Below are 57,671 nucleotides of genomic sequence, written 5' to 3'. Positions count from 1 at the left end.
AGCTGACGGGTGCCAAGCTGCAGATACTGCTGTTGATACAGCTCGCGGGTTTTTTCACCGAGTGCCTGTTGACGGGCCTGAATGGCCAGCGTCGTGCTGAGGCTCATCGACTCATTCTGCGAAGCGCTGAGCTGCTGACGTGCATCCAGGCGGGCAGAGCGAACCATCGCATTGGCGGCTTCCAGCGTGTGTGCTGCCGCCGCGCGCTGCGCGTCAAGACCGCCGCCCTGATACAGCGGCATCTGCACCCGCACATAGGCGGAGTACTGAGTACGATCCAGCGACTGATTATTTGGATAGCGATCGTTGAGGTAGTGAGTGACTTCCGGCTCCAGGGAGATGGTCGGCATCCGCTGAGCATTGGCGTAATCCAACTGGGCCTGTGCCTGATTGGCTTGTGCCCAGGCCGCCAGCACGGAAGGTATTAAGCGATCGTCAACCTGGGTAACTTCACAGGCTTTCCCCAGCTTTGGAGGGAAATCATTATTGACGCGGTTCACGGCTTTCCAGCCAAGATAGGTGGCCAGCGTTGCGCGCCAGCGGTCAAGGTTCGCGCGATACTGCATCAGCGTGGCGCGTGCGCCTTCAATACGGGTGTTGGTCTGTACCACATCGGAGAGGGAACTGGCCCCCTGATCGTTACGTTCACGCGCCAGGCCACCGATGGTGTTAAGCGAGTCGAGTTGCGCCTGCGCGATAGCAACCAGTTCCTGATAGCCCTGAACCTGAACGAGTGCGGCGGCCGTATCATGAGCGACCTGATCGATGCTCACCAATACTTTAGCCTGCTGTTGTGCCACGCCGGCATTCGCGGAACGCACCGAACTGTCAACTTTTCCGAAGTCATACAGCATCTGTGAAAGCGAAAGCACCAGCGACGGGCTGTAACCGTGTCCACTGTACGTGTTGGTAATGCCGTTGTTCATTCCACCGCTGATTTGCGGGTAGTACTTGGAGCGGGCGTAATTGACCTGCTCGTTCTGCTCAAACAGCTTTCCCACCTGTTCACTGATCGCGGGGTGCCACTGTACCGCGCGCTGCACCGCTTTGGTGATATCCAGGGGTTGTGAGCTATTTTCGATAATGGGTTCGGTGATTTCACCGTTAAGACTGGGTAATTCCTGTTGTGAAACAAGATATTGTGCGCTGATGCGCGAGGAGGAATCTTCATCCAGCTCTTCGGCCTGGGCCGGAGCCAGTGGAAATAAAGCACCGGTCAGCATTAATAAGCCTGCCGTACTGCGTTTTACGCGACGAATCATAGAAATTCTTTTTCCTGTTCGCTGTTGCTGATCTCTTACATGCTTCACCCGTCTGCGGGGTTTTACTGTTGTAACATTTAACAATCCGCGTACTCCTTCAGGCAAACCGTAACAGGAAACGGGGGTGCGGCAGCCCTCGGCTGCACTACCCCCGTTAGTAAATAACGTTACATTTTTTGGCACATCCCTGTGCCACTGAAATATCCCTCAAACATTAGTTACACGGAAGTATTGTGCTGTTGCAGCAATTCGTCCAGGGTAACGGTCACATTTTCGAGAGTAATCAGTTCGGTTGAGTCGTACTGCGTTCCTGCACCGTCACGGTCAATCGACACCACGGTATTGCCGTCGTCGGTATGTTCTACCGAGACATAGTTCCCGATGGTGGCGGCCGAACCGTCCCAGCCCTGCAGCAGTTCACTGACATCGATGTGGTCTTCGCCGACGGTGAAGTCGGTCCAGGTATCCGCACCGTTGCCGCCGGTTGAATCCTCTTGATCCAGCAGGTGGTAAACCACCGTGTCTGCTCCGTCACCCAGCGTGAAGGTGTCGTTGTAGGCACTGCCAGAGACAGAGTCGTCTTCACTGGTGCCGTTGATTGTTGGAGCCAAATCAATGGTCAGTGAATTCAGCGTTACCGTTCCATCGGTGTCGGTCAGGGTGTAAGAGAACACCTCTTTGCTGGTGATATCAGCCGCTGTAATTCCTTCGTTAAGTGCATAACTGTAGGAACCGTCAGCGTTGATAGTCAGCGTTCCGTACAGACCGTCGACCGTGGTGGTTTCCGTACCGGTTTCACTCAGGCTGATGCCATCAATGCCCAGCGTTGCGCCGGAATGATTGATGTTATCGCCATCGTGAACGTTGCCGTGCACAGACGTATCACCGTCCAGACCGTCAAGTGAATCCAGTGCCATCAGCGAGCTGAACGTTGCCACACCATTGTGCAGTGTGATCACCAGGTTAGCGCCGGACGTGACGCCGTGATGGTCGACAATCTGATAGGTGTAGGTAACATTTGGAGGCAGAGACGTGACTTTCAGGCCGGAGTTCAGCGTGAAGATGTAGTCACCCGCCTGGTTAACCTGCAGTACCCCATATGTAGTGGTAATGGAGGTGTAACCCGATGCCAGCAGCGTTGTACCGTTAACGGTGGTCACATGGGCACCAGTTGGAATGCTACCGTTAGCTGCGCTGGTATCATTCTCAAGCAGGTTACCGTCCGCAATCGCCGACTGAGTCACGGTTGACGTCGTGGTATCGCTTGTCACGCTCAGGCCGTTCGTTGTTCCTACACTTGCACCCGTAGACTGCAGCACGACGATGTAGTTACCCGAGTTAGCCACGGTGAAGGTGGTTGAACCGCTCCTTGTACCGCCAAGAGCCAAGACGGTGGTGAACAGGGAGTGAGGGTTTTCGACCCTGACATAGTTTCCTGCAGCGTTTTGTACGTAGAGTACCGCACTCACTGTGGAAGCTAGCTGAGCACCCGTAACCGAACCGGTCACGCCGATTGTACGGCTATCGCCTGCACCCACGGAGAAGCTCAGGTGCGGGTTAGTGCCCAACAGAGTAAGGTCGAGCAGTGCCGGTAATCCCACACTCAGAACCGCCGAACCACTTGCTGGTGCGATGGTAGTTGGGCTGGTAACGGTTGACGATGTTGTTCCGAAGTTAACCTGATCCAGGTCGGCATGTGCGGAAACGAGAACCGCTCCGTTGACATGACCAACTTGTGATGGGTTATTCGCGGCATCAGTCAGTGTTACCGACAGCTGCGTGCCGTTGGTTTGCGCTGTGGTCAGATTCACGGTGAAGGTACCGTTTTCTCCAACTTTCACGTTCGCCGGGCTGATGGTATTGCCGTTAACATCTTTCACCGTCACCGTTGAGCCAGGCTCACCGGTACCCGTCAGCACCGTACCTGCCGCATTGATTGACAGCGCGGTTGGTGTATCCGGTGGCGTTGAGTCGTGAGCGACGATCGGTGCAGTTGGCGATGGGTTGCCCGCTTCATCGGTCTGCAGCACGGTCAGCGGCTGGCCGTTGGTCTGAGGTGAAGACAGCGTGACGGTAAAGCTACCGTTTTCCCCAACAACCGCACCCGCTACGCTAATCACGTTATTGTTAGCATCGCGTACGGTGATGGAGGCACCCGGTTCGCCGGTACCGGTAATCGTCAGACCATCCTCAGTGATACTCAGACCCGTTGGCGCGATTGGTGGCGTGGTATCGCCCGCATCAACGGTGGCCGGCTCGGACGGGTTACCCGCTTCATCGGTCTGGATGACGGTCAGTGTCTGGCCGTTAGTCTGTGCAGATGTCAGATTTACGGTGAAGTTACCGTCTTCGCCCACTACAGCACCCGCTACGCTAATCACGTTATTGTTAGCATCGCGAACGATGATGGAGGCACCCGGTTCACCCGTACCGGTGATGCTCAGGCCGTCTTCCGCCACTTCAAGAGCGTCAACCTGCGCCGGAGGCGTGGTATCACCCGCGTCAACCGTTGCCGGTTCGGACGGGTTGCCCGCTTCATCGGTCTGGGTGACGGAGAGGGTTTCGCCGTTGGTCTGAGGCGTGCTCAGAGTCACGGTGAAGTTACCGTCTTCGCCCACTACCGCACCCGGGAGGCTGATGACGTTATTGTTAGCATCGCGAACGGTGATGGAGGCACCCGGTTCACCGGTACCGGTGATGCTCAGGCCGTCTTCCGCCACTTCAAGAGCGCCAACCTGCGCCGGAGGCGTGGTATCGCCCGCGTCAACCGTTGCCGGCTCAGACGGGTTGCCCGCTTCATCGGTCTGGATCACAGACAGGGTCTGACCGTTAGTCTGTGGTGCGTTCAGCAGTACGGTGAAGTTACCGTCTTCGCCAACCACAGCACCCGGCAGGCTGAGCAGATTACCATCAGCATCACGAACGGTGATGGAGGCACCCGGTTCGCCGGTACCGCTGATGCTCAGGCCATTTTCCGCGACTTCAAGAGCGTCAACCTGTGCCGGAGGCGTGGTATCGCCCGCTTCAACGGTGGCTGGTTCGGATGGGTTGCCCGCTTCATCGGTCTGGGTCACGGACAGGGTTTCGCCGTTGGTCTGAGGCGTGCTCAGATTCACGGTGAAGTTGCCGTCTTCGCCTACTACAGCGCCTGGGAGGCTGATAATGTTGCCGTCAGCATCACGAACGATGATAGAAGCTCCCGGTTCACCGGTACCGCTAATGCTCAGTCCATCTTCCGCCACTTCAAGAGCGTCAACCTGTGCCGGAGGCGTGCTATCGCCCGCTTCAACCGTTGCCGGTTCGGACGGGTTGCCCGCTTCATCGGTCTGGGTCACGGACAGGGTTTCGCCGTTGGTCTGAGGCGAACCCAGACTCACAGAGAAGCTGCCATTTTCGCCCACTACAGCGCCCGGCAGGCTGATAATGTTGCCGTCAGCATCGCGAACGGTGATGGTGGCACCTGGTTCACCTGTACCGCTAATAGTCAGGCCGTCACCGGACACACTCAGACCGTCAACCTGTGCCGGAGGCGTGGTATCGCCCGCGTCAACCGTTGCCGGTTCAGACGGGTTGCCCGCTTCATCGGTCTGGGTCACGGAGAGGGTTTCGCCGTTGGTCTGAGGCGTGCTCAGATTCACGGTGAAGTTACCGTCTTCGCCCACCACAGCACCCGGGAGGCTGATGACGTTGCCGTCAGCATCGCGCACGATGATGGAAGCTCCCGGTTCGCCGGTACCGGTGATGCTCAGGCCATCTTCCGCCACTTCAAGAGCGTCAACCTGTGCCGGAGGCGTGGTATCACCCGCGTCAACCGTTGCCGGTTCGGAAGGGTTACCCGCTTCATCGGTCTGGGTCACGGAGAGGGTTTCGCCGTTGGTCTGAGGAATACTCAGATTCACAGTGAAGTTACCGTCTTCGCCTACCACGGCGCCCGGCAGGCTGATAATGTTGCCATCAGCATCACGAACGGTGATAGAGGCACCCGGTTCACCGGTACCGGTGATGCTCAGGCCATCTTCCGCCACTTCAAGAGCGTCAACCTGTGCCGGAGGTGTGGTGTCACCCGCTTCAACGGTTGCCGGTTCGGACGGGTTACCCGCTTCATCGGTCTGGGTTACGGAGAGGGTTTCGCCGTTGGTCTGAGGTGAAGTCAGGTTCACGGTGAAGTTACCGTCTTCGCCCACCACAGCGCCCGGTGCACTGATCACGTTGCCATCAGCATCGCGTACGGTGATGGAGGCACCCGGTTCGCCGGTACCCGTGATGCTCAGGCCGTCTTCCGCTACTTCAAGAGCGTCAACCTGCGCCGGAGGCGTGGTATCGCCCGCTTCAACGGTGGCCGGTTCGGACGGATTACCTGCTTCGTCGGTCTGGGTCACGGAGAGGGTTTCGCCGTTGGTCTGAGGTGAAGTCAGGGATACGGTGAAGTTACCGTCCTCGCCCACCACAGCACCCGGAACGCTGATCACGTTGCCATCGGCATCGCGTACGGTAATTGCCGCACCCGGTTCGCCAGTACCACTGATGCTCAGGCCGTCTTCCGCCACGTTCAGCTCGTCAACCTGATCCGGAGGTGTGGTGTCGTCTGCTTCAACGGTGCCAGGCTGTGATTCGTTACCGGCTTCATCGGTCAGGGTAACGGTCAGGGTTTCGCCATTAGTCTGAGGTGTAGTCAGAGTCACGGTGAAGTTGCCGTCTTCGTCAACCACGGTGCCCGGAACGCTGATCACATTGTTGTTAGCGTCATAGACGGTAACAGCAGAGCCAGGTTCACCCGTACCGCTTACGGTCAGGCCGCCTGCGTTAACAACGAGACCTTCCGGTGCGTCAGGTGCATCAACGTCAGCGTCCGCATCGGCGTCGGCATCGGCATCCGCATCAGCATCAGCATCCGCATCGGCATCCGCATCGGCATCCGCATCCGCGTCCGCATCCGCGTCGGCATCCGCATCCGCGTCGGCATCCGCATCCGCGTCGGCATCCGCATCGGCATCGGCATCGGCGTCAGCATCGGCATCGGCGTCAGCATCGGCATCCGCGTCCGCATCGGCATCCGCATCCGCATCCGCATCGGCATCGGCATCGGCGTCAGCATCGGCATCGGCATCGGCATCGGCATCCGCATCCGCATCCGCATCGGCATCGGCATCGGCATCGGCATCCGCATCGGCGTCGGCGTCCGCATCGGCGTCAGCATCCGCATCGGCATCCGCATCGGCATCGGCATCGGCATCGGCATCGGCATCAGCGTCGGCATCCGCATCCGCATCGGCATCCGCATCGGCGTCCGCATCGGCGTCAGCATCCGCATCGGCATCGGCATCGGCATCGGCATCAGCGTCGGCATCCGCATCCGCATCGGCATCGGCGTCAGCATCGGCATCCGCGTCTGCATCCGCGTCGGCATCGGCATCGGCATCAGCATCCGCATCGGCATCCGCATCGGCGTCCGCATCGGCGTCAGCATCCGCATCGGCATCCGCATCGGCATCGGCATCCGCATCAGCATCGGCATCCGCATCGGCATCCGCATCGGCATCCGCATCGGCGTCGGCATCCGCATCGGCATCGGCATCCGCATCCGCATCGGCGTCAGCATCGGCATCTGCATCCGCATCCGCGTCAGCATCGGCATCGGCATCGGCATCAGCATCCGCATCGGCGTCAGCATCGGCGTCGGCATCCGCATCGGCATCGGCATCCGCATCGGCGTCCGCATCGGCATCCGCATCGGCATCCGCATCTGCATCAGCGTCCGCATCCGCATCCGCATCGGCGTCAGCATCGGCGTCAGCATCGGCATCGGCATCGGCATCGGCATCGGCATCGGCATCGGCGTCCGCATCCGCATCCGCATCGGCATCCGCGTCAGCATCCGCATCGGCGTCAGCATCCGCATCGGCATCGGCATCGGCATCGGCATCGGCATCGGCATCCGCATCCGCATCGGCATCGGCGTCAGCATCGGCGTCCGCGTCCGCATCGGCATCGGCGTCCGCATCGGCGTCGGCATCCGCATCGGCGTCGGCATCAGCATCGGCATCAGCGTCCGCATCGGCATCGGCATCCGCATCAGCGTCCGCATCCGCATCGGCATCGGCATCGGCATCCGCATCCGCATCGGCGTCCGCATCGGCATCCGCATCGGCATCCGCATCCGCATCCGCATCGGCATCGGCATCCGCATCCGCATCGGCATCAGCGTCGGCGTCGGCGTCGGCGTCGGCATCCGCATCGGCGTCGGCATCCGCATCCGCATCCGCATCCGCATCGGCATCCGCATCGGCGTCAGCATCGGCATCGGCATCGGCATCCGCATCCGCATCCGCATCCGCGTCAGCATCGGCATCAGCATCGGCATCGGCATCGGCATCGGCGTCGGCATCCGCATCGGCGTCGGCGTCGGCATCCGCATCCGCATCAGCATCCGCATCGGCATCCGCATCGGCGTCGGCATCCGCATCCGCATCGGCATCGGCGTCAGCATCGGCATCGGCATCCGCATCCGCATCCGCATCCGCATCGGCATCCGCATCGGCGTCGGCGTCGGCATCGGCATCGGCATCGGCATCGGCATCCGCATCGGCGTCAGCATCGGCATCGGCATCCGCATCAGCGTCAGCATCCGCATCCGCATCTGCATCCGCATCCGCGTCGGCATCAGCATCCGCATCGGCATCGGCATCGGCATCGGCATCAGCGTCGGCATCAGCATCGGCATCCGCGTCCGCATCCGCATCCGCATCAGCATCCGCGTCGGCATCCGCGTCGGCATCCGCATCGGCATCCGCATCGGCGTCGGCATCCGCATCGGCGTCAGCATCGGCATCGGCATCGGCATCCGCATCAGCGTCCGCATCGGCGTCGGCATCGGCGTCCGCATCGGCATCAGCATCGGCATCAGCATCCGCATCGGCATCAGCGTCGGCATCAGCATCGGCATCCGCGTCCGCATCGGCATCCGCATCGGCGTCGGCATCAGCATCCGCATCAGCATCCGCATCGGCGTCAGCATCCGCATCCGCATCGGCGTCAGCATCCGCATCGGCATCCGCATCGGCATCGGCATCGGCATCGGCATCGGCATCGGCGTCAGCATCTGCATCCGCATCGGCGTCCGCATCGGCATCCGCATCGGCGTCGGCATCCGCATCGGCGTCGGCATCGGCATCGGCATCGGCGTCAGCATCCGCATCCGCATCGGCGTCGGCATCCGCATCCGCGTCGGCATCCGCATCGGCGTCGGCATCCGCATCGGCATCCGCGTCGGCATCGGCATCAGCATCGGCATCGGCATCCGCATCCGCATCGGCGTCGGCATCGGCGTCGGCATCCGCATCGGCGTCGGCATCCGCATCGGCGTCAGCATCGGCATCGGCATCGGCATCGGCGTCGGCATCGGCGTCCGCATCCGCATCCGCATCCGCATCAGCATCCGCATCAGCATCCGCGTCGGCATCCGCATCGGCATCCGCATCGGCATCCGCATCCGCGTCGGCATCGGCATCCGCATCCGCGTCGGCATCGGCATCCGCATCGGCGTCCGCATCAGCATCGGCGTCGGCATCCGCATCGGCATCGGCATCCGCATCAGCATCCGCGTCGGCATCAGCATCCGCATCCGCATCCGCGTCAGCATCGGCATCGGCATCAGCGTCGGCATCCGCATCCGCGTCCGCATCGGCATCCGCATCGGCGTCGGCGTCCGCATCCGCATCGGCATCCGCATCGGCGTCAGCATCGGCATCGGCGTCCGCATCGGCATCCGCATCGGCATCGGCATCGGCGTCAGCATCCGCATCGGCATCAGCGTCCGCATCGGCGTCGGCATCGGCATCGGCGTCGGCGTCGGCATCAGCATCCGCATCGGCATCAGCGTCGGCATCAGCGTCGGCATCAGCATCGGCATCCGCGTCCGCATCCGCATCCGCATCCGCATCAGCATCCGCGTCGGCATCCGCATCGGCATCCGCATCGGCGTCGGCATCCGCATCGGCGTCAGCATCGGCATCGGCATCCGCATCAGCGTCCGCATCGGCGTCAGCATCCGCATCCGCATCTGCATCCGCATCCGCGTCGGCATCAGCATCCGCATCGGCATCTGCATCCGCATCCGCATCAGCATCAGCATCAGCATCGGCATCGGCATCGGCATCGGCATCCGCGTCCGCATCGGCATCGGCGTCCGCATCGGCATCGGCATCCGCATCGGCGTCCGCATCCGCATCCGCATCCGCATCCGCATCCGCGTCGGCATCCGCATCCGCATCCGCATCGGCATCGGCATCGGCATCCGCATCGGCATCCGCATCGGCGTCGGCGTCGGCATCAGCATCGGCGTCGGCATCCGCATCGGCATCGGCATCGGCATCGGCGTCGGCATCGGCATCGGCATCCGCGTCAGCATCGGCATCCGCATCGGCGTCCGCATCGGCATCGGCATCCGCATCGGCATCGGCATCCGCATCCGCATCGGCGTCGGCATCGGCGTCGGCATCCGCATCGGCATCGGCGTCAGCATCGGCATCCGCATCGGCGTCGGCGTCGGCATCGGCATCCGCATCCGCATCGGCGTCGGCATCCGCATCGGCGTCGGCATCCGCGTCCGCATCGGCATCCGCATCCGCGTCGGCATCGGCATCCGCATCGGCGTCCGCGTCCGCATCCGCATCGGCGTCAGCATCGGCATCGGCATCGGCATCAGCATCCGCATCCGCATCCGCATCGGCATCAGCGTCGGCATCAGCATCGGCATCCGCGTCCGCATCGGCATCCGCATCCGCATCGGCATCAGCGTCGGCGTCGGCATCCGCGTCTGCATCAGCATCCGCGTCGGCATCCGCATCCGCATCCGCATCCGCATCGGCGTCGGCATCCGCGTCCGCATCCGCATCGGCATCGGCATCCGCATCCGCATCCGCATCGGCGTCCGCATCGGCATCGGCGTCCGCATCGGCGTCGGCATCCGCATCGGCGTCGGCGTCGGCGTCGGCATCGGCATCGGCATCCGCATCCGCATCGGCGTCGGCATCCGCATCGGCGTCGGCATCCGCATCGGCGTCGGCATCCGCATCGGCGTCGGCATCGGCGTCAGCATCCGCATCTGCGTCAGCATCCGCATCAGCATCAGCATCCGCATCCGCATCCGCATCCGCATCGGCATCCGCATCGGCATCCGCATCGGCATCCGCATCAGCATCGGCATCAGCATCAGCATCAGCATCGGCATCGGCATCGGCATCGGCATCGGCATCCGCATCCGCATCCGCATCCGCATCCGCATCGGCGTCCGCATCGGCGTCCGCATCGGCGTCGGCATCGGCATCGGCGTCAGCATCACTGTCATCACTGTTGTTGTGATCGTCGCTTTCGCCCAGGAACATTGCACCTATACCAAGCAGTCCGGCGCCAGCAAATGCCAGCCCGGCTGCATAGTTAGATTCCGCACCGCCCAGCAATAAGCCGTCGATGTCGGCAATAGATTCGAAATGGAAACCAGTGGCGGGATCTTGCACCCACCACAGCGCGCCCTGACTATCTTCCAGGACTAAATCACTTGTGTGGCCCTCTGCATCAGCCACAAAGAAATTCTGGAGTACGACTTTTTCGCCAGAATGTAGCGTAACGATCAAATCATTCCCGGAGCGTGTTGTAGCAGCGATTTCGCTGCGCTCCAGTTGTAGCTTTACTACGCTAGGCGCGGTCAGATTAACCTGATCAGCTGATACGCTGGAGGTTGCTCCGCCGTCCTTTACGGTTACAGCTATGTTATTCATAAACTTGCACTCCCATGAGGATTGAGCATTTGGCAGGCCTCAAGGCTTTGCCAAATTGTTTACTAATTTGATACGTACTTAATAGAAGTTATAGCAAGCACCTTTGGAGCTTATTCCCTTCTTATTTCAACTGCTTACTGCTTCTGGCGCGGAAGTTTTATGCGTACCTTGTCGAATGACATTTTCAGTGAGGCAGGTCTGTTACCGGACTATCGGATTGTTTTTATTGTTCTTGTGGTTTACGCATTTAATTAGGCATAAATTCACTAATAAACAACGATTAATCTGACAAACGGACAAGACGATGCCGCCCTGAATAAGGGGCATAAAAATAGTTTTATTATCCAGTTGATTGCCCTGGATTATTATTGTCAGAGGTGACTTTCTGATATTGATATAATTAATATCACTATCAGCGCAGTACCTCATGATGGCAGGGCGGATCTCTCCTCCCTACAAAACTGGAATTTCTTACTTATTCAGGAAGCGCAGTCCTTATTTTCACCAGGTAGAAATTTATTTACCCATATTCAAATAAGGGGGATGAGAAAATAGTTTGCTAAAGCTCACATTATTTTCAGCTATCCTGGAATATATCCTGCCGGGCTTCACATATTTGCCAGCCGTAGCCACAACCCTTGCCAATCGACAGTATCCGTTGCGGAGGATAATCCTGAGATCAAGCTCGCTGTATTGGATCTGTGGATCAGCGTCGACGCGATCGCTCAGGCCGACATTCGTTTCGGATTGATAGGGTAAACAGGCGGTCAGCGCCGTTCTCTGCGCGGTGAAACGAGGACCGGTGCAAGCGTCATGATCGATCGCTGAGCCAATGATAGAGGGCGAAATAAGAGTATCTGCTGAGCATTCACGGGGAAGTAGTGCACCTGCCATAGCATGAGTAAGGCCAGGGACTAACCGATAGTCAACACGATGTACTTTCATACTGCAGTCCTTTAACACCATCAATAGGTTAAAGCTCTTCATCATTAGCAGCGCATCACTCAATTTGAAATCATCTCCACGACCTGAGCACACCGATCTCTAACTAAATTGGAGCTTAGTGTGTTAATTCAGTTAATTGAAATTGGTTTGAATACGAGGCAGAACGCCATTTGATAGGCATTTCCTATTGGATGGTTTCATATGGTAACAGCAGGCTATCTAAAATTAAGATAAGTCTCACTTAATGGCATTACCAGTGACGGTGAATTGTCACATATTGATAACATCATGAATTGAAATGGTTTTTTTGCATTAAAAAAATTTATGCGTTAAAGGATGAGACAGTTTAGATTGCGAAAATTCCTGGTCTGAACGTGATTGATAAGACTTTCTGTTGTTTAAAAATGTAATTATTGATTTCTTTTTATACTTATTGCCCGTGAAAAGTGTGATTTATTCGTAAAATCATTAAAAAACTTATCGTTTTTTTTATTTTAAAATGTGATCGTGATCACAATAAATTGCCTTTTTATGTAAAAATCCTGAAAAATCAACGTTATTATAGCGGATTGCAGTTATGACTCATTAGTTTGCATAGACTATCTCAGTAAAAGTTAAGAAATATTTTTTCATTATTTCTATGCTTTTTTATGTGACTGATTCTCTTAGGCAGCAAATGCCCATCAGTTAATGTTAACAATAGTAAGGCGTCGGTTTTTCAATCACATAAAGTGATGGAAGGCAGTTCGATATCTCACTGCCTGTTACTCGCGGTGGGGAAGGGGCTGAAGGGCTATCCCTGGGATGATGATTTTGCATCCTGCAGGATACGGGAGTTGCATCCCGCAGGATAAGGCCGAAGTATCATCTGTTGCGCTTATAGCGGCGGAAGGTGAAGCGGGCACCCCAGACTAAAGCGATCGCCAGCACCAGCCAGAACAGCTGTTTAATATGATGGTCCAGCGCGTGCAGCCATGGCGCAATCACCTGGCCTCCCAGATAGCCCAGTGAGACAAACAGCGTCGCCCAAAGCAGTGCGCCAATCACGTTAAGCATCAGAAAAGTGGCAGGACGCAGGCGGCTGGCACCGATGATGATCGGCCCGACAATGCGCAGGCCATACATAAAACGTACGCCGATAACAAAAAGCACGGGTCGTTTGCGGATCAGTTGATTCGCTGAGGTTATTTTGTCCTCATGCTTTTTAAAGCGTTTCAGAATGCTGGTGCCGTAGTATCGGCCCAGGAAAAATAGCGCAGTATCGCCCAGAATGCCGCCGCAGGCTGTCACCAGCAGTACCCAGCCGTAGTGCAAAAGTCCTTCATGAGCGGCAACGCCGCCCAGCAGAGTGAAGGTTTCTCCTTCCGCCAGGCAGCCTATAAACAGTGCCCAATAGCCGTATTCCGTAATCAGCGCATTCACATCAGCAGGCAAAATAGATCTCCTTAAAAGTGTTTTCTCCTTATTAGTCTAGCGTTTTGTGATCGATCCCGCAGCCTGCAGAAAATCCGCGCATTTATTTTTGAAGTAAAAATAGGGCGTTAGCCGATCGACGTTGCCGGGTGAAAAGCAAACAATTCAGTGGCGCATATACTGATAGTGTTGCCGCTCAAGACAGAAACCACGGGCGGCCAGACGTTGTGAGGAGTGAAGATATGAACCACGTATGGGGACTTCTTGCGCATCCTGACCGTGAGATGCGGGATATCAAACGGGAGAACGAAACGCTCTCCCATCATTACACTCATCATGTTTTGCTGATGGCGCTGATCCCGGTGGTCTGCGCCTTTATTGGTACCACTCAAATTGGCTGGGATATCGGCGTGGGTCAGACCATCCCGCTATCGTTGTTCAGTGCCTTCGCGCTGGCGATTGTGTTTTATGCCGTGATCCTTGGCGGGGTAGCGGTGATGGGGCGGGTAATCTGGTGGATGGCGCGTGATTATCCGCAGCGGCCACAGTTGAACAGCTGTATGGTTTTCGCCGGCTATATCGCCACGCCCCTGTTCCTTAGCGGGCTGGTTGCGCTTTACCCGCTGGTCTGGCTGTGCGTACTGGTCGGCGCTCTGGCGCTGGTCTACACCGGCTATCTGCTTTACGTCGGCATTCCCCTGTTCCTGAACATTGATCGCGAAGAGAGCCTGCGAATTTCGGGTTCTACGCTGGCGATTGGTATCCTGGTGCTGGAAGTGTTGCTGGCGATCACGGTCCTGATGTGGGGCTATGGTTATCGCCTGTTTTAAGTGCCTTCGCCACCGGGAAACCGGTGGCGATCTGGAAACGCCTGGAAACGAATAATCGGTAGGAAAATACCCGGTTTACAGCGTATTATGCGCGAGCCAGCCCTCGCGTATTCTCGTTTCAGCGGGTGGCGGCGTGTGGTTACCACACCTGAATCACTAGCCGTTAAGTTCTGAACTGATGCCTGCAAAAATCCGTTTATCTCTTTTGAGTTTGGCCCTGCTGTTTTCCGGCCCGCTACTCGTTACTCAGGCCAATGCCCGTACTCCACAATCTGAAACCACGCGCGCGGCGCAGCCGGAAATTGCCTCCGGCAGTGCGATGATTGTCGATATGGATACGAATAAAGTTATCTACGCTAATCACCCAGACCTGGTGCGTCCGATTGCCTCAATCACCAAACTGATGACGGTGATGGTGGTGCTGGATGCGCATCTGCCGATGGATGAGATCCTCAGCGTGGATATCAGTCAGACTCCGGAAATGCGCGGGATCTATTCGCGCGTGCGGCTCAACAGCGAAATCAGCCGTAAGAATATGATGCTGCTGGCGCTGATGTCCTCGGAAAACCGCGCGGCGGCAAGCCTGGCGCATCATTATCCGGGCGGTTACGATGCTTTCATTCGGGCGATGAACGCCAAGGCACGCTCGCTGGGGATGACGAATACCCGCTACGTTGAACCAACCGGTTTGTCTATTCATAACGTATCAACCGCCCGCGATCTGACCAAACTGCTGATCGCCAGTAAGCGCTACCCGCTGCTGGGCGAGTTGAGTACCACCCGCGAAGATATGGCCACTTTTAGCCATCCGAATTACACGCTGCCGTTCCGCAACACCAACCATCTGGTGTATCGCCCGGACTGGAATATTCAGCTGACCAAAACCGGTTTCACCAATCAGGCCGGGCACTGCCTGGTCATGCGCACGGTGATCAATAAGCGCCCGGTGTCGCTGGTCGTGCTGGATGCCTTCGGGAAGTACACGCATTTCGCCGATGCCAACCGCCTGCGCAGCTGGATTGAAACCGGTAAGATCTCCCCGGTTCCTGCCGCCGCGCTCAGCTATAAAAAGCAGAAGGCCGCTCAGGTAGCCAGTAATGGTGTTGCCGACGACAGCGCGGTGGAGTAACCCGCTTACAGCGTGCCGGAAGGGTCTAACTTTCCGGCACTTCTGGCGCGTCCGGCTGTAGCGCCAGCTGCATCAGCAGCGTATCCCGCCATTCACCGTGCTTAAATCCCACGTTGCGGAAATTGCCCACCGTTTCGAAGCCCATTTTTTTATGCAGGTTCAGCGAACCGGCGTTGCGTTCGCCGTTGCCGACAATCGCCAGCATTTGCCGCCACGGTCCCTGCTGGCAGCGGACGATCAGCGCCGCCATCAGCACGCTGCCAATGCCTTTGCCGCCCGCGTCGGGTGCCAGATAAATGGAGTCTTCAATGGTGTAACGGTAGGCGGGGCGAGGGCGATACTGCGTGGCATAGCAGTAGCCGACAACTTCATTATTAATCAGCGCAACCATCCAGGGCAGGCCAAAGGAGCGAACTTTGCGGAAACGCTCGGTCATTTCATGCACATCCGGTGGTGTTTCTTCGAATGAGCCACAGCCGTGCAGGACATGCCAGCCATAGATGCGGGTGATGATATCAAAATCGGCTTCTTCTGCGTCGCGGATGCAGACGGCAGATGCAGGGTTAACCATGACGAGTCCTTGTGGTTTTTCTTTCTAATTTGCCACGCAGCTCACGATGAAACACCATAGATCCTTCTTATGGATGAGACTTTTTTTTTCTATCGCAAATCTTATAGTGCGGCCCACGGCAAAGGCATAAACTATGCCGCGATATTCATCCGGCACCGACCGGTGCCCTCTCTTTTTTATCAGGAACTTCGTTCATGTCAGGCATGTTAACTTTTCTTCGGGTGTGTCTGCTGGCACTGGTGGCGCTGTCGCCGCAGTGGGTGCAGGCGGCAGACAGCGACAGCGCTCAGCAAAATGGTGATGCGCCGATCAAGGTCAATGCTGCCGTTGAGCTGCCTAAGATGCAGAAGGTGCTCGACAAAATAAAGCAGCAGGTATCCGGCGAAACCAACGATACCCGCCTGAATGCGCTTAATGACCTCGCGCTGGAGCTATCCGGTGATGCCGATGCCCTGATTCAGGGGCTGATTCCGCAACGCGCGCAGTTACAGGCGCAGCTGGCGGTACTTGGCCCCGCGCCTGCGGCGGACAGCGGCGTAAAGGAAACCAGCGAAGTTACGACCAAACGCAGCAAGCTGGAAAGCCAGAAAAGTAAAACTGACGATCAAATCAAGCAGGCTGAAGCGATCAAAGCCAGTTCGATCAACCTTTCTGCTCAAATTGTCAATCTGCGCCGCGATGCGCTGAAAACCCAGCTGGCGCTGAATGCAGGCAGTATTTTTGGTCCGCGCTTCTGGGCACCGCTGACCAACAACCAGAGCGACGACAGCGAAAAGATCGGTGACTTTATTGATGAGTTGAAAACCGCCGCGTTGCTCTCCTTTGAGCCGGGCTGGGTGTTTGGCACCGTCAGCTGGATACTCGCCGCCGGTCTGGTGGCAACGCTGGGCCGCCGTTACCTGGAACAGTTCCTCGCCTGGGTAGGTATTAACCATTTGCCGGAAGGGCGCCTGCGCCGCAGCTTCCTTGCCGCCGCCACGGCGTTAACCACGCTCGGTGCGGTGGTGCTGGCGTTTAACTTCCTCGATCTGGCTTTTACCCGCCATGATGAGGTCGTGGATGACGTTCGCGTCTTCGCCGATAAGCTGGTCGGGCTGAGTATTTTCTGCGGTCTGATTGCCGGCCTGGGGCGCGCTTTCCTCTCCACTCGCCGCCCTTCATGGCGCCTGCCGCAAATCTCCAATGAAGTGGCGTTGTCCCTGAAGCCGTATCCGCCGCTGACCGCCGCGCTGGTGTTTATTTTTCAGACGGTTGAAAACTTTAACAGCAGCGCGAATACCAGCGTGGCGACAACGATTTTTGCCAACGGTATGACCGCGTTGCTGATTGGGGCAACCGCGCTATCGATCAGCATTCGTACTAACCGCGTACGTCGCAGAATGATTCAGGAAGGCCATCAGCCGGAAGCGAGGTCAACGCTGGTCGGGCTGATTCAGATGGCGCTGACGCTGATCGGTTTTGCCATCATGGTTGCGCTGGTCATTGGTTACATTACCCTGGCGCGATTCCTTGCTTATGAGCTGATCTGGATGGGCATTGTGTTTGGCCTGTTCTACATATTCAGCCAGCTGGTGACCGATGCCAGCGAGAGCCTGTTCTCCACTAATAATGCCTCGGGCAAGCGCATCCAGGCCTCGTTAAACATCGACGCGCGCCATCTTGGTCAGGTTGCAGCCCTGCTGGGTGCGATTGGTAAAACGCTGCTGCTGCTGGCGGCGGCGATGGCATTACTGAACGGCACTTTCGGTAGCGCAACGCCGATAGAACTGGTGCAGAAAGCCATCGAATTCTGGGGTGGTAAAGGCCTGGAGTCGATGAATATCGTTCCGGCGCATGTGGTGAACGCGCTGGTGTGCCTGGCGGTGGGTATCTGGGTACTGCGCTCGGTGAAACGCTGGCTGGAAAACGAATTCCTGCCTAAAACTACCATGGATAAGGGGATGCGAGTTTCGCTGATCACCCTGTTCAGCAACATCGGCTTTGTGCTGGTGATCCTGATGACGCTGTCGATTATGGGCGTGCAGTGGAACAAACTGGCCTGGATCGTCAGCGCGCTGTCGGTCGGTATCGGTTTCGGTTTACAGGAGATTGTGAAGAACTTTATCTCCGGTCTGATCCTGCTGACTGAACGCCCGGTAAAAGTGGGTGACCTGGTCAGTATCAGCGGTATTGAGGGTGATATCCGTCGTATTAACGTGCGTGCTACTGAGATCCAGCTCAGCGATAAGTCCACGGTCATTGTGCCGAATTCGCAGCTGATTTCGCAGAACGTACGTAACGCCACCATGGGCAATGCGCAGGGGGTAGCGACCATTACGCTGACCTTCCCGCTGGATATCGATCCGCAGCAGGTGCGTCAGCTGCTGCTGGACGTTTACAACGATAATGAACGTATTCTGGAAACCCCGGAGCCGTCGGTGTCGTTTAAAGATCTCACCTCGACCGGTATTGTACTGGCCGTTACCGGCAACGTCGCCAGCCCGCGTCAGGTGAGCGGAGCGAAAAGCGATCTGCTGTTCGATATTCTGACCCGACTGCGCAAGGAAGGCGTGGCGCTGTCTGCACCGCAGACGATGATTATTGAGCGTAAAGACGGGAAGGTGGTTTTACAGGATGCCGCAGAGTAAACGCATAATGACCGCCGGTGGCAACCCCACCGGCAGCCTGATGGCTTAGCCTGCTTTATCCTGCATCTGGTCTATCCAACTCACCAACTGATGAACTTTGGTGCTGTTTGAGCCCTTCAACAGCACCGTATCATTGGCCTGTAGTGCCTCCAGCAGCAGCGGTTTCAGGTCGTCCGGCGCATCAACCCACGCCCCTTTTTTCCCTTCATCCAGCTGTTCCCAGCAGTGTTTATAGCTCGATCCTGCCAGGAAGATCTGGTCGATCTGGCTGGCGTTCAGCAGCGGTGCCAGTTCGGTATGATAGCTCTCCGAGCCGGGACCCAGCTCGGCCATTTCACCCAGTACGGCAATACGGCGCCCGCTACAGCTCTGGCCGCTCAGGCGCTCAATGGCTGCCTGCATCGAGCCTGGATTGGCGTTATAGGCATCATCGATCAGGGTCAGCGGCAGGCCGTTAACAGTGACCTGTTTTTCCTCACCGCGCCCGGCCAGGGCGGCAAATTGCCCGATCTTCTCAATGGCCGGTTCCAGCGGATAGCCCAGCGCTTCCACCGCGGCCAGCGTCGCCAGGCTGTTCAGTGCCATATGCTTTCCGCCCGCCGCCAGCGTGTAGTGCAGGGTGCGGTCGCCAATCTGCGCGGTAACCTGCTGCTTCTGCGCGTCATATTCAACCAGACGGTACTGACAGTCGGGATGCGTACCGTAGTTAACAATATTCTGCTGCTTCGCTTCGGCCGCCTGGCTGACCGTTTCCCACTCCAGCATATCGCGGTTTAAAATCGCCACGCCGCCGGGAGCCATGCCGACAAAGATGGCGCTTTTGGTCAGGGCAACATCGTGGACTGTGGTGTTTTCACCGAGGTGGGCGGGCTGAATATTGGTAAAAATTGCGACTTCCGGGCGTACCATGCGCGAGCTGACCGCCATTCTGCCAATGGCCATTTCCAGCACGATATGGGCGCTGTCCCACGGCATGGAGGCGATATTCCACGCCACGCCGCGCGGCAGGTTAGCGTTATTATTACTCTTGCAGGTTGGCCCCCAGGCTGAAAGCGCATCGGCGACCATGGCTACACAGGTGGTTTTACCGGCGCTGCCGGTGATGCCCAGCACCCGGCCTTTCATCTTATCGCGGGCGTAGCGGCCCATAGCAAGAACAGCGTCGGTATTATCGGCAACCTTAAGCAATGGGATACTGTCCGACAGAATTTTGTCCGGTTCGGTGGTGATCAGGCAGGAGGGCGGAGGAGAAAGTCGTAAAGCCACGCTGGCCAGCAGGCCGGTTTTATCATCTTCGGTGCGGATAATTGCCATATTTCCGGGCTGCAAAGCGGGAGCGAAAATAGAGACGCCGGTTGCGGTCCAGCCTTCTGCCGGGGGAATAACCCAGCTGCCCTTCGTGGCTTTTTCTACATCTTGTACGGTCCAGTAATTTTTATTGCTGGTAAGGCTATTATTATTTGAAGCAGTAATATTTTCTTCTGCTACTACGCCCATATTTCCTCCGCCAGTCAGTTGGCATGATTACAGTTATCACAGGATACAATTGACTATTAGCGCAAAAGTGGAAAAAAACAATGTTTCGGGGTGCATCAGGAAGGGTAAATAACATTAATATGAGCGAGCGCACCGGGGCGAAATAATCCGCCCCGGATTAGTGGGTTATTTCTGACAGTCGCAGCTGCCCCAGTGTTTTTCTCTCGTTGTTTTACCTATACCCGGGTTAAAGGTATTGGTCGGATCGAGCTGCTGATAAAACGCTTTCAGCTGGGGTTTCGCTTTATAAAGATGGCCCACGTTATGCTCTGCCGGATATTCCGCGCCGCGCTCGGCCAGCAGTGCCAGCATTTTTTCCTTCAGCGCGTGGGTATCCACTCCTTTTTTCACAATATAGTCCTGATGGAATACATGGCAAAGGAAGTGGCCGTAGTAGAGACGGTGGGTCAGCGCATCGTCAAATTCGGCTGGCAGCCGTTCAAACCACTCACGGTCGTTGCGGCGCAGCGCAATGTCCAACGCCAGAATATCTTCCACCTCATCGTGATGCACGGCGTGATAGCGCACGGCGGCACCGGCAGCGGCAAAGCGATGCAGAAACGCGTGCGCCCCCTCTTTGCCTTCACATTCGAAGAACGCGCCTTCAGCCTGGTGGAAAAATTCCTGCAGGTAAGCGCGGGCTTCTGCCACCCCGTCGCCGGACATTTTCAGCATCAGATGATGCTCATAGCGTTCGCGATACTGCTTCATACGGGCAGGCAAATGGGAGGGTAGCAGGGCGGTCAGCTTCTGTAATACGCGGTCCGTAAAGTGGGGCTTAAACCACTTGATGCGCGACAGCCAGGCATCAACGCGGCCTTTCATCGTAAAGAACATCGGCATTTTATCGGTGCCGAGTTTGTCGATCATCACAAAGGTGTCTTTACCGTACACTTCGGCAATATCGAAGATATCGCGGTGCATATATTCACCGGCAACCGGCAGATTGCTGAAGTTGGCCAGCATATGGCGGCGCAGCTGGTCCAGCACGTCGGTATTGTTGGTGCCGATATAGAACACCTGCTGGGCAGTTTCGCTGGCAAAGGTATCCAGACGGACGGCAAACAGCGCCAGCTTGCCCGCACAGCCGGAAGCTTCGAACAGGCGACGTGCGTCGGCGTTAAAGCGCGAAGGGGTGTCGGCTTCCACGTCGCGCACCCGCTCGGCGTAGTCGTGATCCGAGGCGTGGCGCTGATCGTGCAGGACGTCACCCTGCTGCCAGGTATCATCATCCAGACGGGTGAGGATCTGCTCCGGCGTGGTGCCGAGGTTAATGCCGAGGTGGTTAACCAGGCGCAGCACGCCGTCGGCATCGATCTGCGCGTACAGCGCCATTTCGGTATAGGCCGGGCCGCGTTTCACCAGCGAACCGCCGGAGTTATTACAAATCCCCCCCAGTACCGACGCACCAATACAGGAGGAGCCAATCACCGAGTGGGGTTCGCGCCCCAGCGGCTTTAATTCTTTTTCCAGCTGATACAGCGTACTGCCGGGGAACGCCAGTACCTGTTTTCCCTCGTCCAGCAGGCGGATTTTATCCATACGCAGCGTGCTGATAATCACGATATCGCGGGGATAATCGTTGCCGTTGGGGGTGGAGCCTTCGGTCAGGCCGGTATTGGCTGCCTGCATCAGAATAATGGCATCTGCCGCCACGCAGGCCTGGAGTATCCGCCACTGTTCCAGCAGCGAACCCGGGAAGACCACCGCCAGCGCCTCACCTTCACCGGAGCGAAAGCCTTTACGGTAGCGCTCGGTTTGCGCGGGATCGGTAAGAAGATGGTTGCGGCCGACGATGCGACCCAGTTCAGAAATCAGTTTTTGTCCTGCCGGAAGAGAAGTGTGCATGTCATATCCTTGTCAGAATCACCCCCCTACTTTAGCACCGCTACGGATGCAATAAAGCTGTTGTTATCACGCGACATTCGTCGATACCTCACTAGCTGCTATCCTCAAGGTATGACAAACTGAATCAACTTGTTACCTGTCCGTCATGAAACTCATACGCCTTAGTCACTTGAGAGATGATCATCTGATGAAATGGATTTGTTCCGTCAGCTTTGCTGCCGCTCTGGCGATTCAGCCAGCCCTTGCCGATGACCTGTTTGGTCCACATGAACTGACACCTGCCGCACGCGATGCGTTCGTCACCGATCTACTGAAAAAGATGACCCTTGACGAAAAAATCGGCCAGCTGCGCCTGATAAGCGTAGGGCCGGATAACCCGAAAGAAGCGATCCGCGACATGATCCAGCACGGGCAGGTGGGGGCGATTTTCAATACCGTAACCCGGCACGATATCCGCCAGATGCAGGATCAGGTGATGCAGCTCAGTCGTCTGAAGATTCCGCTGTTTTTCGCCTATGACGTGATCCACGGTCAGCGGACTCAGTTCCCGATCCCACTGGCGTTGGCTTCCAGCTGGGATACTGACGCAGTGGCGAAGGTGGGGCGAATTTCTGCTTATGAAGCCGCCGATGACGGTCTGAATATGACCTGGGCACCGATGGTGGATGTGACCCGTGAACCTCGCTGGGGGCGCGGCTCGGAAGGCTTTGGTGAAGATACGTATCTGACAGCGGAAATGGGCCGCGTGCTGGTCACCGCCATGCAGGGTAAAAGCCCGGCGGACCGCTACTCGGTGATGACCAGCGTCAAGCACTTTGCCGCCTACGGCGCGGTTGAAGGCGGCCGTGACTACAATACCGTGGATATGAGTCCGCAGCGGCTGTTCCAGGACTATCTGCCGCCGTATAAAGCGGCACTGGATGCCGGCAGCGGCGGGGTGATGGTGGCGCTCAACTCATTGAACGGCGTACCGGCCAGTGCCGATAGCTGGCTGTTGAAAGACGTGCTGCGCGATGAGTGGAAGTTTAAAGGCATCACCATCAGCGATCACGGCGCGATCAAAGAGCTGATTAAACATGGCGTGGCCAGCGATCCACAGGATGCGGTGCGCGTGGCGATCAAATCCGGCGTGAACATGAGCATGAGCGATGAGTACTACAGCAAATACCTGCCGGGGCTGGTCAAAAGCGGTGCGGTCACCGAGCAGGAAATCGATGATGCCGCGCGCCACGTGCTGAATGTGAAATACGATATGGGGCTGTTTAACGATCCGTACAGCCACTTAGGCCCGGCCGACCAGGACCCGGCGGATACCAACGCCGAAAGCCGCCTGCATCGCAGCGATGCCCGCGATGTGGCGCGCAAAAGCATGGTGCTGCTGAAAAACCGCCAGGAGACGCTCCCGCTTAAAAACAGCGGTAATATCGCGCTGATTGGGCCACTGGCCGACAGTCAGATCGATATTATGGGCAGCTGGTCCGCCGCGGGCGTGGCGAAGCAGTCCGTTACGCTGCTGCAGGGGATGAAAAATGCCACTGCCGGTAAGGCCAATCTGCTGTATGCCAAAGGGGCGAACGTCACCGATAATAAAGGCATTCAGGACTTCCTCAATCTTTACGAACCGGCGATGACGGTGGACAGCCGTTCACCGCAGCAGATGCTGGATGAAGCGGTGGAAACCGCGAAGAAAGCCGATGTCGTGGTGCTGGCGATTGGCGAAGCGCGCGGGATGGCGCATGAGGCTTCCAGCCGCAGCGACCTGACGCTGCCGGAGAGCCAGCGTAAACTGATTGATGCGGTCAAAGCCACCGGCAAACCGCTGGTATTGGTGCTGATGAACGGCCGTGCCCTGGCGGTGGTGAAAGAGAGCCAGCAGGCGGATGCACTGTTGGAGAGCTGGTACAGCGGCACGGAAGGCGGTAACGCTATTGCCGATGTGCTGTTCGGCGACTATAACCCGTCCGGCAAGCTGCCGATGTCCTTCCCGCGCTCGGTGGGACAGCTGCCGATTTATTACAACCATCTGAACACCGGGCGGCCGTATAACTTTGAGAAGCCGAATAAATACACCTCGCACTACTATGATGAAGCCAACGGTCCGCTGTATCCGTTTGGCTACGGGTTAAGCTACACCACCTTTAGCCTGTCGCCGGTGAAGCTCTCTTCTTCTTCGATGCCGCGTGATGGCAAAATTAACGCCAGCGTGACGGTAACCAACAGCGGCAAGCGTGACGGTGCGACGGTCGTGCAGCTCTATCTGCATGATGAGGTAGCCAGCATCAGCCGGCCGGTGAAAGAGCTGAAGGGCTTTAAGCGTATTATGCTGAAAGCCGGTGAGTCGCAGACCGTGACCTTCCCGATCGACGTCAGCGCGCTGAAATTCTGGAATGCGAAAATGCAGCACGTTGCCGAGCCGGGTAAATTCAGCGTGATGATCGGGCTGGATTCCGCCCGTACCGAAAACGCCGAGTTCGATTACCGTTGAGGATTGGGGGCAGGATTGCCTGCCCCGTTTCAGGCAGGAACAGTATGCCAGGGTTAAGAGACAGAATTCAGCAGCAGGTTTTTCGCCTTAACGGCCTGTCGCTGAATGAATTTGATATTACGCAGCCACCGGGCGATCCCGGTATTTACGGACCGGACAGCGTTATCTGGCGAGTCCACGGTGATTTTTCATCGATGCTGTGCGGCGGCATTTCGGCGCTGCTGCTACAGATGCTGCATCCGCTGGCGCTGGCGGGCGTCTGGGATCACTCCACTTTCCGTCAGGATATGATGGGCAGACTGCGGCGAACCAGCCAGTTTATCGCCGTTACCACCTTCGGCAACTCTCGCGATGCGCATATTCTGATTGAGCGGGTAAAGCGCATCCACCTGCATATTACCGGCACGGATGCGTACGGCGTTCCCTATGCCGCCAGCGATCCGGCGCTGCTGACCTGGGTTCACGTTGCCGAGACCCGCTGTTTTCTTGCCGCCCATCTTCGCTATAAAAATCCGCAGCTTAGCCTGGAAGATCAGGATCGCTACTACGCTGAAGCGGCGCGGGTTGCGGAAGCGCTGGGGGCTGAGCAAGTGCCGAAAAGCGTGGCGGAAGTTGAAGCCTATCTTGAGCGTATGCGGCCCCAGCTGCGCTGCGATGAGCGTACCCGCGAGGTGCTGTCGCTGCTGATGAACGCGCCGGCACCCAGCTGGCAGGCGCGTCCGGCGATGCGGGCCATGTTACAGGCGGGTATTGCTCTGTTGCCCGACTGGGCGCTGCATGACTTTGGTTTGCACTACTCGCCATTACGGCACCGCACGATCAACGGGCGGATTTATCTGATCGCCGGACTGCTGCGCTGGGCGATACGGCAGGGTGCGTATCAGCGTGCCATGGCGCGCATGGGGCGCTGACCCGCATGGCTTTTGAGATAAATACCCTTGTTCTGACATAGCGTAACCCGTCATCCTGCTCTACTCTCCGGGAAGAAGGACCCCTCCAGACAACGTCGAGGCGTTATGACAGAGCCCTATCAGATTGCTGAAGTGCCCAATCAACAGCAGACGCTGATTGCATTGGTTGAACAGGATGAACGCACAGCCTATTTCTACATCTGGCCTGCGGAAGCGTTTCGCACCCAGTTTGCCGTGCGCGGCTGCTGGCTGCGTAATCTGCTGCCCGCGCCGGCCCAGGAAGATACGATAGCCATGGAGCAGGGCCGCGCACCGCTGCTGAGCGCGGAGTTCTGCCGCACGCTGCTGGCGGAACCGATGCTCGACCCCGCCGGATTGCAGATTATCTGGGAACCCAGCGACGACGGCGCGGCCCTGTGGTATCAGGGACAGCTGTTGGCGGTCATCCCCGGCTGGAGCCTGTATCAGGAAAAACAGGTGAGCTACTCCGCTGGCTGCATCAAAGCGAACCGGCTGACCGCGCCGCTCGGATCGGCGTCCACTAATCAGCATTATGCCCGCGCGCAGCAGCACCGGCAGTTCTGGCGCGACTGGCAGGAAGGCCAGGGCTGGGAGCCGTTCCAGCAGAAGATGCTGGCGTGCTACAGCCAACAGTTTGGCGAGTCTCTCAAGTATTACGCCATCGATCGCGGCAGCTGGCCGCCGATGGCGATCTCTCAGCATTACCATGAAGGAAGCTGGTATTTTCTCACCCTCGGTATGAGCATTCGCCCAATGCCTTGGGTGGATCATCTTTATGAGGATCTGGCTCCGCAGTACCGCCGCACCGAGCTGGCGCTGGCAATTGATGCCGGGGTGATGACCGAGGACAATGCCGTGCAGATGGCCAGCGCGCTGGCCGGTTTTGCGCATTTGCCCTGGGATCGCCTCAGCTGGCTGGGTGAAGGGCACACGCTGTCGTCCTCTATGGCACCGGTAGGATTTGAAGGTTTTATCCTCTCCGGTGCGCTGGGTCGCGAAGCCGGGCAGTTTCCGCTGCCGCGCTTTGACGACGAGAAGGTGAATCTGCTGTGGGCAGCGCCGGTCACGCAGCTGGAGCGCGAATTTGCTCAGGCGGAAGAAAACGGCGGCTATCAGCTGGTTGCGCGGCTGCTGCAATATGGCGCAGGGCATATTTTTCGCGCCCGACAGCAGGTGATTGAAGCCGGCGAGTGATCTTTTCTACGCTAAAAGCGACAAACGGTGGCGGTTGTGCTGAAATTTAGGCTGTGCGCACTATTCTGTACAGTATAATGCCGCCCGGATATGCCAGAATAGCTGGGAAATGATCTGAGGAGTTTGCATGGCAGCTATTGAAGTTATCCTTGTCGATCGTGACGATCGCGCCACCGGTAAGATGGAAAAGCTCGAGGTGCACGAAAAGGGACTACTGCACCGCGCGGTAACCGTTTATGTCTTTAACTCAGCGCACCAGCTGCTGTTGCAGCAGCGCGCCAGTGGGAAATATCACTGCGGCGGCCTGTGGAGCAATACCACCTGTGGTCATCCGTATCCGCAGGAATCTACCCGCCACGCTGCGGAGCGTCGGCTGTTTGAAGAGATGGGCATGCAGTTGACGCTGGAGCCGGTTTTTGAACTGAGCTATAACCTGCCGCTGAGCAACGGTCTGACCGAGCATGAGTACGGCCACGTCTACTTCACCATCAGCGACCAACAGCCGCAGCTGAATCCCGAAGAAGCCGATGCGTGGCGCTATGCTTCTCTGGCCGACATTCAGGCCGAAATTCAGCAGGAACCCGAGCGCTTTACGCCCTGGTTCCTGCATACCTTTGCCCGTATCCCGGATGAATTTACCCGCTTTATCGACAAGGCGAATACGGTACACTCCGTCGACGCATGAGGGTTAGCCACCTCTTCGTTTAGAAAGGTCAGTCCGGGTGTTACGCAGATGCGGAGTGCCAAAAATCGCACCCCGCAGCGCATTTACTTGCCGTTCAGCGCGAAATCTTCTGCATCAACATCGTAACCTGACGGTTCCCAGCGGATCGCCAGCAGCGCCAACAGACCAACGATCGGTGCCAGAGCAATCACCCAGAACACGTTGGTACTCAGCGCCGCTGCCAGCACCGGGAACAGGAACAGTGAGGCGGTCGAGCTGGCGCGCACCATCATCTGATTGAAGCCCACGCCAACGCCGCGCAGCGAGGTTGGATAGCTCAGGGATGCGTAGGTCATGGTGTGCGCGCCCGGGCCAAAGCCCTGGCCGAGCAGGAACAGTGCCAGCATTGCCACTGAAATTGCCGCCTGATGTCCGTCTTCCGGGCGGCCAACCAGCGCCAGGCCCAGCAGGGCGGTAATCTGGCAGATATAGCCCAGCGTCATCATCTTCCATGCGCCAAAGCGCGGCACCAGCCGCACGGCAAGAATGCCGCCGGTAAAGGCAAACAGCAGATTCAGCGCCAGCGACAGCAGAATGGTGGTCAGCATCGACTGCGCAAGGAAGCTGGAAATAATCACCGGCAGGCCGAAGGCCACGGCGTTATAGGCAAACGGGGAAACGATAGACGTGACGGTCGCCAGCGTGGTGCGCTTCAGATAAACGCCTTTAAACAGCGCGGCGTAGTTGCCCCAGCTGGCGCGGCGCACCGGACGTGCTGGCGTCAGATCGGCATCCTTCGCCACGTGGGCATTGATGCCGTAGGAATTTCGCAGGATAGCGGCGGCACCGTGTAGATCGCCCTGATTCGCGGCCCAGATGGGTGATTCGCTCATATATTTGCTGCGAATGGCGATAATAATCAGCGCCGGAATGGCACCAAATCCGAGAATAATACGCCACATCCAGTCGCTATGGCTCTCCGGCAGCACCGACCAGAAGAACAGCACCAGCAGGTAAGAAACCGAGATCGCCGCGTACCAGGTCGGACACCACATGGCGATACTCGCCGCCTTGTTACCGCGCCCTTTTAGTTTTGAAAATTCCGCCAGGAACGCCATCGCCACCGGTAAATCGATACCGATACCCATTCCCATGACAAATCTTGCCCCGGCAAGCACATACTCGTTGGGGGCAAATGCGCAGGCCAGCGCGGCAAAAACGAAGAAGAACATATCCGCCATAAACACGCGATAGCGGCCAATTTTGTCGGTCAGGTAGCCGCCAATCAGCGCGCCAACGATTGCGCCGAGGGTAATAGCTGAGGCAATCATCCCCGCGCCGGAAGGCGAAAGGCCAAACTCGCGCGTCACATCCTTCATACCGAAGGCCAGCGCACCGAGATCGTAAGCATCCAGGAATACGCCGCCGAGCGCGATGCCGATAACAATACGGGCATTGCTGCGTGAGCTGTCGCTGTTGTTAACCAGTTGAGAGACATCCGCCGCGCGGCGAATGGTGACTGCTGCGCCGGTGGGCGCATTCCCTGCCTGCGCAACGTGCGCTGAAGAGGTGATGATATCGGTCATGATGTTTTATAGGTCTTTTTGGAATAAACCCAGAGCATAACCAGCCCGGCTGGCGGAGTTAAATTCCAGCTGGTTATAAGATAAAACGAAAAGTTACAAACAGAAGAGGAGCGGCAGAAAATGCCGCCTGGTGAGCAAAAGGGGGTTATTTCGAATGCAGGATCAGGGTATAGCCAGTCAGCATAACGCCACCAATTCCACCCAAAGCCATCAGCAGAAAGATAAAGACCACACCAATTTTTTGCCAGTTCATAACGTAACCCGTTTTCTCAAAGGAAGGCGGATTATAGCGCCTTCGCTTGAGATTATTAAACCAAAGAGTGGTTTTTCTTCTCTTCAGTCGCCGGTTCGCTGCCGTGCGCGGTCACCGTGAACCCCTGTTCCTGCCAGTGTGCCAGCTGTTCCTGCTGGCGCCGGGTCAGTGCTTTGCCGGTATAAACGAAAATTTTCTGGCCGGGAAACAGCTCCGGGCGCGGCTGATCCAGCGGTTCTGCCAGCACATCAATACGCCAACCCTGTTGCGAAAGCCGCCAGGCCTCCAGCCACAGGCGGGTGCGATCCTCACTGCCCCAGCCGATCAGCAGGGCGTCTTTGCCGGCTTTTTTGCGCGATCCGGTCAGGCAGAAGGCAACATAGTCAATCAGTGCGCCGTCCAGCAGGCTGCACATCGCGCGGGCGGTATTCTGGTCCAGATTCAGTCGCTGGCGGATCGGCAGAAAAACGTGGTCTATAAGCGCCTCAGCCGGATTTTCGCGGCCAATTGTGGCAATTTTTGCTCTCAGCTTTGACGGGCGCACGTGGCGCAGCACGGTCATCATCTCTTCCTGCAGCGTAACCCAGCCGTCATGGATCTCGATGTTTTCGCCTTCCAACAGCGCCTTCACTTTTCCCACCGGCACACCGGTGCTCATCCAGCGTTTGATCTCTTCGATGCGCTGTATATCGTCTTCATCAAACAGGCGGTGACCGCCTTCGGTTCTTTGCGGTTTCAGCAGGCCATAGCGGCGTTGCCAGGCGCGCAGTGTTACCGGATTAATCCCGCAGCGCTCAGCGACATCACCGATGCTGTACAACGTCATTTCTCACCTCATTCGCTCTCAGGCCTTACCAGCCCGCATTTAATAATAGCATGCTGTACAAATAAATTGTGGGTGTACAACTTGAACTGCGCGCTGTATTACGGTAGATCTCATATATGAGATTATTTCCCTTAAATGAGATAGCTATGGATCAGAAGCAAACAGAGCAACGTCTGGCGCAGCGGCTGGCCGATCTGCGGGTTGAGCAGGGGTGGTCGCTGGAGACGCTGGCGGAAATGACCGGTATCAGTCGCGCCTCGCTGTCACGCATCGAACGCGGCGAAAACAGCCCGACTGCCGCACTGCTTAACCGGCTGTGCAGCGCCTACGGACTGACCATGTCGCGTCTGCTCAGCGAAGTGGAACAGAGCGGCCCGCAGCACCTGCGGCCAGCGCAGCAGAACGTCTGGCGCGATGCCAGCAGCGGCTATCTGCGGCGCAGCGTGTCACCGCCCGCCCAGGCGTTTCACGCCGAGCTGGTGGAGGCGCAGCTGGAGCAGGGCGCGCTGATTGAGTATGACCTGCCGCCGGTTGCCGGGCTGGAGCAGCATATCTGGATGCTGGACGGCGTGCTGATATTCCGCATGAACGAACAGCAGTGGCGGCTGGAAAAGGGCGACTGCCTGCGCTTTCATCTGTTTGGCCGCACGTCGTTCAGCGCGCCGGAAGCCGGAGGCGCTCATTATGCGCTGGTGGTGGCACGCCCATGACCCAGATTGAATATGAGTGGCTGGACGCGCAGCAGGCGCGTGAGGAGCTTCCGGCGTTGTGCCGCGTACTGAAGGGATGTGTCGCGCAGGGTGCCAGCGTGGGTTTTGTGGACTGTGACCCGCAGACCTTCACCCGCTTCTGGCAGGATGTCGTTTTGAGCCTGGCCTGCGGCGATAAAACGCTGTTAGTCGCCAGACTGGCTGACCGCATCGTGGCAACGGTGATGGTGGTGCTGGCTATGCCGCCAAACGGTGCGCACCGCGCCGAGGTGATCAAACTGCTGGTTCACCCCGATGCGCGTCGCCGTGGGATTGCGCGCGAGCTGATGCTGAAGGCGGAAGAGCGTGCTAAGCAGGCAGGCCGCACGCTGCTGGTGTTAGATACCCGCAGCGGCGACGTGGCGGAATCGCTCTACCGCTCGCTGGGCTGGCAGGTGGCGGGGGAAATTCCCTTTTATGCCCGCTCCACCGAAGGGGTTCTGGATGCCACCACGCTGATGTACAAAACGCTCTGAGAAACGGAGCATCGCGCCGCCGGAGAAATGCGGAGCGGTTCGACTTTCCTGGTGCGATCCGCATCCGCAGGCTGACGCCAGCGCGATACTGTGTAAAAATACAGCCCTGATTTTTTGCAAAGGGTTGTCATGGCGTTAACTGCGGCGTTAAAAGCGCAAATTGCCGGGTGGTATAAAGCCCTGCAACAGCAAGTCCCCGATTTTATTCCGCGCGCACCGCAGCGGCAGATGATTGCTGAAGTGGCGAAAACGCTGTCGGGTGAAGAAGGGCGCCATCTGGCTATTGAAGCACCGACCGGCGTGGGGAAAACCCTCTCCTACCTGATCCCCGGTATTGCCGTCAGCCGCGCTGAGGAAAAACCGCTGGTGGTCAGCACAGCCAACGTGGCATTACAGGACCAGATCTACAGTAAAGATCTGCCGCTGCTGAAGAAAATCATTCCCGAACTGACCTTTACCGCCGCCTTTGGCCGCGGGCGCTACGTGTGCCCGCGCAATTTGTCTGCGCTGGCGACCGACGAAGAAAAGCAGGGCGATCTGCTGCTGTTCCTCGATGATGATATGACCGCCAGCAAGGCGGAGCGGGCGATCTGCTGTGAGCTGGAAAAGGCGCTGAACCGCTACGAATGGGACGGCCTGCGCGATCACTGTAAGGACAATATCGAAGATTCACTGTGGCAGCGTATCAGCACCGACAAAGCCAACTGCCTCGGCAGCAACTGTCACTGGTTCCGTGAATGCCCGTTCTACGTGGCGCGGCGCGAGATCGAAAACGCCGATGTAGTGGTCGCTAACCATGCGCTGGTGATGGCGGCGCTGGAAACGGAATCCGTACTGCCGCCGCCAAAAAACCTGCTGCTGGTGCTGGACGAAGGGCATCATTTGCCGGACGTGGCGCGCGATGCGCTGGAAATGAGCGGCGAAATTACTCCCGGCTGGAATACGCTCCAGCTGGATCTGTTTGCCCGGCTGGTTGAGCAGTGTATGGCGCAGTTCAGGCCCAAACGCCCGCCGCCGCTGGCGAACCCGGATCGCCTGAAAGAGCACTGCGAAGAGGTGCGTGAACAGTTGCAAATGCTGTCGCAGATCCTCGGTCTTTATCTGCCGCCGGAAGGGCAGGAAGGGGAGTACCGTTTCGAGATGGGGCTGCTGCCGGAAGAGATCATGACGATCTGCGGCAGGCTGTTCAAACTCAGCGATGCGCTGCGCGGGCTGGCCGAAGGACTGGTCAACGATCTCAGTGAAAAAAGCGGCCAGTTTGATGTTGTGCGTCTACACCGCACGCTGCTGCAGATGAACCGCGCGCTGGGCTGGTTTGAAGCCAGCAGCAAGCTGTGGCGGCTGGCGGCGCTGGAGCAGACATCCGGCGCACCGGTGTCAAAGTGGGTGACCCGCGAACTGCGCGAGGGCAACGTGCATCTGATGCTGCACTGCGCCGGTATCCGCGTCAGCGATCAGCTGGAAAAGCTGCTGTGGCGTAAAATTCCCCACGTGGTGCTGACCTCCGCGACGCTGCGCTCGTTGAACAGCTTCCAGCGGCTACAGGAGATGTCCGGGCTCAGTGAAAAAGCGGATGACCGTTTTGTTGCGCTGGACTCGCCGTTTAACCACGTAGAGCAGGGCAAACTGATCATCCCGCAGATGAAGCACGAGCCGCTGCTGGCTAATGAAGTGGCACATCTGGCTGAAATGGCGCATTTTTTCCGCCACCAGATAAAGTTGGCGAAACATAAAGGGCTGCTGGTGCTGTTCGCCAGCAACCGGGCGATGCAGCAGTTTATTGCCTACCTGCCCGAGCTGCGTTTAATGATGCTGGTTCAGGGCGACAAACCTCGCCCGGCGCTGGTGGCGCTGCATCGCCAGCGCGTGGAGCGTGGGGAAACCAGCGTACTGGTGGGTTTGCAGTCCTTTGCCGAGGGTCTGGATCTGAAAGGGGAGCTGCTTTCCCAGGTTCATATTCATAAAATCGCTTTCCCCCCGGTGGACAGTCCGGTTATTTTGACCGAGGGCGAGTGGCTGAAAAGCCTGAAGCGTTATCCTTTTGAGGTGCAGAGTCTGCCCAGCGCCTCGTTTAATCTTATCCAGCAGGTGGGGCGACTGATCCGCAGCCACGACTGCTTCGGTGAGATTGTGATTTACGACCGTCGGCTGTTGAGCAAAAGCTACGGCGCACGTTTACTGGGGGCTCTACCGGTGTTTCCTATTGAACAGCCGCCGATGCCGGAAGGCGAGCTGCCAAAAGCGGCAGCCCCGACGGCGAAAAAAAGAGTGCCGCCGCGCCGCAGGCGTTAACCTTATTTAGTGAGCAAACGCATGGAACTTAACAAGATTATAAAAGAGATCGGGCGCGGTAAAAATCATGCCCGGGATATTGATATCGACAGCGCGCGCGATCTGTACCGCCGCATGCTGGCGGGCGACGTGCCGGACCTTGAACTGGGCGCGATCCTGATTGCGCTGCGTATTAAGGGGGAAGGCGAAGAGGAGATGCTGGGCTTTTATCAGGCGATGCAGGAGCAGATGCCGCGCCTGACGCCTCCTGCTCATTTGCCGATGCCGATCGTTATCCCCAGCTATAACGGCGCGCGGCGGCAGGGTAATCTGACTCCGCTGCTGGCGCTGCTGCTGAGCCGCCTCGGCTTCCCGGTGCTGGTCCACGGCGTCAGCGATGACCCGACGCGCATCACCAGCGAAGCGGTGTTTCAGGCGCTGGGTGTGCCCGCCGTGCTGACGACGGCGGAGGCGCAGAACAGGCTTAATGCGGGCGAGCTGGTGTTTATCACCATCGGCCAGCTGTGCGAACCGATGGAGCGACAGCTGGCGATGCGCTGGCGCATGGGCGTGCGCAACAGTGCGCACACGCTGGCCAAGCTGGCAACACCGTTTGCCGAAGACGCGGCGCTGCGGCTGGCCAGCGTGTCGCACCCGGAATATATCCCGAAGGTGGGAAAATTCTTCAGCGACATCGGCGGTCGCGGCCTGCTGCTTAACGGCACCGAGGGGGAAGTCTACGCCAGTCCGCAGCGTTGCCCGTCAATCAGCCTGATCCACGGCGCAGAACCCCAGGTGCTGTTGGCGCGGCAGGAGGAAGTGTCATTTGCGGCGGGTGAGCTGCCCGAAGCGAAAGATGCCGTAACCACCGCCGACTGGATCACCCGCTGTCTGAATCGTGAAGTGGCGGTACCGCAGTCGCTGCGTTTGCAGATTGCCTGCTGCTATGTGGCAACGGGCAGGGCGCAGACGCTGGAAGCGGCGTTGGGTGAGATTAAGCTAGCGGGATACTGAAGCAGGCGTTAAGAGGCTGATATGACTGTTGGCGTAGTGTGCCGACGGTCAAATCCACAGCGGCCTTGAACGGATGCCGGTCAGTCAGGATTAAAATCGGGGGCGATTGATTAAGGGACGAATTAAGATAGCGCCAGTGAAATAGTATTACCGACAATTTTTCATCGTGATCCCTAAGTTAAAAATGCGCCAAATGGCGCATTTTTTAAATTAAAACTGGGTGCTGCCGAGGACAGATAATCTGTCAGGCTGCCGCCTTATTTACCAAAATTTCAATATCGGCGATAGACGCTTCCACTTCGTCATGCAGCCTGCCCTGGGCGTTCAGCAGCGAATCAATTTTCCCCGCCAGCTCTTTATCTTTAAACTCGCCGGAATCAAATGCAAGCCACTGTGCGGAAAGGGTTTCCGTATTGTTTTTGGCGTAGTGGCGAATCTCTTTAAGCTGAGAAAGCACGTCATTAATATAGTCATCTTTCGTTTTGGTTTCGATGTCAGCCATGATGAAATGTTTCCTTCTTCTGGGTTAGAAATTCAATTTAAGCCTGGTCGATAACGGATAATTTATCTCTAGGAATAATCGTAATGTGCCCTGCGGGTAAATTATGGTGCTGAATCATTCTTTTGGGTTAAATAGCGACGTGTGGATAGTGATGTTTGAAAATAATATCCCTGCCAGCTGAGTCAACCGATGTTCGCCACCTGTCGATGGCCTGATAACCGGTTTGTACTACACTCTGTCTGGCTGATAATGATATGACTAAGGAGCAAGCATGAAGCTGTGGCCCGTTCTTACCGGAGTGGTACTGTCACTGGGGCTGGTCGCCTGTAAATCCCCGACGCCGCCGAAAGGCGTCACGCCGATAAGCGGATTTGACGCCGATCGCTATCTGGGAAAATGGTATGAGGTTGCCCGGCTGGAAAATCGCTTCGAGCGCGGCCTGGAACAGGTTACTGCGACGTATGGCAAACGTAGCGATGGCGGAATATCGGTGCTTAACCGTGGCTACGACCCGGCGAAAGCGCGCTGGATGGAGAGTGAAGGCCGGGCTTACTTCACCGGTGCACCGTCCACTGCGGCGCTTAAAGTGTCCTTCTTCGGTCCGTTCTACGGCGGCTATAACGTTATCGCGCTGGATGAGGACTATCGCTATGCGCTGGTCAGCGGGCCAAACCGTGACTACCTGTGGATACTGTCGCGCACGCCGCAGATCCCCGAAAGCGTAAAGCAAAACTACCTGGCTATCGCCCGGGGGCTGAACTTCCCGGTAGATAAACTGGTGTGGGTGAATCAGGGATAATACTTCCCTGGTATTTTCCCTTGCGGGGCTATTTCCAAGGGCAGGGAAATATGGCACCAGAACGCGCTCAGGGAGAAATTCCTGTCTATTCAACTAATAATATTCGCTGATGAGGTCGTCAGGATCGTTAATACAGTGTTTCAGAATGGGAAATTGTACAAGGTAGTTGGCCCCGTGAGGGGCCATAGGAAGCGGTGGCAACGGCCAGGTGAATATCAATCAGCCGCGCGGCAGCAGCTGCTCAACCAGCGCGGTCCACAGCGCGATACCGGGAGCAATCAGCCCATCGTTAAAATCGTAGTTGGCGTTATGAAGCGGCCGTGACGGCGTGTCACCGTCAGCGCCGATCCAGAAGTAGGCTCCCGGACAGTGCTCCAGCATGCAGGCAAAATCTTCCGAGGCCATTGACGGGCTGACGTTCCAGTGCACTTTTTCAGCGGGCAGCAGCGTCAGCGCGCAGTCGCGCACCAGCGCGGCTTCAGCGGCGTGATTCATGGTCACCGGATAGTCACCCTGATACTCAATGCTGCCCTCAATGCCCAGCGGCGCGGTGAAGGAGGTCACGAATTCATCGATCATCTGTTTTACCCGGCTGCGCACGTCCGCCTGCAGGCAGCGCAGCGTACCGCGCAGCACCACGTTTTCCGGGATGACGTTAATGGCCTCACCGCCGTTGATTTGCGTGATGCTGACCACCGCAGAGGCCAGCGGCGACAAGCGGCGGGCCGGAATAGTTTGCAGGGCCATAATCAGCTGCGCGGCGGCCACAATCGGATCCGCGCCGTTTTCCGGCATGGCTGCGTGGCAGCTGCGGCCGCGCAGCGTGATTTCGAAGGAGTCCAGCGAGGCCATCATCGCGCCTGCGTTAACGGCAACTTCACCGGCGGGCAGCCCCGGCCAGTTGTGCATGCCGTAGATGGCATCCATCGGGAACAGGGTAAACAGGCCGTCTTCCACCATGCGGCGCGCGCCGCCAAGGTTTTCTTCTGCGGGCTGGAAGACAAAATGCAGCGTGCCGCTAAAGCGACGGGTGGTACTCAGGTGCTTTGCCACCGCCAGCAGGATCGCCGTGTGGCCGTCGTGTCCGCAGGCGTGCATCACCCCGGGATTGGTGGAGCGGTGCGGCGGATTGCTCAGTTCAGTGATCGGCAGGGCATCCATGTCAGCGCGTAACCCGATAACCGGTCCAGGGCCATTTTCCAGCGTGCCGACCACGCCGGTGCCTGCCAGGCCTCGGTGAACCTGCAGACCAAAAGACTCCAGCTGCTCGGCGATCAGCTGTGAAGTGTGATGCTCCTGATATCCCAGTTCGGGGCGGGCATGCAGGGCTCTGCGCCAGCCGGTGGCTTCTTCAATCAGCGAAACGGGAACTGTCATTCAATACTTCTCCTGTGCAGGGTAACGCGCAGAAACAAGGTAGCATAAATCGGGGGAGGAAGAAGCGGGTAGCGGGGAAGAAAACAGGCCGGTGATACCGGCCTGAATAACGCTTAGTCGATCATCGGCAGATTCAGCTCGTGCTTCGCGGCGCAGGCTTTCGCCACCTCGTAGCCGGCATCGGCATGGCGCATGACGCCGGTCGCCGGATCGTTCCACAACACGCGGCCCAGGCGTTTATCGGCCTCGGCGCTGCCGTCGGCAACGATCACCACGCCAGCATGCTGCGAGAAGCCCATGCCCACGCCGCCGCCGTGATGCAGGCTGACCCAGGTGGCACCGCCTGCGGTGTTCAGCAGAGCGTTGAGCAGCGGCCAGTCTGATACCGCATCCGAGCCGTCGCGCATCGCTTCGGTTTCACGGTTCGGCGAGGCTACCGAGCCGCAGTCAAGGTGATCGCGGCCGATCACCACCGGCGCTTTCAGCTCGCCGTTGCGCACCATTTCGTTAAATGCCAGACCCGCCAGATGGCGTTCGCCCAGACCCAGCCAGCAGATACGTGCCGGCAGCCCCTGGAATGCGATGCGCTCCTGCGCCATATCCAGCCAGCGGTGCAGGTTGGTATGGTCCGGGAACAGCTCTTTCAGCTTGGCATCGGTACGGTAGATGTCCTCCGGATCGCCGGACAGGGCGACCCAGCGGAACGGACCTTTGCCTTCACAGAACAGCGGACGGATATAGGCCGGCACGAAGCCCGGGAAGTCGAACGCGTTGGTCACGCCTTCTTCCAGCGCCACCTGGCGGATATTGTTGCCGTAATCCACGGTAGGAATGCCCATATGGCAGAAGTCGAGCATCGCCTGTACGTGCACCGCCATCGAGGCGCGGGCGGCTTTCTCAACGGATTTCGGATCGCTGCGGCGGGCTTCTTCCCACTGTGCAACGGACCAGCCCTGCGGCAGATAGCCATTGATCGGGTCGTGCGCAGAGGTCTGGTCGGTGACGATATCCGGCTTCATGCCGCCTGCTTTCGCCCGTTTTACCAGTTCCGGCAGGATATCTGCCGCATTGCCGAGCAGCCCGACGGAAATCGCGCGTTTCTCTTTATTCGCCTGGTCAATGATCGCCAGTGCTTCGTCAAGATTCTCGGCGCGGTAGTCTACGTAGCGGGTACGCAGGCGGAAATCGATGCGTGAAGACTGGCACTCAATGGCCAGCACGGAGGCACCCGCCAGCACGCCAGCCAGCGGTTGTGCGCCGCCCATGCCGCCCAGCCCGGCGGTGAGTATCCATTTACCGCTCAGATCGCCGTTATAGTGCTGGCGACCGGCTTCGGCGAAGGTTTCAAAGGTGCCCTGCACAATCCCCTGCGCACCGATGTAGATCCAGGAGCCGGCGGTCATCTGGCCGTACATCATCAGACCGGCTTTATCGAGCTTGTTAAAGTGGTCCCAGTTGGCCCAGTGCGGCACCAGGTTAGAGTTGGCAATCAGCACGCGCGGCGCATCGGCGTGGGTGCGGAACACGCCAACCGGTTTGCCGGACTGAACCAGCAGCGTTTCTTCCGGTTGCAGCGCCTGCAGCGAACGCAGGATCTGCTCGAAGCACTCCCAGTTACGGGCGGCTTTACCTATACCACCGTACACCACCAAATCTTCCGGGCGTTCGGCAACGTCGGGGTCCAGGTTGTTCTGGATCATGCGGTAAGCGGCTTCAATCAGCCAGTTGGCGCAGTGCAGCGTGTCACCGTGGGGAGCGCGAATGGTACGGGCAACGGCCTTGCTTACGGACTCAGTCATGGTTGTTTTCCTTATCGGTATTCATCGCTTAGTGGGCGCGTGCAGGCAGCAGCGCAGCAATCATTTCTGGCCAGCTGTCGCCAGCGGCCCATAAACGCATCTGTTCGATATCCGGTGCCATCAGGCGATCTTTGTCGAGATAAGCGACTTTCTGGCGGATAGTGCTCAGCACTTCCTCCAGCTGCGGTGAGCTTTTCAGCGGACGGTGGAAGTCGATTCCCTGCGCGGCGGCCATTGCCTCAATGCCCACTACCGCAGCGGTGTTAAAGCACATGGCTCCCAGGCGGCGGGCGGCATAGGTGGCCATTGAGACGTGATCTTCCTGGTTGGCGGAGGTTGGCAGGCTGTCGACGCTGCCCGGATGCGCCAGCGATTTGTTTTCCGACGCCAGCGCGGCGGCGGTGACCTGGGCGATCATAAATCCGGAGTTCACTCCACCGTCGTTGACCAGGAACGGCGGCAGGCCCGAAAGGCCGGTATCCAGCAGCAGCGCCAGGCGGCGCTCTGAGATGGCCCCAATTTCCGCTACGGCCAGCGCAATAATATCGGCGGCGAACGCGACAGGCTCGGCGTGGAAGTTACCGCCGGAGATCACCTCGCCGGTATCGGTAAACACCAGTGGGTTATCGGATGCGGCGTTGGCTTCGATTTGCAGCACGCGAGCGGCGTGGTTGAGATTATCCAGGCAGGCACCCATCACCTGCGGTACGCAGCGGATGGAGTAGGGGTCCTGTACGCGTCCGCAGTTAGCGTGAGAGTTAAGAATAACGCTGCCTTCCAGCAGGCCGGATACAGCGGCGGCTACCGAGATTTGGCCCTGCTGACCGCGGGCTTCATGGATGCGGCGATCGAACGGTTTTACCGAGCCTTTAATCGCTTCCAGCGACAGCGCACCGGCTACCAGCCCGGCGGCAAAAACGTTTTCGCCTTCAAACAGTCCACGCAGCGCCAGCGCGGTAGAAACCTGAGTGCCGTTCAGCAGCGCCAGGCCCTCTTTCGGCCCCAGCTCGATCGGCTCCAGGCCAGCCAGCGCCAGGCCGTCGCGAGCGGGCATCAGCTCGCTTTTCACCCGCACGTCACCTTCACCCAGCAGCATCAGGGAGAGATGCGCCAGCGGAGCTAAATCGCCGGACGCCCCCACGGAGCCTTTCTCAGGAATGCATGGCATTACACCGGCATTGAACAGAGCGATCAGCGCATCAACCAGTTCAATTCTGATCCCGGAATGGCCGCGTGCCAGGCTGATAATTTTGGTCGCCATTACCAGGCGTACCACGTCATCAGGCAGCAGTTCGCCAAGGCCAACGCTGTGGGACAGGACCAGGTTACGCTGCAGTTCGGCCAGGCGGTCCGCCGGAATGGAGGTCTGAGCCAGTTTGCCAAAGCCGGTATTAATGCCGTAGGTCACTTTGCCTTCGCTGACAATGGCTTCAACCGTATCACGGGCCTGTTGGATGCGGCTGCGTGCCTGTTCGTCCAGCGCCAGGGTTACGCCGCCGCGATAAATTGTTTTCAGCGTGGCGAGATCGACCTTACCCGGCGTCAGTAAGCAGAGGGGCTGAGTCAGTGACATAGTATACTCCTGTATAGACAACTGGGTGGGCATCAAACCTGTATTAGGGGCATCGGCCCGACAGGTTGTTAATGCGAGTTAAACTTCGGTCTGAATTGAGTGAATCACAAACGTATATTCTTGTCTATACAACCAGACTAACTTGTATTGCTGCGATCACAAAAAAAGTCGATAGAGCTGTTGAAATAAACGGCAGTCTCGGCGGAAAAGTTAACATGTATATACATTTAGGATATTAGCCAGTAAACTGATTTTCCCACTGTTATAAGGATTCGGTATGGTAAGGCAGACTGCTATTTCTCAACTTTCCGCTGCAATGAGCGATCAGCCTGCACCGATTTATCAGCGGGTGAAGCAGGCAATTATCAGCCAGATCAGCGAAGGCGTCTGGCAGCCAAATCAGCGCGTGCCCTCAGAGAGCGAGCTGGTTAACGAGCTGGGCGTCAGCCGGATGACCATCAATCGTGCACTGCGCGAGCTGACCAGCGAAGGTTACCTGATGCGAATGCAGGGCGTGGGGACGTTCGTTGCGGAAGCCAAGGGCTATACCGCGATGATGGAAGTGCACAATATCGCAGAAGAGATTGCCCAGCGCGGCCACCGTCACAGCAGTAAGATTCTGGCTCTGGGCGAGAGCAAAGCCGACGCTGAGCAGGCAGCGCTGCTCGGTTTAACCAGCGGTCAGAAACTGTTTCATTCGCTGATGATCCATTATGAGAACGATCAGCCGGTGCAGCTGGAAGATCGCCTGGTGAACCCGCAGATGGCACCGGATTATCTGCAGCAGGACTACACTGAGCAAACCCCCTATACCTACCTGATGCGTGTGGCACCGCTCACCGCCGGTGAGCATGTGGTGGAAGCGGTTCTGCCCGACGCGCGGCAGTGCCGACATCTGGCGATTGACGCACAGGAACCCTGCCTGCTGATCCGTCGCCAGACCTGGAGTGATAATAAGATCGTCACCTACGCGCGGCTGCTGTATCCCGGTTCACGCTACAAGCTGATGGGGCGCTTCAAAGGCCATGGTTAAAGCTCGGTAGCAGCGTTCCCCACAGCAGCAGGGCATCATTCGAGAGCGGAACGAAGTGGCCGCCCTGATTTTCCCACCAGGCGCCCTGATCCGCTGCCAGCAGCGTTTGCCCGTGCTGCCACTGGCCGCCAATCACCATCACGACCCCCGCGGCCTCCACCGGCGGTGAAAATGCCGACTTGGTGGTTCCCGCCGCAGGCACATAGCTCCCCCGCCGGGCCATAATGTTGAAGTCGTGGCTTGCCCCGGCGGGCAGCCGGGCGCTGATGCGATCCTCTCCGGGAAACGAGTAGGGCTGATTTACCGTCAAACGCTGGCGCAGCCGATCGTTGCAGTACAGTTCTACTTCCCCATCCAGCAGGGTAATAATGCGGTCGATGCCGGGGAACGCCGAAAAGTCCCCGTCGGCGGCGATCGTGGCGATACTGATGCGCCAGTCAAATTCAGTTTCGCCGGGCGGGTAGCTGATAATTTCCCGTGTTTCGCCGCCGCCGTTGCGCCAGGGGGTGACCGGCAGGCTGGCGCTATTAAATAAGTGGATCATCGCAGCGCCTCCAGTACCTGACGAAACTCAGCGTCAATCGACGCCTGCTGCGCGTGCTGGCCGTGACTGATGCGCTGCACGCCCGCCACGAACACATCCTGAATCTGCCCGCGATGCCCGGCAAACAGCCAGCGGTTGATGAGGGCCTCATCGCGGGTTGCCCCCAATAGCGCATCGTCACTCAGCACCAGCCAGTCTGCGCGGTAGCCGGTCTGCAGGCTGCCCGTTTTTACGCCGCAGGCCTGAGCGCCACCCGCCAGCGCCTGCCGGTACAGCAGATCGCCCACCGACGGCTGATTGGCAGTAACAATACGGTTGCGGCGGCGATCGCGCAGCCGCTGGGCATACTCCAGCCAGCGCAATTCTTCTACGACGTCCAGCGAGACGTGGCTGTCGGAGCCTATCCCCCAGCGGCCGCCCCGGGCGATAAACTCGGTGGCCGGGAAAATTCCGTCGCCGAGGTTGGCTTCGGTGGTAGGGCAAAGACCGGCTACCGCCTGGCTTGCCGCAAGGCGCGAAATCTCGCTGTCGTCAAGATGAGTGGCGTGGATCAGGCACCAGCGCGGGTCCACCTGGAAGCGATCCAGCAGCCAGCTAACCGGCCGCTCGCCGCTCCAGGCCAGCGAATCGTTGACCTCTTTTTCCTGTTCGGCAACGTGAAGATGCACCGGCAGATGCGCAGGGCTGGCCGCCAGTACCTCATGCATCTGCGCTTCGCTGACCGCCCGCAGAGAGTGGAAACAGAGACCGTGGTTAATCAGCGGTTTGCCGTCAATTAGCTTCACCAGACGCTGCTGTTGAGCAAGATACGCGGCGGTATCCTGAATAAAGCGCTTCTGGCCCGGCTGCGCGGGCTGGCTGCCAAATCCGGCGTAACTGTAGAGCACCGGCAGCAGAGTCTGACCAATACCGCTGCGCTCGGCGGCGGCAATCAGCTCGGTCAGCATCTCATCCTGCGGATAAGGCTGGCCGTCCGGCTGGTGGTGCAGATAGTGAAACTCCGCCACCTGGCAATATCCGCCCTTAAGCATCTCAACGTACAGTGCTGCTGCAACGGCACCGACCTGCTGCGGCGACAGGCGCTGCACCATGCGGTACATCAGATCGCGCCAGGTCCAGAAACTGTCCTGCGGATCGCCCGCGACTTCGGCCAGCCCTGCCATCGCGCGTTGAAATGCATGCGAGTGCAAATTCGCCATAGCCGGTATGACAGTACCGTCCAGGCGCTGTGCATCCTGCGGCTGGCTGTTAGCAGTCAGAGAGGCAATCTGGCCGTGGCTGTCGACGTCAATCAGTACATTATGCTGCCAGCCATCTGCAAGTAGGGCGCGGGGCGCAAAATAGCGAGTCATCGGTTGCTTCCTGTGTGTTGAGGTTGTATATACATATACATACTTATAGGAGAGCAGTAAAGCACACAACGTGGGAGAGGTGATGAACCAGCAACGCAACTGTGAGCATTTGTGGCACGGCGCAGATATTGTCACCATGCGCGACGGCCAGTACAACATCATCAAAGACGGTGCGATTGCCGTGGACGGGCAGCAGATCGTCTGGGTCGGGCCCTACCAGGAGGCCGGGCAGTTTACTCCGCAGCGAACCACCGATTTCGGCGGCGGCATCGTGACCCCGGGGCTGGTGGACTGCCACACGCATCTGGTGTTTGGCGGCGATCGCAGCCACGAGTTTGAGCAGCGCCTGAACGGCGTCAGCTACAGTGAGATTGCCGCTGCGGGCGGCGGTATTCTCTCAACGGTCCGCGCTACGCGTGAATCGTCGCTGGCGCAGCTGGTCAGCAGCGCGCGGCATCGCCTTGACGTGCTGCTGGCGGAAGGCGTGACTACCGTAGAAATTAAATCCGGCTACGGGCTGGAGATCGCCAGCGAGCTGCGCATGCTGCAGGCGATTCGCCAGCTCGGGCAGCAGGTTCCGGCGCAAATCAAGGCGACCTGCCTTGCCGCACACGCGGTGCCGCCGGAGTATAAGCAGACGCCGGATGAGTGGGTTGACGTCATCTGCCGCGAGCTGCTGCCGCAGGTAGCTGCCGGACAGCTGGCGGATGCGGTGGATGCGTTCTGCGAGTATCTGGCGTTCACCCCCGCGCAGGTTGAGAAAGTCTTCCTTGCCGCACAGCAGCTGGGCCTGCCGGTTAAACTGCATGCCGAACAGCTCTCGTCCCTGGGCGGCGGTGCGCTGGCCGCGCGGTTTAACGCGCTGTCTGCGGACCATCTGGAATTCGCCACCGAGAGTGATATTGCGGCGATGGCGCAGAGCGGCACGGTGGCGGTATTGCTGCCGGGCGCATTCTATCTGCTGCGGGAAACTCAGCGGCCGCCGGTCGCGCTGTTCCGTCAATACGGCGTGCCGATGGCGCTGGCCAGCGATGCGAACCCGGGTACTTCGCCTGCACTCTCCCTGAGGCTGATGCTCAATATGGGCTGTACGCTATTTGGCATGACGCCGGAGGAAGCACTGGCCGGTGTCACGCTTCACGGCGCGCGGGCGCTGGGCCTGGCCGCCACGCACGGTTCGCTGGAGCCGGGCAAGCTGGCTGATTTTGTCCACTGGCCGCTGGAACGCCCGGCGGAGCTGGTTTACTGGCTGGGTGGGCAATTGCCCTGCCGGGTTATTTTCCGAGGAGAAGAACGATGAACGCGTTTGAATTTAGCGCCGGTAAGCTGCCGCTGCTGCTGAGCATTCCCCATGCCGGCACGGCGCTGACGCCGGAAGTTGAGGCCGGGCTGAGCGATGCAGCCAAAGGGCTGCCGGATACCGACTGGCATATTCCGCAGCTGTATGAGTTTGCCCGTGAAATGGGTGCCAGCGTGCTGGTCGGCAACTATTCGCGCTTTGTGATTGACCTGAACCGTCCGCCGGATAATCAGGCGCTGTACACCACCGCAACCACCGGCCTGTATCCGGAAACGCTGTTTGACGGTACGCCGACCTTTAAGCCGGGTATGACGCCAACGGCAGCACAGCGGGCGGGCTATCTGCAAAACATCTGGCAGCCTTATCACGACCAGATCCGTCTGGAGCTGGAGCGTATCCGTCGCCAGTTTGGCTATGCGCTGTTGTTTGATGCGCATTCGATCGCATCAAGGGTGCCGCGACTGTTTGAAGGGCAGCTGCCGGACCTTAACCTGGGCACCAATGATGGCGCGAGCTGTAGCCCGGAGATTGCGGGGCATCTTACGGCTGTCTGTGATGACCAGTCTCGCTTCAGCTGGGTGATCAACGGCCGCTTCAAAGGCGGCTACATTACTCGCGCCTACGGTAAACCGGCTGAGAATCAGCATGCGGTTCAGCTGGAACTGGCACAGTGTAACTATATGGATGAGCAGCCGCCGTTTGCCTGGCGAGGTGATAAGGCCCGGCATTTGCAGGTGGTGCTGAAGCAGATTGTGGATACGCTATTGCGTGAAGGTAAACAGTAATCCCAACCAACAGACCGGTATGCAGAAGATTTCTGAAGGGGGATTTTTCAGCAGGTCGGTTCGAAAATACCGCCGCATAAACATGTGGCGGTTCACTCTAATGTTGTCGCGGTGTCTGCCTGGATTCTTTAACGCCTGAATCCTGTTAGCGACAGAAATGTCTGCCTTTGACTACAGCAGCAGTGCTTCAACGTCGCGCCAGCTGTCCACGCGCCGGTAGCCGGTAACGTGACGGTTGTGCGGGGCCGTGTAAAGAATGCCTTCCCCGCAGAAGTCGACAAAGTTAATCGCATTATCATCAATCATGTAGTCGGCGTTAATAATGCTTTTATTACCGCAGAACACGATATGGCTCGGCTTGATGGCGGGAAAATGGGTGTTCAGCCAGCGGAATTTTGCATTAAATGAGGCCGGGACCTGCATGGCTGCGGTGGTAATAAATATCTCATAGTGTTTGCTCAGGCTGGCAATAACGCGCTGGCTGTCGGGGATCACCGCCAGATCGGCAAAAAAATCCGGATGCCCGGCCAGTTCAAAGATCTCTTCCAGCTTTTCCGGATCGTCCTGATGCAGGTCAAAGAGGTTGAGTTCTTCAGTGGTCAGCTCCTGCGAAAAATGGCGGTTCCAGGTGTGCAGGATTTTAGAATGAAAGTCAGCGATAACCTCATCCATATCAATAGCAATGCGTTTCATAATCACTCCATGATGGGGTCTGAAGGCATAGCATATCAAAAAAAAGCCAGAAGCAGGGCTTCTGGCTAAAAAAGACTCAGGCACGGTCAGGAGGGTAATTTCGCAGTGTTCCTGCCGTGACGACATCATACGCGGGCGGTGAAAAGAGAAAACCGCATAAGCTTGATGAAGACCTTCAAAAAATATGATGGATTTCGCCGATTTACCCTCATTTCAATTGTGGATTACCCCGATTTCAGCTCAGCTCATTCCCGGCACATTACGCGACCACTCTCGCCCATTTGAAATATTTGTACACATCTATTTCCCTTTTTTTACCTAATCTCCACGAGATTTGGCCCCTGAAATTTGCTGCAATACTTAGTCGTAAGTGATAATCATTATTATTGTCTTTCTCTTTTCGTTTTGTTGGCAGTGACAATGAATTTTTACTTATAAAACAATAAGTAATTTTAAAAAAGAAATCAGGGCATTAAGGGATGAGTATGGAATTCAATAGTAAAAAATTGAGCCTTATCAGTGTCGCTGTCGGACTTGCACTGCTGCCGTTAAAGGGCTTCTCCGCAGAGGCCGTGGCCGCAGATGCGCAGAAAACCAGCGATAGCGCTGAGGCAAAAACCAGCAAAAAAACCGAAAAAGATGTGTCGTCCGGCGACCAGACGATGGTCGTTTCCGCCCGAGTACAGACCTTACAGGCACCGGGCGTTTCTACTATCAACGCGGAAGAAATCAAAAAACACCCACCGGAGCGCGATGTTTCTGAACTGATTCGCACCATGCCGGGCGTGAACCTGACCGGGAATTCCACCAGTGGTCAGCGCGGTAACAATCGCCAGGTCGATATTCGCGGTATGGGCCCGGAAAATACCATGATCCTGATCGACGGGATGCCGGTATCCAGCAAGAATTCGGTGCGCTACGGCTGGCGCGGCGAACGTGATTCCCGCGGCGATACTGCCTGGGTGCCACCGGAAATGATTGAACGCATTGATGTCCTGCGCGGTCCTGCGGCGGCGCTTTACGGCAGCGGTGCGGCGGGTGGGGTGATCAATATCATCACTAAACCGGCAACCAAAGACTGGCACGGTAGTTTTAATACTTACTACAACGTACCGGAGCATAAGGCTGAAGGTGCCACGCGCCGCTTTAACGGCAGCCTGACCGGTGAGCTGCTGGATAATCTGACCTTCAAACTGTACGGTGGCTGGGCCAAAACCCAGGCCGATGCGCAGTACATTAACTCCGGGCATGAAGCTCAGCGTACCGGTGCCTATATTGGCAGCGTACCGTCCGGCCGCGAAGGGGTAAAAAACGAAGACATCAACGGCTCTCTGCGCTGGGAATTTATTCCGGGCCAGGCGCTGGAACTGGGGGCTGGTTTCAGCCGCCAGGGCAATATCTACGCCGGGGATACGCAAAACACCAATACCAACACGCTGGTACAGAAATACTACGGCAAAGAAACCAACATCCTGTATCGCCAGAACGTCAGCCTCAAGCACACCGGCTCCTGGGATAACGGCGTGACCACCACTAACTACATTCAGTACGAGCGCACGCGCAATACCCGTCTGAATGAAGGTCTGGCAGGGGGAACGGAGGGGATCTTTAATGCCACTGACGAAGGCTTCTCCACCATTAATCTGGCGGATACCAACGCGCATACCGAGTTTAACGTGCCGCTGGACCTGTTATTCCAGCAGACGCTGACTCTGGGTGGCGAATGGAATCATCAGCAGATGAAAGATCCGACCTCGAACACGCAGAATGCCGCAACGGCGGGCAGCGTTGAGGGTGTTTCCGCCACCGGCCGTAGCGTGTACAGTTCAGCCGATCTTTACTCAGTATTCGCTGACGACAATATTGAGCTGACCGACACCACGATGCTGACGCCGGGCCTTCGCTTTAACTACCACTCGATTACCGGCAGCAACTTCAGCCCGTCGCTGAACCTGTCTCAGGAACTGGGTAGTGATTTTACGCTGAAAATGGGCATCGCCCGTGCCTACAAGGCACCGAACCTGTATCAGACTAACCCGAACTATATTCTGTACAGCAACGGTCAGGGCTGCTACGCCAGCGCCGCTGCCTGTTACCTGCAGGGTAATGACAATCTGAAGGCGGAAACCAGCATCAACAAAGAGATTGGGCTGGAATACCATCACGACGATTATCAGGCGGGCCTGACCTACTTCCATAACGATTACCGCAATAAGATTGAAGCGGGCTATGCGTCGGAATACAGCGTCGGTACCACGGATGTGTACAAGTGGGAGAACGTGCCGCGCGCGCTGATCCAGGGTCTGGAAGGTACGCTGAACTTCCCGATTACTGACAGCGTCTCAATGAAGAATAACTTCACCTACATCATTGAGAACAAAAACAAGAAAACCGGCGATTACCTGTCGATTATTCCAGAGTACACCATCAACTCGACGCTGGAATGGCAGGCGATGAACGATCTGTCCCTGCGCGGCACGATGGCCTGGTACGGCGTGCAGAAGCCGAAGAAGTACAACTACAAAGGCGTGGCGGCAACGGGTAGCGAAACCAATGAGCTGAGCCCGTATGCACTCTTTGGTCTGAGCGCGACTTATACCGTGAATAAGTATGTGGATGTGACGGCGGGTATTGATAACCTGTTGGATAAACGCCACTACCGCGCGGGTAATGCCTCCACTACAGGTAATGCGACGACCGGCGCGTATCTGTATGGTGCGGGTGCTGAGACGTACAATGAGTCGGGCAGAACGTACTTTATGTCGTTGAATACGCACTTCTGATAACCGCGGTGGGCGAGGGTTTCTCGTTCGCTGGCTGTGTGTGATAAGGCCGCTATCCGTTTGGATGGCGGTTTTTTTTCGACTGCGTTGTGACGGAGTTTGTCGCCCAGCCTCTGCGGTTGTCGGGCGGTCCTCGCGCCGCTTCGCGGTCCCCTCACTTCGTGCGTCAGCCTGTCGGACCGGCTCAGACGGCACATCCGTGTGCCGACCGAGCCTTGCGCCCGCGTCCTGCGGGCTTATCCTGGCTTCCTTTCTCCGTTCAGCGCTGCGGATTACCCGGCAACCGCAGAGGTTGGGCGACCTCTAACAATAGCGCTAGTTGTTTTTTAATCATCGAATACTATGAAGAAGCCGATTTAGACAAGAGATCGTTAAGCAGTTTTTTTAGACAGGTAACTCAATGATTAACTCACAAACTGGTGGTTTCCCCGATTGTGAAATCCACCGCGCGGAGTGACGGAAGGGAGTCAATATTTAATGGCAATGCAGGGTTAGTGCGAATTACCACAATTGGAGTTCAAAGCAACCGAACGAAAAAACGATCGATTGAAGGAATGTTTTAAACAGGCAACACAATGATTAACCAGCAGACTGGAGGCTTCCCCGAGCGGGCAATCCACAGTGCTGAGCAGAGAGAGGGAGCTAACCTTTAACGGCAAACCCTAAGTTAGTTCGACCTGCCACGATTGCGGTTCAAAGTAGCCGAACGAAAAAACGATCGATTGAAGAAAGGTTTTAAATAGGCAACACAATGATTAACCAGCAGACTGGCGGCTTCCCCGCGCGGGCAATCCACAGCGCTGAACGAAGAGAGGAAAGCCAGGATTCTCCAGCAGGGAAGCTGGAGAAAGGTGCAGCCGGGCCATGGATGGCCCGTCTGCACCGGTCCGACAGGCTGGCCGTCGTAGTGAAGGTATCGCGAAGCGACGCGAGGACCGCCCGCGCGGGGAAGCCGCCAGTCAGCGCAATCATCGCGCTGGCAGCAATCACAGCAATCACGCAACCCTAACAACAGTCACTAAACCCGCAGAACATCCCCAGCCAGCTTTACCCGGCAAGGGTGCGATCAGCTCCCGCCGCCCAGCGACTGCCACAGCGTAATCCGGTTATCGTAATCCGTCTGCTGAAGCGCAATCAGCTCCAGCTGCGCCGACCACAGCGTGCGCTGATTGGTCAACACGGTCAGATAATCCCCGCTGCCGGCCTGATAACCGTGCAGTGACAAATCCAGACTGCGCTGCGCCGCTGCAACATATTCGCGCTGTGCATCCATCTGCTCACTGAGCGTGGCACGGCGCGCCAGTGCATCGGCAACGTCTTTAAACCCGCTCTGAATCGCCTTTTCATACGCCGCAATCAGCCCCTGCTTCTCCGCCTCGGCATACTTCAGCGCTGCCACGTTGGTACCACCGGCAAACAGCGGCAGCGACAGGCTCGGTGCAAATGACCAGACGTTGGCACCGTGGCTGAACAGGCTGGAAAGCGACCCGCTCGCCACGCCCGCGCTGGACGTCAGCGACAGGGTCGGGAAGAAGTTGGCGCGTGCGGCACCGATATCCGCATTGGCGCTCTTCAGGCTGTGCTCGGCTTCCTGCACGTCCGGGCGGCGCAGCAGCAGCGAAGAGGACACGCCAGCAGGCACCAGCGCAATCGCATTATCGTTCAACTTATCCAGCGGCCCGGGCAGCAGTGAATCCGGCAGGCTTTCACCCGCCAGCAGCGTCAGGGCGTTACGATCCTGAGCAACCAGCGTCTGATAGCTGGCCACGCTGGCACGCGCCGACTGATAAACGGTCATCGCTTCGTTCATATCCGTGCCGTCCGCCACGCCGGCAGCCTGGCGGCGTTTAGTGATCTCCAGCGTTTTACCGGCGCTGGCCATCGTCTCCTGCGCGATCTGCAGGTTGCTGTTATCCGCTGCCAGCGTCACCCAGGCGGTGGCGGTTTCGGCAATCAGCGTCAGACGGGTGTTCTGCGCGGTAAATTCACTGGCCAGCCAGGTTTCCTTCGCCGCGCGGCTCAGGCTGCGGTTATGGCCAAACAGATCGATCTCGAAGCTGCTGACGCTGCCGCTGGCTTCCGCGCTGCCGGTCACACCGGCATCGTTGGTCCGGCTGCGGGTGCTGGTCAGCCCGGCATTCAACGTCGGGAACAGGCTGGCGCGCTCTTCGCCGTACAGCGCCTTCGCCTGCTCGATATCGCTGATCGCTTTGCGCAGATCGCGGTTGCTGGCTAAGGCGCGTGCCACCACGGTTTTCAGTCGGCTGTCGCCCATGACCTGCTGCCAGTTACTGAGCACGGCCGGTGCGCTGCCGTCCGCATTCTGCCCCGGCCAGGTGGCCGGAACCGGCGCGGCGGGGCGCTGATAATCGGGATCGAGAGACAGACAGCCCGCCAGCATCATCGACAGGGCTATCACGCTAATTCGGTACATCATTTTTTACTCCCGTGGCGCGAGGTGAACAGATGCTTCACCAGCACGAAGAACAGCGGTACAAAGAAAATCGCCAGAATGGTTGCGGCCAGCGTTCCGCCGATAATCCCGGTACCAATCGCAATACGGCTGTTGGCTCCGGCTCCGGTCGCCACCGCCAGCGGCAGCACCCCGGCAATAAAGGCCAGCGAGGTCATCACAATGGGCCGCAGGCGAATACGGGCTGCGGAAATCGCCGCTGCGCTTAGCGAGCTTCCCTGTTTTAGCGCCGCCTCGGCGAATTCCACGATAAGGATGGCGTTCTTCGCCGACAGCCCGATGGTGGTCAGTAGGGCAACCTGGAAGTAGATATCGTTGCTCAGCCCGCGCAGGCTGGCGGCCAGTGCAGCACCGAAGATACCCAGTGGGATCACCAGCAGCACCGAGAACGGCACAGACCAGCTCTCGTACAGCGCCGCCAGGCAGAGGAATACCACCAGAATCGAGATGGCGTACAGGCTCATGGCCTGGCCGCTGGCGAGTTTTTCCTGCAGTGACAGGCCGCTCCATGCCCAGCTGGAACCCGGTGCCAGCTGATTAGCCAGCTGCTCCATTTTGTCCATCGCCGCACCCGAGCTGTAACCCGCGCTGTTTTCACCGGCAATTTCAAAGGCGGCCGAGCCGTTATAGCGTGACAGGCTTTCCGGGCCGTAGATCCAGTGCGTGGTGGCGAAGGCGGAGAACGGCGTCATGCTGCTGTCGCTGCCGCGCACAAACCATTTCGCCAGGTCCTCCGGCTTCGAGCGAAACTGGCTGTCGCCTTCGATATACACCTCTTTCACCCTGCCGCGATCGATAAAATCGTTCACGTAGGTGCCACCCCAGGCGCTGCTCAGCGTGTCGGTTACATCAGAAAGCGACAGGCCGAGTGCCACCGCTTTGTTGTTGTCGATATCCACCTGCAGCTGCGGCATCTGCGGCAGATCGCTGGCGCGCACCGATTGCAGCTCGGGGCTGCTGTTTGCCGCTTTCAGCAGGTCGCTGCGCAGCTTCAGCAGGGTGTTACGGTCGGTGGCACCGCTGGCCAGTAGCTCAAAGGTAAAGCCGTTGCTCTGCCCCAGGCCCTGCACCGACGGCGGAGTCATGGCGAAGACTTTCGCGTCGCGGATATCACCCAGCGCCGCCATGGCTTCACGGGCGATGCCCTGCGCGCTGTTTTTCTCTCCGGAGCGCAGGCTCCAGTCTTTCAGTGAAACGAAGGCCATACCGGCATTCTGGCCGCTGCCGCTGAAGTTAAAGCCGTTAACGGTAAAGATAACGTTGGTGTTGTCCTTCTGCTGGTTAAGGAACCAGTCGGTGACGCGCTTGTTCACCGCATCGGTACGGCTGATGGTGGCACCGGCGGGCAGGGTGTACTGCACCATGATTTCGCCCTGGTCTTCTTCCGGCAGGAAGCTGCCCGGCAGACGCCACAGCAGCAGCGCCATCAGTCCGGCAAAGACTGCGTAAACCAGCATCAGTCGCACCGGGCGGCCAAGAAGCCACAGTACGCGCTTGCGATAGCGCTTCTCGCCGTTCTGATACAGGCGGTTAAAGCGGGCGAAGAAGCCGCGCTGCGGAGGCTGGGTATGCTTAAGCAGCATGCCGCACAGCGCCGGGGTCAGCGTCAGGGCGACCACCACCGACAGCATCATGGCGGCGATAATCGTCACCGAGAACTGACGGTAAATCACCCCGGTGGAGCCGCCGAAGAAGGCCATGGGCAGGAATACCGCAGACAGCACCAGCGCAATCGCCACCAGCGCCCCTGCGATTTCACCCATTGATTTCTCGGTGGCTTCACGGGCGTTCAGTCCTTCGTTGCGCATGATGCGCTCGACGTTTTCCACCACCACGATGGCGTCATCCACCAGCAGCCCGATGGCCAGCACCATGGCAAACAGCGTCAGGGTATTAATGGAGTAGCCGAACAGCGCCAGCACGCCAAAAGTACCGAGCAGCACCACCGGCACCGCCAGCGCGGGGATGAGCGTGGCGCGCAGGTTTTGCAGGAACAGCATCATCACCGTCACCACCAGAACAATGGCGATCAGCAGGGTCTCAATCACATCCTGTACCGAGATTTTAATGAATTCGGTGCTGTCTTTCGGGTAAGCGATTTCATAACCCGCAGGCATATTGTGATGATATTCTTCAATTTTCGCCTTCACCAGACTGGCGGTATCCAGCGCGTTGGCTCCGGGAGTAAGCATCACCGCCACACCGGCCGCCGGGTGGCCGTTCAGTTTCGAGCTGGCGCTGTAGTCTTCGCTGCCCATTTCTACGCGCGCGACGTCGCCGATGCGCACCACGGCACCGCCGGTGGCGCTTTTAATGATGATATTGCGGAACTGATCGACGGTTTGCAGACGCGACTGGGCGCGCACCGTGGCCGTCAGCTGCTGGTTGCTGGCGGCGGGCAGGGCACCGAGTTTACCGGCGGTCACCTGTACGTTCTGCGCTTCAATCGCGCTCTGCACGTCCGACGGCATCAGGCTGTAGGAAGCGAGTTTGGCGGGATCGAGCCAGATGCGCATGGCGTATTCGGCACCGAAAACCTGCAGGCTGCCGACGCCGCTGACGCGGGCCAGCGGGTCCTGCAGGTTGCTCACCAGCCAGTCGGCGATATCGGAACTGCTGGCGCGGTCGTTGTTGTCGTACAGCGCCATAATCAGCAGGAAGTTGGACTGCGTTTTGGTGACGGTAATACCGGCGCTTTGCACTTCGCTCGGCAGGCGGGATTCGGCCTGCTGCACCTTGTTCTGTACCTGCACCTGCGCGGTATCCGGGTCGGTTCCCTGCTGGAAGGTGACATTGATATCCACCGAACCGTCCGAGCTGCTGGACGAGGTGAAGTAGAGCTGGTTATCCAGACCGGTCATCTGCTGTTCGATCACCTGGGTGACGCTATTTTCCAGCGTCTCCGCCGAGGCACCGGTATAGGTGGCTTTGATCTTGATCGACGGTGGAGCAACGTCGGGGTACTGGGCCACCGGCAGGGTGCGGATAGCCATAATCCCCGCCAGCATAATGAGTATCGCAATGACCCAGGCAAATACCGGGCGGCGAACAAAGAAACGCGAAAACATCAGTTCGCTCCCTCGCTGCGGGTCACTTCTTCCGGCTTCACGCTGTCCCCGGCGGCGACTTTATCGCTGCCTTCCACCAGCAGACGGTCGCCCGCCAGCAGGCCTTTGGTTATCAGCCAGTTGGTTCCGGTGGCGTCTGCGGTCACCACTTCGCGTTGTTCCACTTTGTTCTCTGCATTGACGACCAGTGCGGTGGCGTTGCCTTTGGCATCGCGCGTAATCCCCTGCTGCGGGGCGAGAATCGCGTTTTCCACCACGCCTTCATCCACCAGGGCATGAACGAACATGCCCGGCAGCAGCACGTGCTGTGGGTTAGGGAACACGGCGCGCAGCGTGACCGATCCGGTGGCTTCATCCACCGCCACTTCGGTCAGTTCCAGGCGACCCTTTTCCGGGTAGGTGGTGCCGTCTTCCAGCGTCAGGGTGACGTTCAGCGTGTTGTTATCGCTGGCCAGCGCGCGCTTGCGCAGGTTGAGCAGCTCCACGCTGGAGCGGGTTAGATCAACGTACATGCTGTCGAGACTGCGGATGGTCGCCAGTACCGTGTCCTGCCCGGCGGTCACCAATGCACCGGGCGTGACGGCAGAAATACCGATGCGGCCTGCGATTGGCGCGGTGACGGTGGTCCAGTCAAGGTTGGCGCGCGCGCTGTCCAGCGCGGCCTGTTTTTCCGCTACGCTGGCGCGGTCCTGGTCGCAGGTGGATTTCGCATCGTCGGCATCCTGCTGTGAAACGCCCTGATACTGCACCAGTCCGGCATAGCGTTTGGCTTTCTGGCAGTCACCGATCACCAGCGCCTGAGCACTTTTCAGCGCGGCGGCAGCCTGTTGCCAGGTCGCTTTATAGCTGGCGGCATCAAGCTGATACAGCGGCTGTCCGGCTTTCACTTCGGCCCCTTCGGTAAACAGGCGCTTCTGGATCAGCCCACCCACCTGCGGCCTGACTTCTGCCGTCTGGGTAGCGGTGGTGCGGCCGGTAAGATCGCTGGTCAGCGTAAAGCTGCTGGCTTTCAGCGTGACGACGCCAACTTCGGTCATACCGGGGGCCGGGGCGCTGGAGGTGACGTTATCGCAGCCGGCCAGGCAAAAAAGGGTCAGCAGCGAGACTATGCGTAATTGCATATGGCTATTCCACTCAAATTAAAAAAAGAAAATGGCACATCGGTGAGCCATCATTATTTAGCAATGGCTCAGGATACGTTTAATAAAATTTAGGTACTGCTGTTAATCGGTAAAGTAATTGCAATGAAATCGTTTTGATGATTGCGAAGCATGTTGCGAACTTCACTGTATCGTCATGTTTTAAAACCAGACGGGTCATTGTTATTCTTTTTTCTGGCATGTCTGCACAAGGGACTTCTCTATCAGCCCTTGTGTGGTAAGGCGCTTAGCTGAATTGGTGTAAAGTTTTGTCTTCCTGTTCGCATTAAATCGAAAGAAACTTATCGATTAATGACTATTCGGTTTTACGCCGAAATGAATTAACAAAATGAATTAATTGACATAACGAATTTTTTTATTAAGCCATAATTGAATTGAGCTTGTTCGGCCATGGTTTCTAAATTCGGCGTATTTTTTCGCTGGCTTCGATAATTGCCGACACAATCGCCGCACGTTCGTTTTCGTTAACGGTTCGATTTGTCGTCAGCGTGCGCAGGCTGAATTTCAGCTTCTCAAACGCCTCTTCGATCAGCGGATCTTTCTGCGTCTGGCTGACCACCATCTTTTTCATTTTTATCAGCGTATCGCGCAGCGCCTCATGATGCTGGGCGAGATAGGCTTCGCCCGCCGCCGTCAGCGAGTACTGCTTTTTACCGCCGCCGCTTTCAATGGTCGTGGCGTACTTCTCTTCTTCTATCGAGGTCAGAATCGGATAGATTACCCCGGGGCTGGGGCGGTATACGCCCTGCGAATAGTCCCTGATTGAGGTGATCACTTCATATCCGTGCGTCGGATTCAGCCGTATCAGATGCAGCACCAGCAGGACCAGTTCTATGCGGGTAAAGGCCTTGCCGCGGCGAACCTGATTTTTGCCGGCGTCGCTCCCTTTTTTTGACTCATCGGCAGGTGATTCAGTGGGATGAAGCATCTCTTTCATGGTGACATTGCAGGTTAATGGCTGACCAAAATAAGATATATCTTGAGTAATAAACGCATCAAGATATATCTTGAGAGGATTCCGCCTGCAAAGAGTAAAAGTTTCGTTAAGACCCTATTTTATGCGGGCATCCGGGCGAACAAGGTCAAAACGCTGGGCTTCACTGATGCCGTAATAGGCGCTGGGGCCACCGGCACGCAGGATCGGTTCCGCACGGGCGGTCTGATAGACGCCGTTATCCAGCAGATCGCTGTCGATGTGTATAGCGATGGCTTCCCCCAGCACCAGCCAGCTGTCCAGCAGCCCGCCCTGTGCGTTCTGCAGCTGGATGCACTGGGTGAGTCTGCACTCAAAGTTGACCGGGCTTTCCGCCACCATGCTGACATTCACCAGGCTGGCGGGCAGGGCGGTTAGTCCGGCGTGGATAAATTCATCCTCGCCGCGCGGCAGTGAAGCCGAGCTTTCATTCATCGCTTCCGCCAGCGATCGCGTGGCCAGATTCCAGACGAATTCGCCGGTTTCAACGATGTTTGCCACACTGTCTTTCCAGCCGCTGCTGGCAAAGCCGATAATCGGCGGGCGATAGCTGAAGCAGTTAAAGAAGCTGTAGGGTGCCAGATTGCGCTGCCCGGCGGCATTCTGTGAGCTGATCCAGCCGATCGGGCGCGGGCCGATGATGGCATTGAGCGGATCGTGGGGCAGGCCGTGCCCCTCTTCCGGCCGGTAGGAATGACGTGTTCGCGACATAAATCGTCCTTATCTGAGTAAAGTCAGCGGGAAATGTTTACCATTAATAGCACAGAGGGTATCTTACGCCGCTGCTGACAAGAGAGTTACTGATGAAAACCCCTGCCGAGAAAAATGTTCTCCACCCGCGTAACCGCCATCGCGGACGCTATGATTTCGCCGCGCTGATCGCCTGTCATCCGGCGCTGGCGCAGTTTGTTGCCGTGAATAACTGGGGCAGCGAGTCGATTGATTTCGCCAACCCGGAAGCGGTAAAAACCCTGAACCAGGCGCTGCTGCACCATTTCTACGGGCTGGCCCACTGGGATATCCCGGAAGGCTTCCTCTGCCCGCCGGTGCCGGGTCGCGCTGACTATGTT

General features: G+C 57.8%; 39 protein-coding genes (2 of these 39 only partly in view). 17 read left to right on the top strand and 22 right to left on the bottom strand.

The features are described from left to right. From JOE09_RS07235 to JOE09_RS07220, 4 genes are all read right to left on the bottom strand, one after another. Positions 1-1,262 carry the 5' portion of a TolC family outer membrane protein gene (locus JOE09_RS07235; RefSeq protein WP_420830623.1) on the bottom strand. It extends 172 nt beyond the left edge of the window, so the window shows 1,262 of its 1,434 coding nt (coding positions 1-1,262); it begins with the start codon at positions 1,260-1,262; its stop codon lies off the left edge, out of view. Positions 1,263-1,480: 218 nt separating this feature from the next. Beyond that, entirely contained in the window at positions 1,481-11,038 is a 9,558-nt protein-coding gene (locus JOE09_RS07230) for an Ig-like domain-containing protein (protein WP_205065312.1), read from the bottom strand. 516 nt (positions 11,039-11,554) lie between these two features. Next, positions 11,555-11,983, bottom strand: coding sequence for a hypothetical protein (locus JOE09_RS07225; protein WP_205065311.1), 429 nt, complete (start codon positions 11,981-11,983; stop codon positions 11,555-11,557). A gap of 864 nt (positions 11,984-12,847) precedes the next feature. Beyond that, a complete protein-coding gene (locus JOE09_RS07220) occupies positions 12,848-13,417 on the bottom strand; it encodes a DedA family protein (protein WP_105593552.1) in 570 nt (189 codons plus the stop codon). Positions 13,418-13,638: 221 nt separating this feature from the next. Here JOE09_RS07220 and JOE09_RS07215 point away from each other — a divergent pair, with 221 nt between their 5' ends. Together JOE09_RS07215 and pbpG are read left to right on the top strand one after the other, a co-directional pair. Next, a complete protein-coding gene (locus JOE09_RS07215) occupies positions 13,639-14,226 on the top strand; it encodes a Yip1 family protein (RefSeq protein WP_200545689.1) in 588 nt (195 codons plus the stop codon). 178 nt (positions 14,227-14,404) lie between these two features. Beyond that, positions 14,405-15,355 carry a D-alanyl-D-alanine endopeptidase gene (gene pbpG / locus JOE09_RS07210; protein ID WP_200545690.1) on the top strand — a complete coding sequence of 317 codons (951 nt, stop codon included), beginning with the start codon at positions 14,405-14,407 and terminating at the stop codon, positions 15,353-15,355. A gap of 25 nt (positions 15,356-15,380) precedes the next feature. Here the strand turns inward: pbpG and JOE09_RS07205 are convergent, their stop codons facing one another. Beyond that, entirely contained in the window at positions 15,381-15,926 is a 546-nt protein-coding gene (locus JOE09_RS07205) for a GNAT family N-acetyltransferase (RefSeq protein ID WP_205065310.1), read from the bottom strand. 194 nt (positions 15,927-16,120) lie between these two features. Here JOE09_RS07205 and JOE09_RS07200 point away from each other — a divergent pair, with 194 nt between their 5' ends. Beyond that, positions 16,121-18,553, top strand: coding sequence for a DUF3772 domain-containing protein (locus tag JOE09_RS07200; RefSeq protein ID WP_205065309.1), 2,433 nt, complete (start codon positions 16,121-16,123; stop codon positions 18,551-18,553). Positions 18,554-18,598: 45 nt separating this feature from the next. Here JOE09_RS07200 and JOE09_RS07195 read toward each other — a convergent pair whose 3' ends face one another. Both JOE09_RS07195 and dld read right to left on the bottom strand, forming a co-directional pair. Then, positions 18,599-20,050 (bottom strand): UDP-N-acetylmuramoyl-tripeptide--D-alanyl-D-alanine ligase, encoded by a 1,452-nt coding sequence (locus JOE09_RS07195; protein WP_205065308.1) that lies wholly within the window; start codon positions 20,048-20,050, stop codon positions 18,599-18,601. 165 nt (positions 20,051-20,215) lie between these two features. Beyond that, on the bottom strand, positions 20,216-21,937 hold the full coding sequence (dld, locus tag JOE09_RS07190; RefSeq protein WP_205065307.1) for a D-lactate dehydrogenase: 1,722 nt from the start codon (positions 21,935-21,937) through the stop codon (positions 20,216-20,218). A gap of 187 nt (positions 21,938-22,124) precedes the next feature. On the opposite strand from dld, the gene bglX reads away from it, so the two are divergent. The 4 genes from bglX (at position 22,125) to idi (ending at position 27,233) form a co-directional block, all read left to right on the top strand. After that, positions 22,125-24,422, top strand: a complete 2,298-nt coding sequence (bglX, locus tag JOE09_RS07185; RefSeq protein WP_205065306.1) for a beta-glucosidase BglX — start codon at positions 22,125-22,127, stop codon at positions 24,420-24,422. Positions 24,423-24,466: 44 nt separating this feature from the next. Then, complete coding sequence (locus JOE09_RS07180; RefSeq protein WP_205065305.1) at positions 24,467-25,333, top strand: oxygenase MpaB family protein; 867 nt, start codon at positions 24,467-24,469, stop codon at positions 25,331-25,333. Positions 25,334-25,438: 105 nt separating this feature from the next. After that, a complete protein-coding gene (locus JOE09_RS07175; RefSeq protein ID WP_205065304.1) occupies positions 25,439-26,548 on the top strand; it encodes a suppressor of fused domain protein in 1,110 nt (369 codons plus the stop codon). Between the two features lie 127 nt (positions 26,549-26,675). After that, complete coding sequence (gene idi / locus JOE09_RS07170; RefSeq protein WP_205065303.1) at positions 26,676-27,233, top strand: isopentenyl-diphosphate Delta-isomerase; 558 nt, start codon at positions 26,676-26,678, stop codon at positions 27,231-27,233. Between the two features lie 83 nt (positions 27,234-27,316). Here the strand turns inward: idi and JOE09_RS07165 are convergent, their stop codons facing one another. The 3 genes from JOE09_RS07165 to JOE09_RS07155 form a co-directional block, all read right to left on the bottom strand. Then, entirely contained in the window at positions 27,317-28,798 is a 1,482-nt protein-coding gene (locus JOE09_RS07165) for an MFS transporter (RefSeq protein ID WP_105593541.1), read from the bottom strand. 145 nt (positions 28,799-28,943) lie between these two features. After that, positions 28,944-29,051: a protein YohO gene (locus JOE09_RS07160; protein WP_123332295.1), complete on the bottom strand. Its 108-nt coding sequence runs from the start codon at positions 29,049-29,051 to the stop codon at positions 28,944-28,946. Positions 29,052-29,106: 55 nt separating this feature from the next. Beyond that, entirely contained in the window at positions 29,107-29,877 is a 771-nt protein-coding gene (locus tag JOE09_RS07155; RefSeq protein WP_205065302.1) for a MerR family transcriptional regulator, read from the bottom strand. Between the two features lie 146 nt (positions 29,878-30,023). Here JOE09_RS07155 and JOE09_RS07150 point away from each other — a divergent pair, with 146 nt between their 5' ends. The 4 genes from JOE09_RS07150 to ybiB all read left to right on the top strand — a co-directional run bounded on the left by JOE09_RS07150 (position 30,024) and on the right by ybiB (position 34,387). After that, a complete protein-coding gene (locus JOE09_RS07150; RefSeq protein WP_105593538.1) occupies positions 30,024-30,587 on the top strand; it encodes a helix-turn-helix domain-containing protein in 564 nt (187 codons plus the stop codon). Then, on the top strand, positions 30,584-31,102 hold the full coding sequence (locus JOE09_RS07145) for a GNAT family N-acetyltransferase (RefSeq protein ID WP_205065301.1): 519 nt from the start codon (positions 30,584-30,586) through the stop codon (positions 31,100-31,102). The genes JOE09_RS07150 and JOE09_RS07145 overlap by 4 nt, the downstream gene beginning before the upstream one ends. Before the next feature lie 129 nt (positions 31,103-31,231). Further along, positions 31,232-33,394, top strand: coding sequence for an ATP-dependent DNA helicase DinG (gene dinG, locus JOE09_RS07140; RefSeq protein ID WP_205065300.1), 2,163 nt, complete (start codon positions 31,232-31,234; stop codon positions 33,392-33,394). 21 nt (positions 33,395-33,415) lie between these two features. Then, positions 33,416-34,387: a DNA-binding protein YbiB gene (gene ybiB, locus JOE09_RS07135; protein WP_205065299.1), complete on the top strand. Its 972-nt coding sequence runs from the start codon at positions 33,416-33,418 to the stop codon at positions 34,385-34,387. Between the two features lie 244 nt (positions 34,388-34,631). On the opposite strand, the gene JOE09_RS07130 is transcribed toward ybiB, so the two are convergent. Further along, positions 34,632-34,889 carry a hypothetical protein gene (locus JOE09_RS07130; RefSeq protein ID WP_205065298.1) on the bottom strand — a complete coding sequence of 86 codons (258 nt, stop codon included), beginning with the start codon at positions 34,887-34,889 and terminating at the stop codon, positions 34,632-34,634. A 271-nt stretch (positions 34,890-35,160) separates the two neighbouring features. Here JOE09_RS07130 and blc point away from each other — a divergent pair, with 271 nt between their 5' ends. Then, positions 35,161-35,688 (top strand): outer membrane lipoprotein Blc, encoded by a 528-nt coding sequence (gene blc, locus JOE09_RS07125; RefSeq protein ID WP_205065297.1) that lies wholly within the window; start codon positions 35,161-35,163, stop codon positions 35,686-35,688. Between the two features lie 219 nt (positions 35,689-35,907). On the opposite strand, the gene JOE09_RS07120 is transcribed toward blc, so the two are convergent. From JOE09_RS07120 to hutH, 3 genes are all read right to left on the bottom strand, one after another. Beyond that, complete coding sequence (locus JOE09_RS07120) at positions 35,908-37,065, bottom strand: M20 aminoacylase family protein (protein WP_205065296.1); 1,158 nt, start codon at positions 37,063-37,065, stop codon at positions 35,908-35,910. 113 nt (positions 37,066-37,178) lie between these two features. Further along, positions 37,179-38,864, bottom strand: coding sequence for a urocanate hydratase (gene hutU / locus JOE09_RS07115; protein WP_105593531.1), 1,686 nt, complete (start codon positions 38,862-38,864; stop codon positions 37,179-37,181). Positions 38,865-38,892: 28 nt separating this feature from the next. Further along, positions 38,893-40,437 carry a histidine ammonia-lyase gene (gene hutH / locus JOE09_RS07110; protein ID WP_205065295.1) on the bottom strand — a complete coding sequence of 515 codons (1,545 nt, stop codon included), beginning with the start codon at positions 40,435-40,437 and terminating at the stop codon, positions 38,893-38,895. Positions 40,438-40,714: 277 nt separating this feature from the next. Here hutH and hutC point away from each other — a divergent pair, with 277 nt between their 5' ends. Beyond that, entirely contained in the window at positions 40,715-41,470 is a 756-nt protein-coding gene (hutC, locus tag JOE09_RS07105; RefSeq protein WP_105593529.1) for a histidine utilization repressor, read from the top strand. Here the strand turns inward: hutC and JOE09_RS07100 are convergent. Together JOE09_RS07100 and JOE09_RS07095 are read right to left on the bottom strand one after the other, a co-directional pair. Beyond that, on the bottom strand, positions 41,454-42,014 hold the full coding sequence (locus JOE09_RS07100) for a HutD/Ves family protein (protein ID WP_205065294.1): 561 nt from the start codon (positions 42,012-42,014) through the stop codon (positions 41,454-41,456). The genes hutC and JOE09_RS07100 overlap by 17 nt on opposite strands. Further along, positions 42,011-43,366 (bottom strand): formimidoylglutamate deiminase, encoded by a 1,356-nt coding sequence (locus JOE09_RS07095; RefSeq protein ID WP_205065293.1) that lies wholly within the window; start codon positions 43,364-43,366, stop codon positions 42,011-42,013. The genes JOE09_RS07100 and JOE09_RS07095 overlap by 4 nt, the downstream gene beginning before the upstream one ends. An 82-nt stretch (positions 43,367-43,448) precedes the next feature. Here JOE09_RS07095 and hutI point away from each other — a divergent pair, with 82 nt between their 5' ends. After that, positions 43,449-44,666: an imidazolonepropionase gene (hutI, locus tag JOE09_RS07090; protein WP_205065292.1), complete on the top strand. Its 1,218-nt coding sequence runs from the start codon at positions 43,449-43,451 to the stop codon at positions 44,664-44,666. Beyond that, entirely contained in the window at positions 44,663-45,451 is a 789-nt protein-coding gene (gene hutG, locus JOE09_RS07085; protein WP_200545716.1) for an N-formylglutamate deformylase, read from the top strand. The genes hutI and hutG overlap by 4 nt, the downstream gene beginning before the upstream one ends. Before the next feature lie 171 nt (positions 45,452-45,622). On the opposite strand, the gene JOE09_RS07080 is transcribed toward hutG, so the two are convergent. Continuing rightward, positions 45,623-46,144 (bottom strand): 5' nucleotidase, NT5C type, encoded by a 522-nt coding sequence (locus JOE09_RS07080; RefSeq protein WP_105593524.1) that lies wholly within the window; start codon positions 46,142-46,144, stop codon positions 45,623-45,625. 485 nt (positions 46,145-46,629) lie between these two features. Here JOE09_RS07080 and JOE09_RS07075 point away from each other — a divergent pair, with 485 nt between their 5' ends. Next, complete coding sequence (locus JOE09_RS07075; protein WP_205065291.1) at positions 46,630-48,927, top strand: TonB-dependent siderophore receptor; 2,298 nt, start codon at positions 46,630-46,632, stop codon at positions 48,925-48,927. 1,066 nt (positions 48,928-49,993) lie between these two features. On the opposite strand, the gene JOE09_RS07070 is transcribed toward JOE09_RS07075, so the two are convergent. From JOE09_RS07070 to JOE09_RS07050, 5 genes are all read right to left on the bottom strand, one after another. Continuing rightward, entirely contained in the window at positions 49,994-51,361 is a 1,368-nt protein-coding gene (locus JOE09_RS07070; RefSeq protein ID WP_205065623.1) for an efflux transporter outer membrane subunit, read from the bottom strand. Continuing rightward, the gene (locus JOE09_RS07065) at positions 51,361-54,468 is read right to left on the bottom strand and encodes an efflux RND transporter permease subunit (RefSeq protein ID WP_205065290.1); all 3,108 of its coding nucleotides are present in this window, start codon (positions 54,466-54,468) and stop codon (positions 51,361-51,363) included. The genes JOE09_RS07070 and JOE09_RS07065 overlap by 1 nt, the downstream gene beginning before the upstream one ends. After that, positions 54,468-55,589 (bottom strand): efflux RND transporter periplasmic adaptor subunit, encoded by a 1,122-nt coding sequence (locus JOE09_RS07060; RefSeq protein ID WP_205065289.1) that lies wholly within the window; start codon positions 55,587-55,589, stop codon positions 54,468-54,470. The genes JOE09_RS07065 and JOE09_RS07060 overlap by 1 nt, the downstream gene beginning before the upstream one ends. Positions 55,590-56,025: 436 nt before the next feature. Further along, positions 56,026-56,565 carry a PadR family transcriptional regulator gene (locus JOE09_RS07055; protein ID WP_239552984.1) on the bottom strand — a complete coding sequence of 180 codons (540 nt, stop codon included), beginning with the start codon at positions 56,563-56,565 and terminating at the stop codon, positions 56,026-56,028. A 114-nt stretch (positions 56,566-56,679) separates the two neighbouring features. After that, positions 56,680-57,312, bottom strand: a complete 633-nt coding sequence (locus JOE09_RS07050) for a flavin reductase family protein (protein ID WP_200562232.1) — start codon at positions 57,310-57,312, stop codon at positions 56,680-56,682. Between the two features lie 92 nt (positions 57,313-57,404). On the opposite strand from JOE09_RS07050, the gene rlmF reads away from it, so the two are divergent. Beyond that, positions 57,405-57,671: the beginning of a 23S rRNA (adenine(1618)-N(6))-methyltransferase RlmF gene (gene rlmF / locus JOE09_RS07045; protein WP_105593518.1), read on the top strand. Its footprint extends 663 nt past the window's final position; the window shows 267 of its 930 coding nt (coding positions 1-267); its start codon is at positions 57,405-57,407; its stop codon lies off the right edge, out of view.

Origin of the sequence: Pantoea coffeiphila (assembly GCF_016909495.1) — a bacterium.
In the GTDB taxonomy this organism is placed as follows: domain Bacteria; phylum Pseudomonadota; class Gammaproteobacteria; order Enterobacterales; family Enterobacteriaceae; genus Erwinia; species Erwinia coffeiphila.
This window is presented reverse-complemented; position numbering and strand designations above follow the sequence as displayed.

What these genes read in the sequence shown, in the direction of transcription:
- JOE09_RS07230 (WP_205065312.1), bottom strand. Translation starts at nt 11,038, where the DNA reads ATGAATAACATAGCTGTAACCGTAAAGGACGGCGGAGCAACCTCCAGC.
- JOE09_RS07225 (WP_205065311.1), bottom strand. Translation starts at nt 11,983, where the DNA reads ATGAAAGTACATCGTGTTGACTATCGGTTAGTCCCTGGCCTTACTCAT.
- JOE09_RS07215 (WP_200545689.1), top strand. Translation starts at nt 13,639, where the DNA reads ATGAACCACGTATGGGGACTTCTTGCGCATCCTGACCGTGAGATGCGG.
- pbpG (WP_200545690.1), top strand. Translation starts at nt 14,405, where the DNA reads ATGCCTGCAAAAATCCGTTTATCTCTTTTGAGTTTGGCCCTGCTGTTT.
- JOE09_RS07205 (WP_205065310.1), bottom strand. Translation starts at nt 15,926, where the DNA reads ATGGTTAACCCTGCATCTGCCGTCTGCATCCGCGACGCAGAAGAAGCC.
- JOE09_RS07200 (WP_205065309.1), top strand. Translation starts at nt 16,121, where the DNA reads ATGTCAGGCATGTTAACTTTTCTTCGGGTGTGTCTGCTGGCACTGGTG.
- JOE09_RS07195 (WP_205065308.1), bottom strand. Translation starts at nt 20,050, where the DNA reads ATGGGCGTAGTAGCAGAAGAAAATATTACTGCTTCAAATAATAATAGC.
- dld (WP_205065307.1), bottom strand. Translation starts at nt 21,937, where the DNA reads ATGCACACTTCTCTTCCGGCAGGACAAAAACTGATTTCTGAACTGGGT.
- bglX (WP_205065306.1), top strand. Translation starts at nt 22,125, where the DNA reads ATGAAATGGATTTGTTCCGTCAGCTTTGCTGCCGCTCTGGCGATTCAG.
- JOE09_RS07180 (WP_205065305.1), top strand. Translation starts at nt 24,467, where the DNA reads ATGCCAGGGTTAAGAGACAGAATTCAGCAGCAGGTTTTTCGCCTTAAC.
- JOE09_RS07175 (WP_205065304.1), top strand. Translation starts at nt 25,439, where the DNA reads ATGACAGAGCCCTATCAGATTGCTGAAGTGCCCAATCAACAGCAGACG.
- idi (WP_205065303.1), top strand. Translation starts at nt 26,676, where the DNA reads ATGGCAGCTATTGAAGTTATCCTTGTCGATCGTGACGATCGCGCCACC.
- JOE09_RS07165 (WP_105593541.1), bottom strand. Translation starts at nt 28,798, where the DNA reads ATGACCGATATCATCACCTCTTCAGCGCACGTTGCGCAGGCAGGGAAT.
- JOE09_RS07160 (WP_123332295.1), bottom strand. Translation starts at nt 29,051, where the DNA reads ATGAACTGGCAAAAAATTGGTGTGGTCTTTATCTTTCTGCTGATGGCT.
- JOE09_RS07155 (WP_205065302.1), bottom strand. Translation starts at nt 29,877, where the DNA reads ATGACGTTGTACAGCATCGGTGATGTCGCTGAGCGCTGCGGGATTAAT.
- JOE09_RS07150 (WP_105593538.1), top strand. Translation starts at nt 30,024, where the DNA reads ATGGATCAGAAGCAAACAGAGCAACGTCTGGCGCAGCGGCTGGCCGAT.
- JOE09_RS07145 (WP_205065301.1), top strand. Translation starts at nt 30,584, where the DNA reads ATGACCCAGATTGAATATGAGTGGCTGGACGCGCAGCAGGCGCGTGAG.
- dinG (WP_205065300.1), top strand. Translation starts at nt 31,232, where the DNA reads ATGGCGTTAACTGCGGCGTTAAAAGCGCAAATTGCCGGGTGGTATAAA.
- ybiB (WP_205065299.1), top strand. Translation starts at nt 33,416, where the DNA reads ATGGAACTTAACAAGATTATAAAAGAGATCGGGCGCGGTAAAAATCAT.
- JOE09_RS07130 (WP_205065298.1), bottom strand. Translation starts at nt 34,889, where the DNA reads ATGGCTGACATCGAAACCAAAACGAAAGATGACTATATTAATGACGTG.
- blc (WP_205065297.1), top strand. Translation starts at nt 35,161, where the DNA reads ATGAAGCTGTGGCCCGTTCTTACCGGAGTGGTACTGTCACTGGGGCTG.
- JOE09_RS07120 (WP_205065296.1), bottom strand. Translation starts at nt 37,065, where the DNA reads ATGACAGTTCCCGTTTCGCTGATTGAAGAAGCCACCGGCTGGCGCAGA.
- hutU (WP_105593531.1), bottom strand. Translation starts at nt 38,864, where the DNA reads ATGACTGAGTCCGTAAGCAAGGCCGTTGCCCGTACCATTCGCGCTCCC.
- hutH (WP_205065295.1), bottom strand. Translation starts at nt 40,437, where the DNA reads ATGTCACTGACTCAGCCCCTCTGCTTACTGACGCCGGGTAAGGTCGAT.
- hutC (WP_105593529.1), top strand. Translation starts at nt 40,715, where the DNA reads ATGGTAAGGCAGACTGCTATTTCTCAACTTTCCGCTGCAATGAGCGAT.
- JOE09_RS07100 (WP_205065294.1), bottom strand. Translation starts at nt 42,014, where the DNA reads ATGATCCACTTATTTAATAGCGCCAGCCTGCCGGTCACCCCCTGGCGC.
- JOE09_RS07095 (WP_205065293.1), bottom strand. Translation starts at nt 43,366, where the DNA reads ATGACTCGCTATTTTGCGCCCCGCGCCCTACTTGCAGATGGCTGGCAG.
- hutI (WP_205065292.1), top strand. Translation starts at nt 43,449, where the DNA reads ATGAACCAGCAACGCAACTGTGAGCATTTGTGGCACGGCGCAGATATT.
- hutG (WP_200545716.1), top strand. Translation starts at nt 44,663, where the DNA reads ATGAACGCGTTTGAATTTAGCGCCGGTAAGCTGCCGCTGCTGCTGAGC.
- JOE09_RS07080 (WP_105593524.1), bottom strand. Translation starts at nt 46,144, where the DNA reads ATGAAACGCATTGCTATTGATATGGATGAGGTTATCGCTGACTTTCAT.
- JOE09_RS07075 (WP_205065291.1), top strand. Translation starts at nt 46,630, where the DNA reads ATGGAATTCAATAGTAAAAAATTGAGCCTTATCAGTGTCGCTGTCGGA.
- JOE09_RS07070 (WP_205065623.1), bottom strand. Translation starts at nt 51,361, where the DNA reads ATGTACCGAATTAGCGTGATAGCCCTGTCGATGATGCTGGCGGGCTGT.
- JOE09_RS07065 (WP_205065290.1), bottom strand. Translation starts at nt 54,468, where the DNA reads ATGTTTTCGCGTTTCTTTGTTCGCCGCCCGGTATTTGCCTGGGTCATT.
- JOE09_RS07060 (WP_205065289.1), bottom strand. Translation starts at nt 55,589, where the DNA reads ATGCAATTACGCATAGTCTCGCTGCTGACCCTTTTTTGCCTGGCCGGC.
- JOE09_RS07055 (WP_239552984.1), bottom strand. Translation starts at nt 56,565, where the DNA reads ATGAAAGAGATGCTTCATCCCACTGAATCACCTGCCGATGAGTCAAAA.
- JOE09_RS07050 (WP_200562232.1), bottom strand. Translation starts at nt 57,312, where the DNA reads ATGTCGCGAACACGTCATTCCTACCGGCCGGAAGAGGGGCACGGCCTG.